The sequence below is a fragment of the Paraburkholderia phymatum genome (assembly GCF_038900715.1).
Lineage (GTDB): Bacteria > Pseudomonadota > Gammaproteobacteria > Burkholderiales > Burkholderiaceae > Paraburkholderia > Paraburkholderia phymatum_A.
Window position 1 is genome coordinate 459,635 of the sequence record NZ_JAYMRZ010000004.1, and the last position, 41,683, is coordinate 501,317.

The window sequence follows — 41,683 nt, forward strand, 5'->3', positions numbered from 1 at the left end:
ATATGCCGCAGATGGACGGCTACACGCTCGCGACGCGCATACGCGCCCGGGAAGACGGCGCGCGCCGGATGCCCATCGTCGGACTGACGGCGAGCGTCGGGCGTGAAGAGCGCGGCGAATGCGTTGCCGCCGGCATGGACGAGTGCCTTTACAAGCCGGCAAAGCTCAGTGATCTGGTCACATGCATCGCCCAGTTTGCGCCCCGGTGCCTGCCCGGTCCCGAGGTATCGGCGAGCCGGGAAGCGGTTGCGCCGGATGCCCTTGTGTGCGAAGCGGACGCAGGCCCGGGTTCAGCAGCGGTTGGCGCCGGGAAGGACTCAGGTTTCGCAGCCGTCGCTACCGAGACGAGCGAGGCAAGTGAGGCAAGCGAAGCAAGCGCTCTGCCGGATCTCGACTGGTCCGCGATCAACCAGAGCTTCGGCAGCAGCGGGCGCGACGAGGCGCTGATCGCCGTCATCGTCCAGACGATGGTCGCCGACGCGGACGAACTGCAACGTCTGCTGGGCGAGCCCGACACCGGGCCGGCTACGCTGCGGCAGTGGATTCATCGCGTCGACGGCGGCGCGTCGGTGCTCCGCTACGAACCGCTGAGGCGCGCGCTGCAGACGTTCCGCGCCAGCGTGCTGACCGACGATCCGCCGCAGTACGGCGCCGCAGGCGAACGGATGCTGCGCGAGTTGCGCGAGATTGCCGACCATCTCGCGCGTCAGTGAAGCGGCACCGGTGAATCCTGCGTCGCGCGCGCGACCGCGTAAGTGGCTGCCTGCACGCGCGAGCTGAGCTTCAGCTTGCGCAGAATGTGCTGCACGTGAATCTTGACGGTGGTTTCCGCAATGTTCATCGCGCGCGCGATTTCCTTGTTGGTCCGGCCTTGCGCGACTTGCGCAAGGATTTGCTCTTCGCGTGGCGACAGATTGCGGATCGGGTCTTCTTCGGACGATGCTTTCTCGTCCTTGCCTTGCAGCGATTGAAACGCGGTGACGAGCTTGCTGGTCATCTCCGGGCTGACGGTCGATTCGCCTGCCATCGTTCGCACGATCGCCGTGGCCATCACATCGCTGTCGACGGTTTTCAGCAGATAGCCGCGCGCGCCGCCGCGCAGCGCCGCGGCCAGATCGCTTTCGTCCTCGCTGACGGTCAGCATCAGCACGCGCGCCTGCGGCGCCGCTTCGAGCAGCCCCGGCAGCGCATCCACGCCGTTGACGCCCGGCAGATGATTGTCGAGCAGGATGATGTCCGGTTGCGTTTCGGCGGCGCGCCGATAGGCCTCGCCGGCATCGCCCGCCTCGGCGACCACTTCGAAGCGCGAGTCGGCGCTCAACAGCGCGGTGACGCCGCGCCGGAACAGCGTGTGATCGTCGACCACGAGCACGCGGATCAATGTCGGGTCTGTCATGCTGCCAGCCTCCTGCGGTCGGGCAAGGTGAGTGCGATGCGCGTTCCCGATCCGGGCATCGACTCGATCGATACGGCCGCGCCGATGCGCTCGGCCCGCTCGTGCATGATCCGCAAGCCGATGTGGCGATCGTTGTGCACCGTGCCGCTGACGAAGCCGCATCCGTTGTCGCGGACCGTTACGCGCCATTGCGGTTCCTGCTGCACGTCGAGCCACACCTCGGTTGCGTGAGCGTGCTTGCGGATATTCGACAGCGCTTCCTGAACGACGTGCAGCACCTGCACCTGAACGTCGGCCGGCAGCGGCACGCCGTGTCCTTCGACGGACAGATACGTCGCGAGCCCCGTCTGGTGCTCGAATTTTTGAAGCGTCGTGCGCAGCGCGGGAATGATGTCTTCGCCGCTCGTGCGCGTGCGGAAATTCAGCAACAGCTCGCGCACGTCGGACAGGCTCTCGTGAATGCCGGCATCGAGTTCGCCTACCGTCCGCTCGACGCGCGGCTCGTCCGCATGCTTGATCGCGCCGCGCAAGAGGCCGATCTGGATCTTCATGAAGGCGAGGCTTTGCGCGATCGAGTCGTGCATTTCGCGCGCAAGCAGATTGCGCTCGGCGGCGACGGCCGCTTCGCGCTCCAGCGCCCCCGCGCGCAGCCCTTCGAGCGCGACGGCGAGATGGCTTCCCATCGTTTCGATCAGCACGCGGTCCTCGTCCGTCAGCGTCGCGGGGGCGTTGAAGAACAGATCGAGTTCGCCGACCATGCGGTCCTGCAGTTTGACGGGCACGCCTATCACGGTGCTGAATCCGGCCTTCGAGCAGTGTCCGAGCGAGCCCGGATGACCGGCGCGAATCGGAATCACGCGCGTGCTCGCTTGCGCGTGTTGCTGGCCGCAATGGCAGCCGCCCGTCGGAATGCACTTTTCGCTTTCGGAAATCTCTGTCGGCAGGCCGTCCGATGCCACGAGTAGATAGCGCTGGTTCGCTTCGTCGGTCCATCGCACGGCGCTCGCATCGGCTTTCACGGCGAGCCGCGCCAGTCTCGCAAAGCCGCTTGCGAGTTCGTCGAACGTCGCCGCGTGCGCGGCAAACGCGCTTGCCTCGTAGAGCGTGCTGAGCCGGGCATTTTGCGCAGCGAGCCGTTCCGTCTTTTCCTCGACTTTCACCTCCAGGTTCTGGTACAGCTCCTGGAGCGTTTCGGCCATCCGGTTGAAGCCTTCGGACAGCGTGCCGAATTCGTCGTTCGAGTCGACTTTGACGCGCGCCGTCAGATCGCCTTCCCGCACGCGCGCGAGTCCCGTCTTGAGCCGTTCGAGCGGATTGAACACGAAGATATAGGCCGAATAGAGCAGCGTGACCGCGCTCGCAATCGTCAAGCCGATCATGAAAACCTGCAGCATGTTCAGGATCGCGGTCAGATAGGACAGACGCCCCTCGATGGCCGACACGAGCCGATCGATATGCTTGACGAAATCCTCGGCCTCGGCGGCAGCCTGCGCCGAATCGGGCGCGGGGGAAGCGGTCCAGTGGCCGCGCACCACGGTCCATGCGCGCTGCACGTCCGCGAACGCGGCCGTCGAGCGTGCGTCGTGCGGCACGAACAGCGGCCGCGCCGGATCGCCGTTGCGCAACAGCGCGACGCTTTGCTCGAACTGATCGGCTTGTGCCGCGATGTGCGCGGGGTCGCCTCGCGCGAGCGTTTGCGCGAGCCGCCAGGTCTGCATGCGCATGCGGCCCGCTTCGTTGACGGCGGCCGCGCCGCCTTCGAGCTGCCAGCTTGCCCACAGGGTGTAGCCGATCGAAACGGACGCCGCAAGCAGCAGCAAACCGCCGATGATGCCTAGCTTCGCCGCGAGAGTCTGGAATTTTTTCATTGACGTCGGTGGGGTGTACGAAACCGCCGGCCGGGAACTCGGCTGACGGTCGATACCCAGAGCCTTCCTCCGACAATGTGCCTTCGCCTGGCCGGGAGAAGACTGATCCAGATCAAGTGCGCGCGCCTTTGCTGTTGTGTCGTCAGGCTGGTTGCGCTGGTGACATGACAAAAGCAGGCGGCAAAGCGGTTGCGCGTGACCTGATGCGTCGAGTGCGCGCAACCTCGGGCGTGAGATCGCTACGCGTGCGCGAACAGCCCGAGCGGGCGATGCGTGACGGCAACCGACGCGATCAGCAGATACAGCGCGAGCGCGCATCCGAAGCTCACGCATTGGACGAACCGCGTGCGGCCGTGTTTCAGCGCGAACGTTCCGGCAACGATATAGGCAACGAGCATGAGCAGCTTGGTGCCAAGCCATGCGTCCCGAACGGGATTCAGATGCAGCATGATCCACAACGTGACGCCGGCCGCCAGCAGCGACGTGTCGATCATATAGCTGAGCCGGCGCCAGCCCGGACGCATCGGCCACGTTCGCCCGGTCAGCACGGCCGCGCCGCGCGTCGCGAACAGCAGGCCGCTGCTGGTCACGAACGACACATGAGCGAGCTTCACATACGGATAGAGTTCGATCAGCGGCATGGTGTGGGCAGGGCTTCGACAGACCGGGTTACTGGACGAGCGGCGTTGCGGCCGCTTCGATATCGACGCCGATGATATCCGCATGCGCGGCCTCGAGGCTGACATACTGACGCACTGCCGTCGCGAACGCCAATTGCCGCAGCGTCTGCGCGACGGCTGCACGCACCGTCTCGAAGTCTTGCTGCGCGCCGGGCTTGCGCGCGAGCACTTCCACCACATGCAAGCCGAAGCGCGTATGCACCAGCCGTGGCAATACGCCGATCTCCGTCTGGCCGAAAAGTTGTGCGGCAAATTCGGGTGCGCATTCGTCGGCGGCGAGCCACCCCAGGTCGCCGCCCGTCGCGCCGCTCGGGCAATTCGACAACTCGGCCGCCGCGCGGGCGAAGCGGTCATCGAAGCGGTCGTCTTTGCCCGCATCGCTGCATCGCACGTCGAGCAGGCACGCTTCCGCCCGCTGACGAAGCGCGTTGACATCCACGCCCTGCGTCACGGCGAACAGCACATGCCGCGCGTGCACGCGCTCGCCCACCGCGTAGCGGGCCGGGTGAGCGGCGTAGTAGCGGCGGCACGCGTCGTCGGCTGGTTCCGGCACGTGCAGCACGCGTTCGAGCAGCGCGTCGATGGCGGCCGTCGCCGCAGGGCTCGTTGCGCCGTCCGCGGATGAGGGGTCGTCCGCGTCGAGCAGTCCTTGTGCGATGGCCGCCTGCCGCAATAGTTCGGTGCACGCGCGCTGGCGCAGCGTTGCGGCGTCGAGCGCTTCATCGCCCCGATGAAGCGCTACGCCATTGACCGTTGCGACGTCCGTCAAATCGTTCTGCATGTTCGACTCCCTGAGTTCAGAGCTTGCGGGCCGACTGACCATGCGAGCGCAGGTTCAGCCGACGCGAACGCACGAGCTGGTATGGCCGGAACACATAGGCCACCGATGCGAAGCCGCTCCACACGTGCACGAGCCGGCTGAACGGGAACAGCAGGAAGATCGTCATGCCGAGCACGATGTGCAGCTTGAACGGCCATTCGACGCCAAGCAGGCCGCTCGCATCCGGGCGGAACGTCACGATACGCTGGGCCCAGTCGGCGAGCACGAGCATCGTGTGCGCGTCCGCGCGGTCGGCGAACGAGAAGGGCAGCGTGATCAGGCCGAGGCACAGTTGCACCCACAGGATCGCGAGAATCGCGATATCCGTGCGGCGGCTCGTGAGACGGATGCGCGGATCGGACAGGCGCCGGTGAAGAAGCAGCGTCAGCCCGACGAAGCAGATCAGTCCCGCCGTTCCGCCCGACATGATCGCGAGCAACTGCTTGTGTTGCGCGCTGATGAACGGCTCGTAGAGCGCATGCGGCGTCAGCAGGCCGACCGTGTGCCCGAACAGCAGGAACAGGATGCCGATGTGGAACAGGTTGCTGCCCCAGCGTAGCTGCCCGGCCCGCAAGAGCTGGGACGAATCGCTTTTCCACGTGTACTGGTCGCGGTCGAAACGGATGAGACTGCCCAACAGGAACACGGCGAGGCACAGGTACGGATAGACGCCGAAGAGGAAGTTGTGCACGGGGTTCATGCCGATGCTCCTTGCTCGGGTTGCGTAGGTTGCGCATGAGATTGCGCACGAGGCTGCATGCGGGATTGCGTTTGAAGCGACGCGTGCCCGTTTCTGACGATGCGCACGGGCTGTGGCTCGCCGGGGCGTCGCTGACCTTGGGACGAGCAGCCGTCGAAGGCGGCGGGCTCGCTCCATGTTTCGTCGAGGCCCGGCTCGCGCGGCAGTTCGACCGCGCGCACCGGCTCTCCCGCGAGGTCGAGCAGTGCGGCCAGCACGCTCGCATATGCGCTTTGCCGACGGGTCAATGCGCTGTAGATGTTGCGCAGGATATGCGCGACTTCGCCGAGCAGGCCCTTCGCGGATTCGGACGGCTGCGTCGATGCATATTCGAGCAGCACGGTCAGATGATCGGGCAGTTCATCGGACGCGAGATATAGCCCCGCTTGCTCGTAGGTCTGGATCAGATCGATCATCGCCGGACCGCGCTCGCGCGAGTCGCCGTGCACGTGCTCGAACAGATGGAGCGCGGTGCCGCGGCCGCGATCGAACAGATCGACGTAAGCGGCCTCGGTGTCGAAGCCGTCGTCGCGTAAAAGCGTATTGATGAGCGAGTCGATCTCGCCAAGCCGTTGCTCGCAGAGCGTGGCTTGTGCATGCAGCGCGTCGCGCATCTCGGGCAGGGCCGCTCGCAACGCCGCATCCGGATAGTCGAGCAGATGGGCGAGCACACGCAGCGTCGTCTTGAGCGAAGGCTGATCGGTATGAATGGTCGACATGGCTCAGACCTCCACGCGAATCGGAATCGTGCGCTTCTTCTCGCTTCCGAACAGGCTCGTTTCCGTGACGCCCTCCGAACAGCCGTTGCCGAAGCTGAACCCGCAGCCGCCGCGCACATTGAACGCGTTCTCCGCGTATTCGCGGTGCGACGTCGGAATGACGAAGCGGTCTTCGTAGTTCGCGATGGCCATCACGCGATACATCTCGTCGACTTCCGCGGCGCTGAGCCCAACTTGCTGGAGCACCGCGTGGTTTTCGCGTCCGTCGACGTGACGGCCCCGCTGCCACGCGCGCATGGCCAGCATACGTTCGAGCGCGCGCACGACGGGCGCGGTGTCGCCGGCCGTGAGCAGGTTCGCGAGGTATCGGACGGGCACGCGCAACTGGCTCACGTCAGGGATTTCGCCGTTCGCGCTCACGTGCCCCGCGTTCGCCGCGGCCGTGATGGGCGAGAGGGGCGGCACGTACCAGACCATCGGCAGCGTCCGGTACTCGGGGTGCAGCGGCAGCGCGACCTGCCACTCGACGGCCATCTTGTAGACCGGGCTCGTGCGAGCCGCGTCGAGCCAGTTTTGCGGCACGCCGTCCTTGAGCGCCTGTGCGATGACGGCGGGATCGTGCGGATCGAGAAAGACGTCGAGCTGCGCCTGATACAGGTCCTTGTCGTGCTCGACGCTCGCCGCCTGTTCGATGCGATCGGCGTCATACAGCAGCACGCCCAGATAGCGGATGCGCCCCACGCAGGTTTCCGAGCACACAGTCGGCTGGCCGGCCTCGATGCGCGGATAGCAGAAGATGCACTTCTCCGCCTTGCCGCTCTTCCAGTTGTAGTAGATCTTCTTGTATGGGCAGCCGCTCACGCACATGCGCCAGCCCCGGCACTTGTCCTGATCGATCAGCACGATGCCGTCTTCTTCGCGCTTGTAGATCGAGCCCGACGGGCACGACGCGACGCACGCCGGGTTCAGGCAGTGCTCGCACAGGCGCGGCAGATACATCATGAAGGTGTTTTCGAACTGACCGTAGATGTCCTTCTGGATATCGTCGAAATTGCGGTCCTTGCTGCGCTTGCTGAATTCACCGCCCAGAATCTCTTCCCAGTTCGGCCCCCAGACGATCTTCTCCATGCGCTGCCCGGTGATCAGGCTACGCGGCCGCGCGGTGGGCGCCGCCTTCATTTCAGGCGCGCGATGCAGGTGGTCGTAGTCGAACGTGAAGGGCTCGTAGTAGTCGTCGATCTGCGGCAGATTCGGGTTCGCGAAGATCTTCATCAGCAGCTTCCACTTCGCGCCCTGACGCGGCGCGATCGAACCGTCCGCGCGGCGCTCCCAGCCGCCATTCCACTTGTCCTGGTTTTCCCATTCCTTCGGGTAGCCGATACCCGGTTTTGTTTCGACGTTGTTGAACCATGCATACTCGACCCCAGGCCGGCTGGTCCACACGTTCTTGCAGGTCACGCTGCAGGTATGGCATCCGATGCACTTGTCGAGATTCAGCACCATGCCGATCTGTGCGCGTACTTTCATCATTGACTCCTTCTGTTCGTCGGCAGGTCAGGGGTTTTCGCCCTGGGTCTGGTATGCGCGCGCGAGATCGTCATCGCGCGGAGTATCCAGCCAGTCGACGTTCTTCATCTTGCGCACCACCACGAACTCGTCGCGGTTCGTGCCGATCGTGCCGTAGTAGTTGAAGCCGTAGCTCAGCTGCGCGTAGCCGCCGATCATGTGCGTGGGCTTGAGGACGATGCGCGTGACGGAGTTGTGGATGCCGCCCCGCACGCCCGTGATCTCCGAGCCCGGCGTGTTGATGATCTTTTCCTGCGCGTGATACATCAGCACCATGCCGGGATTCACGCGCTGGCTGACCACGGCGCGCGCGGCAATTGCGCCGTTGATGTTGAAGAGCTCGACCCAGTCGTTGTCCTCGATGCCGGCGCGCCGCGCGTCGTCCTCGCTCAGCCAGATGACGGGGCCGCCGCGATTCAGCGTGAGCATCAGCAGGTTGTCGCTGTACGTGCTGTGAATGCCCCATTTCTGGTGCGGCGTGATGAAGTTCAGGACGACCTCCGGATGACCGTTCGGCTTGATCTCGTGAATACCCGACGTGGCCTTCAGGTCCACGGGCGGGCGATAGCTCGAAAAGCCTTCGCCGAACGCGATCATCCACGGATGGTCCTGATAGAACTGCTGCCGTCCCGTGAGCGTGCGCCAGGGAATCAGTTCATGCACGTTCGTATAGCCGGCGTTGTAGCTGACCGTCTCGCTTTCGATGCCGCTCCACGTCGGCGAGCTGATGATCTTGCGCGGTTGCGCCTGCACGTCGCGATAGCGGATCTTTTCGTCTTCGCGATAGAGCGCGAGGTGACGGTGATCGCGGCCGGTCGCCTTCGACAGCGCTTCCCATGCCTTCACGGCAACGTGTCCGTTCGTTTCGGGCGCGAGTTGCAGGATCACTTCGCACGCGTCGATGTCGGACACGATGCGCGGCATGCCCTTCGTCGAGCCTTCCGCTTCCGTGATGCCGTTGAGCTGGCCGAGCTGCGTGACTTCCGTTTCCGTCTTCCACGCGATGCCCTTGCCGCCGTTGCCCACCTTGTTCATCAGCGGGCCGAGCGCGGTGAAGCGCTTGTACAGGTTCGGGTAATCGCGCTCGACCACGGCGACCTGCGGCGCGGTCTTGCCCGGAATCAGCTCGCATTCGCCCTTGTGCCATTCCTTCACGTCGAACGGTTGCGCGAGTTCGGCGGGCGAGTCGTGCATCAGCGGCGTGAGCACGACGTCCTGCTCGACGCCGAGATGCCCGACGCACACTTCGCTGAAGGCCTTCGCAAAACCCTTGTAGATTTCCCAGTCGGAGCGCGACTGCCAGACGGGATCGACGGCGGCCGAAAGCGGATGGACGAACGGATGCATGTCGCTGGTATTGAGGTCGTTCTTCTCGTACCAGCTTGCGGTCGGCAGCACGATGTCCGAGTACAGGCACGTCGTGCTCATGCGGAAGTCGAGCGTCACCAGCAGGTCGAGCTTGCCTTCGGGCGCTTGTCCGTGCCACTTCACTTCGGTGGGACGCGCGTCGTCGTCGCCGAGATCTTTACCCTGCACGCCGTTTTCGGTGCCGAGCAGATGCTTGCAGAAATATTCGTGACCCTTGCCCGACGAGCCCAGCAGATTCGAGCGCCACACGAACATGTTGCGCGGCCAGTTCTCCGGCGCATCGGGGTCTTCGCAGCTCATCTGGAGGCTGCCGTCGTGCAGCCCGTTCGCCACATAGTCCTTTGCTTCGATGCCCGCAGCGGCGGCGTCCCTCGCCAGATGCAGCGGGTTGGTCCGCAGTTGCGGCGCGCTCGGCAGCCATCCCATGCGTTCCGCGCGCACGTTGTAGTCGATCATGCTGCCGCCGTAGACCTGCCGGTCCGCGAGCGGCGAAACGATTTCCTCCATGTCGAGCTTCTCGTAGCGCCACTGGTCCGTGTGCGCATAGAAGAAACTCGTGCCGTTCATCTGGCGCGGCGGGCGCGCCCAGTCGAGCGCGAACGCGAGCGCCGTCCAGCCCGTCTGAGGACGCAGCTTTTCCTGGCCGACGTAGTGCGCCCAGCCACCGCCGCTCTTGCCGATGCAGCCGCACATCATCAGCAGGTTGATTACGCCGCGGTAGTTCATGTCGGCGTGATACCAGTGATTCATCGCCGCGCCGATGATCACCATCGAGCGGCCTTGCGTCTTGTCCGCGTTGCTTGCGAATTCGCGCGCGACGGTGATGATCTGATCGCGCGGCACGCCTGTGATCGACTCGGCCCAGGCGGGCGTATAGGCGGCGTTGTCGTCGTAGCCGGCCGCGCCGCTGCCGAGGCCGCGATCGATGCCGTACTGTGCGGCCTGGAGGTCGAACACGGTCGCCACCAGCGCGTCGCGGCGCTCGCCTTCCTTGCCGAGCGGCAGGCGCACGGCGGGCACGCGGACGTGATTGATCTGCCCGTTCAGCGGATTGGCCGTGAAGTGCGGCGACTCGACACCGCCGAAGTAGGGCAGCGCGACATCGACGATCTCATGCGCCTGCTCGCCGTCTTCGAGCACGGAGAGCTTGAGCTTGACCTGTGCGTCGTGGCGCGCTTCCTTGTCTTCGAGATTCCATTTGCCCGTGTCGTCGCCGTCCTGCGCGCCCCATCGAAAGCCGATCGAGCCGTTCGGCAACACCGCGCGGCCGGTCGCGTCGAACGCGATCGTCTTCCATTCGGGGTTGTTGCTTTGGCCGAGCGCGCCGTTGAAATCGCTCGCGCGCAGGTAGCGGTCCGGCACGAGCGTCGTGCGGCCGTCGGGCAGCGTGTGCTCCTTGAGCATCACCAGCATCGGCAGGTCGGTGTAGCGCCGCGCGTAGTCATCGAAATAGGCGCTGCGAGTTTTGAAGTAGAACTCGTTCAGCACGATGTGGCCGAACGCCATCGCGAGCGCCGCGTCCGTGCCTTGGCGCGGATGCAGCCACAGGTCCGACAGTTTCGCGACTTCGCTGTAGTCCGGCGTCACGGCGACGGTCTTCGTGCCCTTGTAGCGGACTTCGGTGAAGAAGTGAGCGTCGGGCGTGCGCGTCTGCGGAACGTTGCTGCCCCACGCGATGATGTACGAGGAGTTGTACCAGTCCGCCGACTCGGGCACGTCGGTCTGCTCGCCCCAGACTTGCGGGCTGGCGGGCGGCAGGTCGCAATACCAGTCGTAGAAGCTCATGCACACGCCGCCGATCAGGCTCAGGTAGCGGCTTCCCGCCGCGTAGCTGACCATCGACATTGCCGGAATCGGCGAGAAGCCGATCACGCGGTCGGGACCATGCTTCTTGATCGTGTAGACGTTGGCCGCGGCGACGAGCCTGTTCACTTCGTCCCACGTGCTGCGCACGAAGCCGCCCATGCCGCGCACCTTCTGATAGTCGCGCCGGGCGTCGGCGTTCTCGACGATCGATGCCCACGCATCGACGGGATCGCGATGCACGCTGAGCGCCTCGCGCCAGCGCTTGAGCAGCCGGCCGCGCACCATCGGATGCTTGATGCGGTTCGCGCTGTACAGGTACCACGAATACGACGCGCCGCGCGCGCAGCCGCGCGGCTCGTGGTTCGGCATGTCCCAGCGCGTGCGCGGGTAGTCGGTCTGCTGCGTTTCCCACGTGACGATGCCGCCCTTCACGTAGATCTTCCACGAGCAGGAGCCCGTGCAGTTCACGCCGTGCGTGCTGCGCACGATCTTGTCGTGCGACCAGCGGTTCCGGTACGCGTCTTCCCAGGTGCGGTCTTCACCTGTGGTCAGACCGTGGCTGTCCGCGAAGCGCTCCTTGGGCAGCGCGAAGTGGCTCAGTCGGTCGAGAAAGTGGCTCATATGATTGCGCTCCGGGGTTCAACAGGGCATCGGTGCATTGCGGCGGGCGTAGTGCCACCAGGTCAGCGCGATGCAGATCAGGTAAAAGGCGATGAAGGTGTACAGCGCGGCCTGCGGGCCGCCCGTGATGGCGATCGAGCTGCCGTAGCTCTTCGGGATGAAGAAGCCGCCATAGGCCGCGATCGCCGCCGCGAAGCCGAGCGTGGCGGCTGCTTCCGTATTGCCTTCCTTGGTTGCGCGCTGCACCGCCTCGCGGTCGTTGGCGTCGACTTCCTTCAGCTTCGAGGACAGGAAGATCACCGGGATCATGCGGAACGTCGAGCCGTTGCCGATGCCCGTCGTCAGGAACAGCACGAGAAAGCTCACGAAGAAGCCAGAGAAAGCGCCGCCCGACGGACCCGACGGCAGGAACCAGAGGACGCCGCCCACCGCGCACGCCATCACGACGAAGTTCCACAGCGTCACGCGCGCGCCGCCGAGCTTGTCCGCGAGCCAGCCGCCGAACGGCCGGACGACGGCGCCGACGAGCGGCCCGAGCCACGCATACGCGAGAGGATTCACGCCCGGGAACTGGCTCTTGATCAGCAGCGGAAATCCCGCCGCGTAGCCGATGAACGAGCCGAACGTGCCGAGGTAGAGAACGCACATCAGCCAGTTGTGCTTGCGTCGGAAAATGACGGCCTGCTCGGCGAACGACGCCTTGGCCTCCGCGAGATCGTTCATGCCGAACCACGCGGCCAGCGACGCGATCGCGATCCACGGGACCCAGATGAACGCGGCGTTCTGCGTCCACACGTGCGAAATCTGGCCGTCCTTGACGATGCTTTGCGGATCGCCGGCGAATACGCCGAAGATCCCCGCCGTCACGACGAGCGGACTGAGGAACTGCACCACCGACACGCCCAGGTTGCCGAGCCCGGCATTGACGCCGAGCGCCGAGCCCTTGCGCTCGCGGGGGAAAAAGAAGCTGATGTTGGCCATGCTCGAACTGAAGTTGCCGCCGCCGAAGCCGCATAGCAATGCAAGCGAGAGCATCGTCGGATAGCTCGTGGACGTGTCCTGCACCGCGATGCCGATGCCGATTGCCGGGATCAGCAGCGATGCTGTGGAAATCGCCGTCCAGCGTCGACCGCCGACGAGCGGCACCATGAACGAATAGAAAATGCGCAGCGTCGCGCCGCTGAGCGCGGGCGCGGCGGCGAGCCAGAAGAGCTGGTTGGTCGAATAGCGGAATCCGAGCGTCGGCAGGCTCACGGCCACGACGCTCCACACCTGCCAGATCGCAAACGCGAGGAAGAGGGCGGGAACCGAGATCCACAAGTTGAGCTTGGCGACGGCTTCGCCCTCGCGTTCCCAGAACGCTTTGTCCTCGGGTGTCCAGATTTCGATCACGCGGCCGCGCCGCGTCGATAACGGTCTTGAACTCATCGTGCTTCTCCTTTGATACGTCCCGGTGCGCATGAGCAGCACCACGGGACGGCATGCAAGTCGCTGAGCACGATTGTGTTCGCCCGGCAGCGGGATGAATATCAGCCGGATGGTTAGTCGGGGCGATCCGTTGGAACTAGGAAAAACGGGCCGGACATAGTTCTTTCGAACTATGTCGATCGCGCAGTGGCCGAAGATTGAGATGGATCAATGCGATGAACGGGACTTTCAGAGTGGGCGTCGGGCTTGCATCAACGGGCGTTTGCCGGGCCGATTATCGACAGCGCCGAATGGAGAATGCGCGCGTCAACCGGTTGAATATCCGCAGTCGATGTAAACGAAACCCGATATACGCGCACGCCATCGCAAAATTCGAAATCCTTCTATAGGACTGAGCCGTCAAAAGACTTGAAATAACGATCAGCCAGTCGTCACCGCAATGCGGCTGGTGAATATGCTCCGATTTCGGCCTTGCCGCCCCGTGTGGGGCGGCATTTTTTTGTTTCGCGATTTTGGCCGTCGCAGCGGGCCGGAGCGTGGAGCGACGCAGATGAGCGTCCGTCATGCAATGCAATGGAAATCGATCACCGCGTAGCGCGCGAAATCGACATTCTTCTATATCTCGATGAATGCGGCTTTTTTACAGTCTGAATAACGCGTGGACGCGAGCAAAAACGGACGCATTCGTCGCGCGACGCAGCGGGTAATGCACGCCTCGCGGCCTTTAACGCCTATCGCCATTCAGCTATCTTTCTTCGACCAGGTCCAATGTATGTTCGCTTCCAGGCAATTCAGCCCAACATTGCGAAAGTGGTGTGAAGGAGTGGGTGACGCTTCGATCATTCTGCTACCGGCATTTTTCTTGCTGTCGCTTGCGCTGCTCGGCTCTTTGAGTCTGCACGGCAAGGCGTCTCGCGCGATGGTGTCGGCTACGCTCGCGTTTTCTGCGGCGATGGTCGTCGTGACAGGGATGCTGCTGGCCGCGAGCGAGCAGCTTCGGCGATCATCGCAGCTCCCCAATCTGCCGCGCATGCTGTCATGCGGCCTTGAGCCGTCGATGCAGCATGCGGTGCACGCGTCCGTCGGCGAAGCTCAGGGATGCCAGGGAGCATCGCCAGATTGCGCGCTGTGCGCAATGGGCGGCGACAGCTTGCGCCTGGCTTGCGAGCACCGCGCCTGCTGCGGTGGCGGGACGGCATGCAACGCTTCATTTTCGTCACGGCCGAAGGAGTTTATTCGCATTTCTGTTCACAATGAACAGCGCACATTCGACTCGCGGGTTTCTCAATAAAACCTGGCATGTCTTACAATGGATAGGGTCGTATTCCCAACTCGCGGAGTCTCTAATGAGCCATGCTGTTCGTCTCGATCTGTCGAGGACTACACCAACGGCTCTTCATCCGGTGCGTTCATGAGCGGCACGACGCGTAATGTCCGGGTTGTGCTGGCCGACGACCACCCGATCGTCCTTTTGGCCATTTCCGACACGTTCGCCGACATACCGGGCTACACGGTAGCGGCAAAGGCGCACTCGGGCTCGGAACTCGTGCGCCTGCTCGATAAAGAACCCGCCGATCTCATCATCACCGATCTCGTGATGCAGGGTGACGAAGAGGTCGAACTCGACGGGCTGCGTCTCATCAGCATGCTGCGGCGCGCGCATCCGGAGATTCCGCTCGTCGTCTTTACGATGGTCACGAGCGGCGGCATGTTTCATGAGCTCTGCAAGATGGGCGTTGCCGCGATCGTGAGCAAGGAAGAGCCGACGTCCGAACTTGCGCAGATCTGCATGCGGGCTTTGGTCAGCAAGGAAACGGTCATTTCGCCGAAGATCCAGCAGCGCCTCGCGCGCGAAGGCGCGCGGACGAAAGATCTCGGCCGCGAGCAGAAGCTCTCGCCGCGTGAACTCGAAGTGGTGCGCCTCTTCGCGCAAGGTCTCTCCGTGACGGAGATCGCGCGCACGTTGAGCCGCTCGGTGCCGACCGTAGCGACGCAGAAGCGCTCGGCGATGCGCAAGCTGCACGTCGAGAACCACGCCGAGCTCGTCAAATACGCAACCGAGATGGGACTTGCCTGATGGAGCGTCTGTTTGCTTCAGGGCAGGATTCGCCCCTCGAGATGCTGCGGATGCTCGAGCGCAACCTGAAGCGCGAGCGCCGCATCTTTTCGGTTGCCGTCGGATTGCTGATTGTCGCGGCGCTATCGGCGGCGATCGTCACGGGGCTCACGTTGCTGAATACCTCGTTGAAGCGCGAGCAGGAAGCGGCGCATCTGATGACGACCAACGTGAATGCAGCGATCAGCGCGCAGCAAGGCATATTGACGACGGGACGCCTGCTGCTCGAACTGAGCGGACAGGGCCTGCTCGGCGCACCCGCCAGGAAGGGCGGCGACAGGTGCGTCGCGTATCGGCGCGACCACAGCGAAACGCGGGTCCAGTTTGCCTGCGACGAAGCCATACAACTGCTCGCGCGCGGCAGCCGCACGCCGACGCTGCAATTCGGCCTGCTCGATGCAAGCGCGTCATACGGATACGGCTTTTTCCCGGCAGATGCCAATGTGCGCGACACGAATGGCGTCGATCGGCTCGCGATATTGTCGCACTGGATACAGGCGACCATGGCGGCGCGCGATATCGATCAGCTCGACGCCGTGCGGGAGCGGCGCACGATGTGGTTCAAGGCGCCGCCGACGCTTGGCTTTCACGCCCATACGTTCATCGCGTTTTCGATTGTCGCGAAGGACGACCAGCCTTATGCGTTCGTAGCGACGAGAATCGACCTGGACCGTGTGGTCGCCGACTCGATCCCGGAGTCGATGGAGTCCGATGCCGCGTTGTTCGATCCGCAAGGCGAGCTGCTGGCGGGCGACGCGGCCGCGAACGTCTTCTACGCGGAAAAGCACCTTAGGCCGGGACCGACTGGCGTCTTCCGCTGGATACCGGGGCATGGCTGGGGCGCTCGCTCGCAGCCGCTGATCTACGATATCGGACACATCGTGCTCTCGCTGCCTGTCTTCAAGGATCTGGCGGCAAGGCGCACCGAAGCGTTCGTCATCCTGGTCCTGGCTACCCTGATTGATGGTCATCGTGTTGCCGTTGGGCTGCGAGATCGTCGCCTGGCCGGCCGTGACCTGGCCGCCCGTGGGCAGGGCCTGCGCGTGTGCGACGTCGGGTTGCGTGACCAGCAGGGCGAGGGCGACGGCCGTCATCGTCGAGATGACGCCGAGTTCTGTGCCGCCCGTTGCGGCTGACCCTTCGCCGGGCTGCTTGCCCTGGCTCATCACGTGTTCTGCGACTGCGACCAGCATGCCGAGACGCTTGCTGAAGACCCGGCGAAACCGATTCTTGTTCATGTATGGAAGACTTCCGTGTAAATGAATGTACCGCCCCGATCTGGACGAGCGCGGACCTGCATGAGGCGCTGGCAGATGCGTGGCTGATGGGCGGCTCACACCTGTTACAAGCCCTTGATGATCAGGAATCCGATGCCTTTGTCAGGCACGTAAGCAACCCGAAACGCCGGTGGTTTTGGCAATCCATGGCGTCGCCCGCTTCGGAAAAGTTCTATTTCGAAGCGGCCGCGCGTGTCAAAGCCACTCTTACGAATTCCCGAAGTGGATGGTAGAGAGAGGGCCGGGCGGGCTATATAGAAGAAGTTCGAATTTGCGTGCGTGGCGAAAGAGTGCGTGTCGCCGGCTGGGGAGGAGGGGGGCAAGGCGAGCGCCGCGAAGATGCTGCCGCCTCATGTTGCATTGTGTGATCGTCGCGAGAGAACGCAGCCCCGCGTGCGACGTGTCAGTTCGGAAAAGGCTGGCGCCTCAACTCGAGTGGCTGAGGCGCTGTGGAAAGAAGAACGAAAACAGGTGCGTCGACGCCCCGGATCACGCGAATTCGAGCATCTGATCCGCGCTCGATCTGTCCAGCCACAAGCCGTGACCGGCGGCAAAGCGATACATTTCGGACTCGCCCGAAAAGCCCAACCGCTTGCATGCTGCTGTGCGTTGCATGCTAATGGTATTGGGTCGGCGATTGAGCAGGCGCGCCGTCTCGCAGACCGTCAACCCGCACAGCATCAGTCCAGCGACTTCCATCTGCCGACGTGTGAGTCCGGCGAACCGCCGCAGTTGAGGTAACGCGTCGAACTGATCCAGCGCGGCCTGCATGATCGGAGAAAAATAACGCTCCCCCGACGCGACGCGCCGAACAGCGGCCACGACCTCGGACATCTCTTCGCGCTTGCTGACAATGCCTGCAATGCCGCGCTTGACCAGACTTCCAATCAGGAATGGATCTTCGAACTCGCTATACACGAGCACAGGTAGCTCCGGATACTCGCTCGAAACAGACGCAAGGAAACGCCATCCATTGAGCGCTCGTTCGTCGGGCATCGAATAGTCCGTTATCAACACGTCGCAAGCGGCACTATTCAACAATGCCATCAGTTGCGAGGAATTGCTCACTTCACCGGTCACGCTAACGCCTGAATTTTCCAGCGCTTTGCGAAGTCCGTATAGCACGAGCGGATGATCGTCAGCGATCGCAACCCTGATGCATTTTTCTTTCACATTCGTCCCTCGAAAAGCCAATTGATGCTGCTTTTCCAATTCGATGGCTTGTCAGCAATATCGGCCGTCTCCGTCTGTTGATATTGCAATGCCTTGTGCGCGGCAACGGAGATGCCGTCCTGATCATATTGACGCTGACGATCCCGTTTAGACCGTCGGCTGTCCCGGCGTCGGATTTTCTACGCTTTCGGCGACAGAGTCGATTGAGATACTGCCTTTTATGATCCGCTTCAAACAATAACCGACGTCGAATGGTCCGGCATATAGAAAGGCGTTGAAAATAAATGGGCAGTGCATGTTGTTCGATATCCTGATGAAGTGATGCCGCTAGATTCCGATCGAGCGCAACTACTGCCTGCGCAATAGAAAGTCGGTCAACGCCTGTTGAGGGAGCGCTCGCGAAATGGCAAAGCCTTGCACGAAATCGCAGCCCGCCGTACTCATTCGTTCGATGTCGGCGGCTGTTTCGACGCCCTCGGCGGTAATGTGCAAACCAAGCCGCTTGCCGAGCAGTACGCAGGCATCCAGCGCTGCGCGAGTTTTCGTGTCCGCATGTTGCACGAACGCGCGGTCGATCTTCAGTTCGGTGAAATGGCACTGCATGAGGCGAAGCAATGTGCTATGGCCGATGCCGAAGTCATCGATTGCGATCCCAAAGCCGTGGGTTCGCAATTCTTCGGTCGCTTCAGGTAGCGCGGCATCGTCGTCAGCCGTACCGGTTTCGACGATTTCGAGCACGATGTGCGCCGGCGTCACGCCGCTTTCCCGCACCGTTCGAAGCAGGTGCTCTCGTGCGGTGCGTTCTCCCAGCATGCCGGCTGGCACGTTGACCGAAACGGTGAGCGGATAGCCCGTCGCCGCCCAGTCGCGTTGGGCGGCAAGCGCTTGCGAGAGCATCGAATGCGTCAGCTTCTGGAGTGCAGCGGGTGTAGCGGTTTCCAATAATCCCGCCGCAGACGAAACACCGTGAACCGGGTCCATCACTCGTGCAAGTGCCTCCACGCCGATGATCTTGCCCGTCGCAAGTTCGAACTTCGGCTGATACCACGCCGATATGGGCGGCAAGTCGTTCTGCTTCAACCAATCATTGGCGTGTGTGCGTTGGCCGGCCAGACGGGGATTGCGGAAAATTTGCGCTTGACCGTGCATCGCATTCCTCACGCGGCTTCCAGCGACTGTCCGTGCGGTCGCGCGCACGATGTCTGCTGCCGCAGGCGCGACCGGGCCTTTATCGACTGGAGCATCGTTTCGGCGGATTCGCCGAACAGTTGTGGAAGCACTTCAGCCAGCAAGCCTTGCTGCGACCAGATCTTGAAGCGGCGATGACACGTGCGAAAGTCGGGTGTACGCGTGGGCAGTGCGGACCAGGGGGCGCCGTTCGAAATGACCCAAAGCACACACTCGAAAACTTCCCGGTTGCGATAGCCGGGACGGCCACGCGTTTCCACCTTTGGCTCGCGCTCAAAAAACTGACTCACGCGAGTCCATTGCTCGTCTGTCAACACAGATTCGAATTTCACGTTCATATCGATCTCCACGAATACTTCCAACGATACGAACGTGAGCAGCATGCTTCCATCGAACAACTTCGAATTTCAACACGCTGACCTGCGTTGCAAGGTTCAACGCAAACCAGGTGAGCGAATATCGAGTAAATAGAAATCCTTCTATAGCCAGCGCGCAAAAAAAAAGCGCACCGTTTGGGGTGCGCCGAAATCGGAGAGAAAAAGACATACGCGGTGTCAAATCGCGTTCATCCAGATTGCCCGTGACGAGTGCTCAATTCAATCGAAGAAGTTCGAAAATGTGGTTTCGGCGGCGCAGTTGTCGGGAAGGTGGTGCTTTGTTGCCCACGTTTCCCCGTATGGACGATGAAGCGGTCTTATGCGGAGCGGTATGTTTAATTTTGCACGACCGCTCGGGCCTTTCAGCATTGGGAATTGTTTGATATACGTTATTGTCTGATCTTACATATCGTTCACGACCGGCGTGAGTCAGAGCGCCGTGACGTTGCGAGCGGCTGTCCTATGAATCGGTTAATCATCGTCTTGGCGTCGTTCGAATCCGCGCCGGATTAAGCGTCCTTCGCAACATCACTTCGATAGCTCTGAAAAATTATGGCGAATTTAGCGGACTGCGTGAACGTCGCTGTTGCAGACGATCACCCCATTGTCGTTCTTGCGATTTGCGACGCGTTGGCCGCCGTGCGGTCTTTCAAGGTGATGGCGACTGCGGCTACAGGTACCGAGTTGCTGCGCGCCACGGAGTCAGGCGCTGTTCAGCTGATCGTCACCGATCTTGTCATGCATTCGAAAGACCCGGATGACGACGGCCTCAAGCTCGTTCAACGCTTGCGCCAGCAACGGCCGGAAACGCGGATCGTCGTCTTCACGATGACGACGAACAGAGGCGTGCTCCATCAATTGTGTCGCATCGGCGTGGCGGCCATCGTCGGCAAGGACGAGGACGTCAGCGTGCTGGGCAAGATCTGTATGCGCGCTCTTGTCGAGAAAGAAACGATACTTTCTTCGACCATCACGCGCAGCCTTTCGATGGTGGGGAAGACCCAACGAGATTTGCACCGTGCACAACCATTGTCTCCGCGTGAAACAGAGGTGGTCCGGCTGATTGCGAGCGGGATGTCCCTGACGAAGATTGCGCGGAAGCTGAATCGCTCGAAAGCGACCGTCGCAACGCAAAAGTACTCGGCCATGCGGAAGCTGCACTTCGAGAACGGGGCAGACCTGGTCCGCTTCGCATCCGAATTCGGCCTTACCTGACCGCGCCCGAACACGTCACGCCTGGCGATTTATCTTCTTGACGGATTGTATGACAGGAATATAATCCGTCAACAAGCGGACGGTTTGCCTTCTGACGATCTGAGAAAGGCCGGCCAGTCGAAGAACGCCAACATGACGGAGACAGCACCATGCAGATGGATGCCAGTATCGGAGCGCGTCTGGACAGACTTCCTCTGTCGGGCTTCCATTGGCGTCTGCTGGGCCTGATCGCGGCCGGCATGTACTTCGATTCGTTCGATATCTACATTGCCGGCACGGTGCTTGCGGCGATGGTTCACAGCGGCGAATCCACGCTGAGCCTCAACGCGACGTTCGTATCCGTCACCTTTATCGGCATGATGACGGGCGCGTGGCTCTCCGGGCTGCTCGGCGACCGGTTTGGCCGCCGCTTCTGCTATCAGTTCAATCTTGGCATCTACGGCTTCGCGTCTATCGCGGCGGCGCTCGCGCCGTCCATCTACTGGCTGATCTTCTTCCGTCTCGTGATGGGCGTCGGCATGGGCGCGGAAATCGTCGTCGGATACGGCACCCTTAGCGAGTTCATTCCCGCCGACTGGCGCGGCCGCTTCGGCACGATCCTCAATCTGATCATCAACACCTCGCTGTTTCTGTCGACGTTTCTCGGCTGGCTGATCGTGCCGCACTACGGCTGGCGATGGATGTTCGCGATCGCGGGCTGTGGCGCGCTGGTCGTCTGGTTCCTGCGCAAGTCGATGCCCGAATCGCCGCGCTGGCTCGCATCGCGCGGACGCGCCGATGAAGCGCGACAGATCGTCGAGCGCATCGAGACGGCGTGCGGCAGCACAGTGAATCGTGTGCCGGGCGTCAAGGAGTCAGTCAAGGAGTCAGTCACGCAGTCACCGACGCGCGAGTTCTATTCCTCCGACACCAGCGAAGCCAACGAAGCCAACGATGACGGCCGTCTCGCCGATCTCTTCTCGCGCCGTCTGTTGACGCGCACGATCACGGCCATCACGGTTCTGGTCGCGCTGTTCACGGTCAACTACGCGTTCGTCAGCTGGATACCGACGTTCCTCGTCAAGCAAGGGCACAGCGTGTCGAACTCGCTCGGCATCACGGCGCTGATGTTCGCGGGCGGTCCCGTCGGTTCGCTGATCGCATTTGCACTCGCCGAGCACCTTGGGCGGAAGTGGGGCATCGTATTGTTTTCGCTCGTCTGCGTGGGCTTCGGCATTGCCTACCCGTTCGCGCAGTCGGCGGTGGCGATCACGGCGCTCGGCTTTGCGATCACGTGCTGCATCTATGTGCTGTCGTCGTTCAGCGTCGCGACGTATGTGCCCGAACTGTTCCCGACGGAACTGCGGCTGCGCGGCTCGGGGCTCGCGAACACGGCGGGCCGCGCCGTCAGCATCGTCGTGCCGTATGCGGTCGCGAGCGCATTCATGCGCTTCGGCATCGCGGGTGTGCTGACGCTGATCGTCGGCACGCTGCTGGTTCAGGCGTTGATCGTCGGCGTGCTCGGCGCGGAAACGAAGCAGCGCTCGCTCGAAGCAATCGCCGCCGATGCCGGTGTCACGAGCGAGGAAGCACAGGAGGGACGCGCGGCGGCTGCAATGGAGTGAATGAGCCCACGCGCGCATTTGCACACGATTACCCCATGAAAAAGGACACTTGAGACATGTCATCGCCCGCTGGGAACTACCGGATCTACGCAGTCAAGTACGCGCATTTCGAGCGCCGCTCTGGCGACAACTTCATCGGCGGCGACTCTCATGATGTGCCGATGCCGCTCGATTACTTCGTGTGGGCCGTGGTGGGCGAGTCGCGCACGTTCATCGTCGACACGGGCTTCGATCAGGCGATGGCCGACAAGCGCGGCCGCACGATCACCAACACGGTCGAGAGCGGGCTCAGGCAGATCGGCATTCGCGCCGATGCCGTCGAAGACGTGATCATCACGCACATGCACTACGACCACGCGGGCAATCACTCGCTGTTTCCGCGCGCGCGTTATCACCTTCAGGACCGCGAGATGGCGTATTGCACGGGCCGCTGCATGTGTCATCACGCGCTGAGCCATCCGTTCGAGCCCGAGGACGTGAAGTCGATGGTCGGCCGTCTGTTCGACGGTCGCGTGCAGTTTCATGAAGGCGCATCGGAGATCGCGCCGGGGTTGAGCGTGCATTGGGTCGGCGGGCACACGAACGGCTTGCAGATCGTGCGCGTGAACACGCAGCGCGGCTGGGTCGTGCTCGCATCCGATGCGTCGCATTTCTACGCGAACATGCAGGAGCATCGGCCGTTTCCCGTCGTCTACAACGTCGGCGACATGATCGAAGGCTATGAAACCGCGCATCGGCTGGCGAGTTCGCCGAATCACGTGATTCCCGGTCACGATCCCGCCGTGCTGACGCGCTATCCGTCGCACGATCGCGAGACGGAAGGCTGGATCGTGCGGCTCGACGCCGAATCGCGCTAGGCAAGAGAGAGGCGTACATGACGTTGAAAGGCAAGGGCGCGCTCGTCACGGGTTCGTCGAACGGATTGGGGCTCGCGATGGCGCGCGCGCTCGCTGGCGCGGGTTGCGACATCGTGCTGCACGGCCTCGAAGCGCCACAGCAGATGACGCGCACGACGGACGAACTGGCGAACGCTTTCGACGTGAACGTCGCCTACGTGCAAGCCGATCTCGCAACGCCCGCAGGCGTCGATGCGCTGATCGGCGCGGCGCGCGAGCGCGTGAGTTCGCTCGACGTGCTGATCAACAACGCGGTCGTCCGGCATTTCGCGGGCATCGAAGCGTTTGCGCTCGATCACTGGAACAACGCGCTCGCGGTGAATCTGACGGCCGCGTTCCGCGCGATTCAACAGGTGTTGCCCGGCATGCGCGAGCGCGGCTGGGGACGCATCTTCAACATGACGTCGGTGTACGGCGCGCGCGCCGTCGCCAATCGCGTCGACTATGTGACGACGAAGACGGCGCTGCTCGGCCTCACGCGCTCGGTGGCCATCGAAACGCTGAATCAGGGCATCACGTGCAACGCAATCTGTCCGGGCTCGGTGCTCACGCCGAACATTGATGGCCGCATTCATGCGTTGATGGACGAGCGCGGCTTGAATCTCGGCGACGCCGTGCGCGAATTCCTCAAGGGCAAGCAGCCGACGGGCGAACTCGTCGATGCCGCGCATGTCGGCGACATGGTTGTGTTTTTGTGTGGGCCGTCGGCCAGCCAGATCACGGGCGCGATGATGCCGATAGAAGGAGGCTGGCTTGCAGGCTGATTCCAGCATCATGCGCGACGTGCGCAACGGCGAACTGACCCGCGCGCTCGCGCGCTTCGTCGCCGATACGCAGTGGCACGACCTGTCCGCTGCCGTGCGCAGCGAAGCGAAACGTGCGCTCGTCAATTACTTTGCCGTCGCTCTTGCGGGCTCGCACGATCCGACGCTCGACAAGGCCGTGTCCGTCTATGCCCGCTTTCGCGCCGATGACAATGCGACGATCGTCGGCCGCAGCGAGCGCACCGACACGCTGAACGCAGCCGCGCTCAACGCGATGAGCGCGAACGTGTACGACTTCGACGACACGCACATTCCGACGATCATCCATCCGACGGCGCCCGTCGCCGCCGCGCTCTTCGCGCTCGCCGAGTCGCATGCGATGAGCGGCGAAGCGCTGCTGCTCGCGTTCGTGCTCGGCGTCGAAGTGGAGTGCCGCATCGGCAATGCGGTGTCGCCGGAGCACTATCAGCGCGGCTGGCACATCACGTCGACATGCGGCGTATTCGGCGCGGCGGCCGCCGTTGCGAAAGCACGCGGGCTCGATGAAAACGAAATCGTGTGGGCGCTCGGCAATGCGTCCGCGCAAACGGGCGGACTGGTTGAAACGCTCGGCACGATGTCGAAGAGCATCAGCGTCGGCAATGCCGCGCGTAACGGACTGCTGTCGGCGCTGCTCGCCGAAGACGGTTTCTCCGGACCCGATGCGCCGCTCGAAGGCGAGCGCGGCTTTCTGCGCGTGAGCGCGTCGAATCCGGACTGGCGTGCGCTCACGCAAGCGCTCGGGCGCGAGTGGGCGTTGCTCAGCAACACGTACAAGCCGTATCCGTGCGGCGTCGTGCTCAACCCCGTGATCGACGCGTGCCTCGACTTGCGGCGCATCATCAGCAACGACATGCGCTGGTCCATCGACGATATCGAACAGGTCGAGCTGACGGGTCATCCGCTGCTGCGCGAGCGCACAGACCGGCCAGGCGTGCGCACGGGCCGCGAATCGCAGGTCAGCGCGCAGCATGCGGTGGCTGTCGTGCTGTCGCGCGGCAAGGCCGGGCTCGAAGAGTTCAGCGATGCCGCCGCCGCCGATCCGTCGTTGCGTGCGCTGGCGAGCCGGTTGCGTTTCGTCGATGACGCATCGTGGCCCGTCGAAGCGGCGCAAGTGACGATCGTGCTGCGCTCAGGCGAACGCCTCTCGCATCGCGTGCATGCCGCGCGCGGCAGTCTCACCGCGCCGCTCGCGAACGTCGAGCTTGCGGACAAGCTGCATCGCCTCACGGCATATGGCCGCTCGGGCATCGACGCGCAACCGCTCGTCGACCGCTTATGGAAGTTCGAGCACGAGCCCGACGCAGCCGCCGTGGTGCGTCTCACGCGCGCTCGCGGCTCGGATTGACGCAAAGATTTTTTCATTCACGAGGATTGTCATGTCGAGTAGTCAGGCATCAAGTGAGCAACGCGGACCGTTGCTCGGTTTCGTCGGCGTCGGCACGATGGGCCGGCCGATGGCGCATCGGCTGATCGAAGCGGGTCATGCCGTCGTCGTGTACGACCGCGATGACGCGGCCGTCGCGGAACTCAAGGCGATCGGCGCACAGGCGGCCGCATCGGTGCGCGAAGTGGCCGATAGCGCGCGCATCGTGTTCACGAGCCTGCCGACGCCCGCGATCTTCAGGAACGTCGCGCTCGGCGACGGCGGTCTTGTCGAAGGCAGCGCGATAAAGATTCTGGTCGATCTGTCGACGGTCGGCTCGCGCATCGAAAAGGAAGTCGCCGATGGCTTGCTCGCAAAGGGAATCGAGACCGTCGATGCGCCCGTGAGCGGCGGCGCGGCGGGCGCGAAGAAAGGCACGCTCGCGATCATGGCAGCGGGCAATCCCGTCGCGCTCGAAGAAGTGCGCGGCCTCTTCGATGTGCTCGGCAAGGTGTTCGTCGTCGGCGACAAGGCGGGGCAAGGGCAGTTGCTCAAGCTGCTGAACAACATGCTGTCGTCGACGGCGTTTGCGATCACGTCCGAGGCGTTCGTCGCGGGCATGCGCGGCGGGCTGGACCCGGAAGTGATGATGTCGGTGATCAACGCGGGCAGCGGCAAGAACGGCGCGACGCTCGACAAGTTTCCGAAGCATGTGCTGCCGCGCACATTCGACTTTGGCTTTCCCCTCGGGAGCGTGTGCAAGGACATTGGCCTCGCCGTCGACGAATGCCAGGCGCTCGGCGTGCCGATGTGGGTGGGCAGCATCGCGCGCCAGGTGTGGAACTACGCCGCGATGCAGGACGGCGCCGCGCGCGACATGACGGAGCTCGTCAAGTACGTCGAACGCTGGTCGTCCGTCGACGGGCTTGCGGACTGAACCGGGCACACGAATCTGAACAGCACAACCACGGAGAAATCACATGATCGTTGAAATGCGCATCTATCACTGCGCGCCGACGCGTTTGCCGGCGTTGCTCGACCGCTTTACGAACACGACGCTGGGCTTCTTCGAAAAGTACGGCATCCAGCAGGTCGGTTTCTGGACCACGCTGATCGGCCCGAGCAATCACGCGCTCACGTACATGCTGAAGTGGGAAAGCCTCGCCGAGCGCGAGCAGAAGTGGAACGCGTTTCAGGCCGACGCCGAATGGATCGCGAAGCGCGCCGCGACGGAAGCGGAGAAGCCGATTGTCGAGCGCATCGAAAATCACTTCCTCACGCCGACCATGTTCTCCGCGCTGCGCTAGGAGACGGCACTCATGACACAGCAACGACCTACGCGCATCGGCTTCATCGGGCTCGGCATGATGGGCGGGCCGATGGTGCAATGCCTCGCCAACGCCGGCTTCGACCTGTACATCGACGATGCCGATGCCACGCGCGCCGACACGCTCGCCGCGCAGACGGGCGCGCAGCGTCTGCAAAAGGACAATGCCGCGTCGCTCGACGCATTGATCACGATGCTGCCGAATTCGGCGATCGTCGAAAGCGTGCTGCTTGGTGGCGGCGCGGACGGATGGGCGAGCCTGCTGGCGAAGGGCGCCGTCGTCATCGACATGAGTTCGTCGGAACCGGAGCGCTCGCGCAAGCTCGGCTCGATGATCGAAGAGCGCGGCCTCGCATATCTCGATGCGCCCGTATCGGGCGGTGTCAAGAAAGCGAAGGAAGGCACGCTGGCGATTCTCGTCGGCGGCCGCGAAGACGTGCTCTCACGATGCAAGCCCGTGCTCGAAGCGATGGGCAAGAGCGTTGTGCACATCGGCGGCGCAGGCTCGGGGCACGCGGCGAAGGCGCTGAACAACTACGTGTCGGCGGCGGGGCTGGCGGCGACGGTCGAGGCGCTGCACATCGCGCAACGCTTCGGCATCGAGCCGGACGCGATGGCGGACGTGCTGAACGCATCGACGGGCCGCAGCAACACGTCGGAAAACAAGGTCAAGCAGTTCATGCTGAGCGGCACGTTCGCATCGGGCTTCGCGCTGCAATTGATGAACAAGGACTTGAAGATCGCGCGTGCGCTGGCGCAGTCGGTCGGCTATCCGATGACGCTCGGCGCGACCTGCACGTCGATGTGGGACGAAGCCGCACAACGTTCGACGCCCACGACCGATCACACCGAAATGTACCGACTGCTCGATGGCGATACGCGCTGATCTTTCTGCTCTGGAGCCTGCCATGTCACATGCAGCGCAGTTTTATATCGACGGACGCTGGGCCGAGCCCGCGTCCCCACGATGGTTCGACATCGTCGATCCGTCGACTGAAGTGCCGTTCGAACGGCTCGCGCTCGGCAATGCGCACGACGTCGATCGCGCGGTCGCCGCCGCGCGCCGCGCGTTTCCTTCATGGTCCGCGACGAGCGTGGCCGAACGCGTCGCGTTGCTGCGCCGCGTGCTGAGCATCTACGAGCGCCGCTACGACGAATTCGCGGAGGCGATGCGCCGCGAGATGGGCGCGCCCATCGCGTTCGCGCGCAACGGCCAGGCGGCACGCGGTCCGGCGCATCTGAATGCGCTGATCGACGTGCTGGAGCGCTTCGCATTCGAGGAGCAGCGCGGCAGCACGCGTGTCGTGCTCGAAGCGATCGGCGTGTGCGGGCTGATTACGCCGTGGAACTGGCCCGTCAACCAGATCGTCGTGAAGATCGCGCCCGCGCTCGCGGCCGGTTGCACGATGGTGCTCAAGCCGAGCGAGTACTCGCCGCTGAGTGCGCTGCTGTTCGCCGAAGTGCTCGACGAAGCGCAAGTGCCCGCAGGCGTGTTCAATCTCGTGAACGGCGATGGTCCGGGCGTCGGCGAGGCGATCGCGAGTCATCCGGATATCGACATGGTGTCGTTCACGGGCTCGACGCGCGCGGGTGTGCTGGTCGCGCAGGCGGCCGCGCCGAGCGTCAAGCGCGTCGCGCAGGAACTGGGCGGCAAGTCCGCGAACATCCTGCTCGACGACGTCGATCTCGACGAAGCCGTGAAGCGCGGCGTCGCCGCATGCTTCACGAACTCGGGCCAGTCGTGCTCGATCCCGACGCGCATGCTGGTGCCGCGTCATCTGATGAACGACGCGGCGCAGATCGCGAAGCGCGTGGCGGAAGCCTATCGCGTCGGGCCGACCGACGAGCCGTCGACGCAGCTCGGACCGCTCGTGAACCGCAACCAGTTCGAGCGCGTGCAGGCGTTGATCCAGAAGGGGATCGACGAAGGCGCGCGGCTCGTGACGGGCGGCACGGGATTGCCCGCCGGCATCGAGAAGGGCTATTACGCAAAGCCGACCGTGTTCGCCGACGTCACGCCCGACATGACGATCGCGCGCGAGGAAATCTTCGGGCCGGTGCTGTCGATGATCGCGTATGACAGCGAAGACGAAGCGATCGCGATTGCCAACGGCACCGACTACGGTCTCGCCGCCTACGTGCAATCGGGCGACGTCGCGCGTGCCCGCAAGGTCGGCCGTGCGTTGCGCGCGGGCGGCGTGCATCTGAACTATCCGCCCGCCGATTTCAACGCGCCGTTCGGCGGCTACAAGCGCTCGGGCAACGGACGCGAGTGGGGCGAAGCGGGCTTGCGCGAGTATCTGGAAACGAAGGCGCTGGTCGGTTACGGCGCGGATTGATGGGCGTTGGTTCGCGGCGAGCAGCTGGCCGCGAGCCAAAAAAATTTTGCGCATTTGAATTGTCCGACAATCATCGCGTCAGGCAGTCCGGGTGCGTGGAGCGGTTGAACGGGTAGAGCAACAGAGAGGACCTTGAAGATGAATAGCAACGAACGTTTCGATAAAGGCTTTGAAAACCGCAAGGAAGTGCTCGGCGCGGGGCATGTGGAGAAGTCGTGGGCGAACGCCGACGACTTCAACCGGCCGATGCAGAAGTACGTCACGGAGTGCTGCTGGGGCGACATCTGGGGCGACACGACGCTGTCGTTCAAGACGCGCAGCATGCTGAATCTCGGGATGCTCACGGCGATGAGCCAGCATCACGAGCTGTCCGTGCACGTGAAGGGCGCGCTGCGCAACGGCGTGACGAAGGAAGAGATCCGCGCTGTGCTGATGCAGGCGGCCATCTACTGCGGCGTGCCGCTCGCGCTGGCCGCGTTCCGCGTCGCGACGGAAGCGATCAAGGCGTACGAAGCGGAGACTTCGGCAGTCTGAATGCGGATTCGCGGACTCGCGGATTCGCCCACACGAAAGCACCACGCGGTGCCGACAAAGAATGGAGACATCGATGAAGACACTCACTGCGACTGACGTCGTACAGTCCGAACGCGAGCAGTCGATAGAAACGAAAAGACGCAATGCCATCAAGGGCGCGTTCTTCTCCGAGTACATCGACATGTTCGATATTTATCTGCCCGTCGTCGTGCTGTCGCCGGTGCTGGCGTTCTTTCAGCCGCCGCATCTGTCGAGCGGCATGGAGACGATACTCGCGTCGCTCGTGTTCATCACGACGCTGCTCGGGCGGCCGATCGGCGCGCTGCTGTTCGGGATGATCGCGGACCGCATCGGGCGCCGCAAGGCGTCGATCTGGTCGGTGTCGGGCTTCGGCGTCGTCACGTTGCTGATCGCGCTGCTGCCGGGCTACGAGAGCATCGGCATCGTGTCGTACTGGGCGCTCGTGCTGTTGCGCTTCGTCGACGGCATCTTTCTCGGCGGCGGCTACACGGGCGCGATGCCGCTCGCCATCGAGTATTCGAAGAAGGCGCAGCGCGGCTTTGTCGGCGGCTTCATCATCGCGGGCTTTCCGGCTGCATACGTGTCGATCAATCTCGTCGCGATGCTGATGTTCGCGCTCTTTCCGCTCAACGGCATGCACTCGCCGTACGCGCAATGGGGCTGGCGCATTCCGTTCGTGCTGGGCGCGGTGCTCGCGGGCATCCTCGCGATGTACTACGTGCACAAGGTCGCCGAATCGGAGATCTGGGAAAGCGAAACGGCCGAGAAAGGCACGCAACCGGAGAAGCTGCCGCTGACTGATCTTCTGCGCGGCAAGAGCGGACGCAACCTGCTTCAGGTGCTGGTCATGATGACGGGCTTCTGGCTCACGCAAAACATCATCACGATCTTCCTGCCGACGGGGCTGCTCGTGAAGACGCTGCATCTGACGGGCTTCCAGATGACGTCCACGTTGATGATTACCTACTTCGTGCTGTTCTTCAGCTACATCGGCTCGGGGATGATCGCGCAGGTCATCGGGCGGCGGCGCTTCTTCGCAATCGTCGGCCCGCTGATCGCAACGGTCGGCGCGGCGCTGCTGTATGTGCTCGCGAACGTCGACGGGCTGTCGCTGGCGACGATCATCGTGCTCGTCTGCGTGCTGGCCGTGCTCGTCACGTCGCCCTGGGGCGTGATCGTCACGTACATCAACGAGCGCTTCGTCACCGATGTGCGCGCAACGGGCTTCGGCGTCGGCTTCAGCCTGTCGGTGATCATCCCGTCGTTCTACGCGTTCTATATGAACTGGCTCGGTGCGTTCATGCCGTTGCGGCTGACGTCGGTGGTGCTGCTGTGCGTCGGCGGGCTGATCGGCGCGATCGGCGCGCTGATGGGACCGGAAACGAAGGACGTCGACTTCTGACGAATGACTACCAGTAAGGGAATAGCGGAAATGAACAAGGAACGGATCGGATTCATCGGTCTCGGCAACATGGGCGGCCGCATGACGCGGCGTCTCGTCGATGCGGGCATCGCCGTGCTCGGCTACGACACCGTGCCGGAGCGCGTGAAGGCGGCGGGCGCGCAGGTCGCGGCGAGCGTGGCGGACGTGATGAAGTTCGCCGACGTCGTCATGTTGTCGCTGCCGGACAGCAAGGTCGTCGAGGCGGTGGTCGAAGGCGACGGCGGCGTGCTCGCGAATTGCCGCGCAGGACAGATCGTCGTCGATCTGAGCACGGCGGCCGCAAGCTCGACGATACGGCTTGCGCAGCGCTTCGCGCAATGCGGCGCGCAGTATGTCGACGCGGGCATCTCGGGCGGCGCGGCGGCCGCCGAAAAGGGCGCGCTGACGTTGATGGTCGGCGGCGACGCGAGCGCCGTCGAAGCGCTCAAATGGGCGTTCGCGCCGATCGCCGCGAAGGTCGCGCACATGGGCGAGAGCGGCGCGGGACACACGACCAAGCTGCTGAACAACTTCCTCAATGCCGTGAGCCTCGCGGCGAGCGCGGAAGTCATGGTGGCGGGCAAGAAGGCGGGGCTCGATCTGCATCTGCTGCTCGATGTGCTCAACAGCAGCAGCGGCGTGAACTTCGCGACGCTGAACCGCTTTCCGAAGATCGTCGACGGCGACTATCTGGAAGGCGGGCTGACGGGCAAGCTGATGACGAAGGACGTCGTGCTCTATGTCGATCGCGCGCGCGAGCTGGGCGTGGTTTCGCTGAACGCGGCGGGGCCGCTCGCGAGCTTCGGGCTGGGCACGGCGCTCGGCTATGGCGATGTGATCAGCAACCGGGTCGTCGATGCGATCGGCGACGTATCGGGCGGCGTGCGGCTGTTCGACGGCGAGCGCAAGGGTTCGTAACCAGGGAAAGCAGAGGAGAAGCAGGCATGAAGGTATTTCACGGCAGGGCGGACGGCAAGAGGTCGGAGCAGCGCGGCGAGACGTTTTCGGGCACGGTGTGGGCCGACCCCGTGATGCCGCCGACGGACGGCGTCACGATCAACACGGTATTCTTCGCGCCGCGCGGGCGCACGTACTGGCATACGCACGAGCATGGCCAGGTGCTGCAGGTGACGGCGGGCAAGGGATGGATCTGCAAGGAAGGCGAGGCGCCGCAGGAAATCCGCCAGGGCGACATCGTGTTCATCGGGCCGAACGAGCGTCATTGGCACGGCGCGAGCGACGGCAGCTACATGGTGCACATCGCCACGTCGATCGGCAAGGCGACGTGGCAGGAAGAAGTGGCCGAAGCCGATTATCCGAAGGGGCTCGACGCGCGTTGACCCAGAGCGTGGAATGCGGAGCGCGGCGTATGCAGTGTTTCGCGTTCCGCGCGGGCGGGCATTCGATCATCGCCATCATGAGGAACGAGTGAATGGATCAGGGAGCGCAGCCGGCGCGCGCGCAACGCGAGCCGCAGCAGATCAAGGACGACTTCGTGCGCGTGCACGGCGTCTGGAACGCCGCATGGGACAGCATGCTTCGTCTCGATGCGGGCTTTGTCGATGCGTATGTGCAGTTTTCCGCCGTGCCGCAGCGTAGAAATCATCTCGACGACAAGGTGCGCGCGTTCATCGCGCTCGCCGCCGATGCATGCGCAACGCAGTTGTACGGGCCTGGCGTCGCGCATCATCTGGAACGCGCGCTCGCCTTTGGTGCGACGGGCGAGGAGCTGATGGAAGTGCTCGAGCTGATCAGCACGATCGGCATACACACGAGCAATGTCGGCGTGCCTGTGTTGCTCGAAGTGCTCGAAGAAGAAGGATTGCGCGCGGGGCCCGCGCCGCTCGACGAACGGCGGCGCGCATTGAAGGAAGCCTTCGAAAAGAATCGCGGCTATTGGCATCCGACGTGGGAAGGCCTGCTCGAACTCGATCCCGATCTGTTCGAGGCGTATGTCGCGTTTTCGTCGGTGCCGTGGCGCACGGGCGTGCTGAGCCCGAAGGTCAAGGAGTTCATGTATTGCGCGTTCGACGCGTCATCGACGCATCTGTATGTGCCGGGGCTCAAGCTCCACATGCGCAACGCGCTGCGCTACGGCGCGACGGCGGAAGAATTGATGGAACTGCTGGAGATCGTCAGCACGACGGGCATTCACGGCGCGGAACTCGGCGCGCCGCTGCTGGAGGCGGCGCTGGCGAAACGGCGCATCGCCGCCCAGGCCTGATACGCCGATGAAACGTCACCGCATGAATCCGCCGCGCGGCGATATGGTGCGCAATACGGTCCGCGACCCGGCGCGCGAGCCCACGCGGCCGCCAAAGACGCTGCGCGGGACGCAACGCAAGCTCGACGTTCCGCGCGTTCCAGGCGGCGCCGCTGTCGCGGCTGGCGTCGAACGGCAACGAGCACGCGCACGTCCGTACAGCGGCGATTCTGGGCTACAACTAGACGAGGTCAGCATGGCGGATTGCGCAACGCTCGTGGTCTTGCGTCACGCCCAGTCGGAATGGAATCGCACGAACCGCTTTACCGGCTGGATGGATGTCCCGCTGTCGGCGCACGGCGTCGAGCAGGCGAAGCACATCGGCGAGCGGATGTGCGCGCTGTCGCTGCGCTTCGATCTGGCCGTCACGTCGGTGCTGAGCCGCGCGGGACACACGCTCGATCTGATCGTCGGCCGGTGCGGCGCGCCGAGGCGCCCTGTCGTGCGTTCGTGGCGCCTGAACGACCGCCACTACGGCGCGCTCACGGGCATGGACAAGGACGCAGCCGGCGACGCCTACGGCGCGGCGCAGGTGCGCGCATGGCGGCGTGGTTTCGCCGAAGCGCCGCCGCCGCTCGATGCGGCGCGGCAGCAGGCGATCGTCGTGCAATTCGCCGGCGCGGCGCTGCCGCATCCCGATGCGTTGCCGCGCACCGAAAGCCTGCGCGATACGCTCGCGCGCGTGCTGCCGCTCTGGGACGCAACGGTGGCGCCCGCGTTGCGCAATGGCGAATCGGTGCTGATGGTCGCGCACGGCAACGCGTTGCGTGCGTTGTTCAAGTATCTCGATGGAATCGACGACGCGCGGATCGCCTCGCTCGAAGTCGCGCACGCGGAACCGCTCGTGCTTCGCTTCGACGATGCGCTGCAAATCGTGTCGCGCACCGGGCTCGGTTCGCTGACGCAGGCTCAGAGCGCGTCAGCCGGGCCGAAATTATGCTCGCCGGACGTCTGAAACGGGCAGCGGTGAAGTATCATAACGACTGGGTTTTTGTCGGACGGGAAGACAATAATGTCGACTGATATCGGGTTGGTCCGGCCGGAGACGCTGCGTCACCAGGTCGAAAACGTGCTGCGCCAGGCCATCATGAGCGGGCGCTTTGCGCCGGGGGCGCGTCTGATCGAGCGCGAGCTTTGCGAGACGCTGGGCGTGAGCCGGACCTCCGTGCGCGAGGCGTTGCGCAAGCTGGAGGCCGAAAAGCTCGTGCGCAACGTGCCGCACAAGGGGCCCGTGGTCGCGGTGATGTCGCGCGCCGAGGCCGCCGAACTCTACGCGTTGCGCGCGTTGCTCGAAGGCTTCGCGGCGCACGAATTCGCGCGGCTCGCGAGCGACGAAGCGATCGCCCAGTTCGGCGAGGCCGCGAAGATGCTGCGCGTGCAGGCGACCGCGCAGGATCAGAACGGCGTGCTCAAGGCCAAGGCGGCCCTGTACGACGTGTTGCTCGACAACTGCGGCAACCATCTCGTGAAGGAAATATTGAACAGCCTGTATTCGCGCGTGAATCTGCTGCGCGCGACGTCGCTGATGCATCCCGACCGGCTGCCGAGCAGCCTGCGCGAAATCGACAAGCTGCACAAGGCGCTGAAGGCGCGCGATGCGGACGAGGCGCAGGAGCTTGCCCGACAGCACGTGCTGAACGCGGAGAAGGCGGCGTTCCGGATGCTGGGCGAGCAGGACGCGGACGACGCTTAACCGTGACGTTTTGAAACCTCAGCATGGGCTGAGCGCTTCGCCCGCGCGGCCCATGCCCATGCAACGCGAAAGCGCTCAGATCGCGCCCGCGTTGCGCAGACGCTCGACGGCCTGAGCGTCGAAGCCAAGCTCACGCAAGATCGCGTCGGTGTGCTCGCCCAGTGCGGGCACGGCGTCCATGCGAGGCTCGTCGGCGGCTGTCATGCCGGGCGGAAACAGCGCGGGAATCAAACCCGCAGGCGTGCGGACCTGCGTCCAACGCTGCCGCGCTTCGAGCTGCTCGTGCTGCCACACGTCGTGCATGTCGTTCATCCGCGCGTTGGCGATGCCCGCTTCATCCAGCCGCTCGATCACTTGCGCCGCGCTCAACCGCGAGAACGCTTCGGCGATGATGCGCGTCAGTTCCTCGCGATGCTGCGCGCGGCGACTGTTGGTGCTGTACCTGTCGTCGGCGAGTAGCTCCGGGCGGCGAACGACGATCTCGCAGAACTGCTTCCATTCGCGCTCGTTTTGCAGGCCGAGCATGACGGTCTTGCCGTCTCCCGCCTTGAACGGACCATACGGGAAGATGGTCGCGTGCGATGCGCCGGCCTGGCGCGGCGGCGTCTGTCCGTCGATTGCGTAGTAGAGCGGGTAGCTCATCCATTCGACCATGCTTTCCAGCATCGACACGTCGATGCGCTTGCCGCGCCCCGTTTGCCCGCGCTCGATGAGCGCCGCAAGAATGTTCGTGTAGCCGTACATGCCGGCGGCGATATCCGCGATCGAGCAGCCGGCCTTCGCGGGCGCGCCTTCCGATCCCGTGATGCTCAGGAAGCCCGCTTCGCTCTGGATCAGCAGATCGTAGGCCTTCTTGTCGCGCATCGGTCCGTCCGCGCCATAACCGGAGATGTCGCACACGATCAGTCGCGGATAGCGCTTGCAGAGCGTGTCGTAGTCCAGCCCGAGGCGCTGCGTCGCGCCGGGTGCGAGGTTCTGCACGAACACGTCGGCATCGGCGAGCAGCTTGTGCATCACGTCGAGCGCTTGCGGCTGCTTCACGTCGAGCGTGATGCTTTCCTTCGAGCGGTTGGTCCAGACGAAATGCGACGCGAGTCCCGACACGCGCTCGTCATAGCCGCGCGCGAAGTCCCCGGCGCCGGGGCGTTCGATCTTGATCACGCGCGCGCCCATGTCGGCGAGCTGACGCGTGCAGAACGGCGCGGCGATCGCCTGTTCGAGCGTGACGACCTTGATGCCTTGCAGCGGGCGCATGATCGAGCTCCTTCAGAACGAACGCGGCAGACCGAGGATATGCTCGGCGACATACGACAGAATCAGGTTCGTCGAGATCGGCGCGACCTGATAAAGACGCGTCTCGCGGAACTTGCGCTCGACGTCGTATTCGGCCGCGAAGCCAAAGCCGCCGTGAAATTGCAGGCATGCGTTGGCCGCTTCCCACGATGCATCGGCGGCGAGCAGCTTCGCCATATTGGCTTGCGCGCCGCAAGGCTTGTGCGCGTCGAACAGCGCGCACGCCTTGAAGCGCATCAGGTTCGCCGCTTCGACGTTGACGTAAGCGCGCGCGATCGGAAACTGCACGCCCTGGTTCTGCCCGATGGGCCGGCCGAACACGACGCGCTCCTTCACATACGCGCTGACCTTGTCGATGAACCAGTAGCCGTCGCCGATGCATTCGGCCGCGATCAACGCACGTTCGGCGTTCAGGCCGTCGAGGATGTACCGGAAGCCCATGCCTTCCTCGCCGATCAGATTCCCGGCGGGGATTTCCAGGTTGTCGAAGAAGAGCTCGTTGGTCTCGTGATTCACCATGTTGGGAATCGGCTGGACGGTGAGGCCGCGCCCGATCGCATCGCGCAAGTCGACGATGAAGATCGACATGCCTTCGCTCTTTCTCTTGACGTCGGCGAGCGGCGTCGTGCGCGCGAGCAGGATCATCAGATCGGAGTGCTGCACGCGCGAGATCCACACCTTCTGCCCGTTGATCACATAGCGGTCGCCTTTCTTTTCGGCTGTCGTCTTGATCTTCGTGGTGTCGGTGCCCGTGGTCGGCTCGGTGACGCCCATCGACTGAAGGCGCAATTCGCCCGACGCGATCTTCGGCAGATAGCGCTGCTTCTGCGCGGCGGAGCCGTGGCGCAACAGCGTGCCCATGTTGTACATCTGGCCGTGGCACGCGCCCGAGTTGCCGCCCGAGCGGTTGATCTCTTCCATGATGACGGACGCTTCCGTCAAGCCGAGACCCGAGCCGCCGTATTCCTGAGGGATCAGCGCGGCGAGCCAGCCCGCCTTGGTGAGCGCATCGACGAACGCTTCCGGATAGCCGCGCGCCTCGTCGATCTTGCGGAAGTACTCGTTGGAAAACTGGCCGCACAGCGCGCGCACGGCCTCCCGGATGTCCTGATATGCGTCGTCGCCGGTGCCCGTCATGTCGATCATGGTTTGCCTGTGTGTTCGGTGTGTGTCGTCAGGAGAGCGTGGCGCGAGCGGTCATGCCGAGCCAGCCTTCGTGATCCTTCGACCAGAGTTCGACCGTCTTGCCGTCCGCCGAAGGCTGGCCGCACAGATGCAGTGCGTTGCCCGCAAAGCAAGGCCGCATCGCCCGGTACGAGAAGTCGAGCACGGCGGCATCGGGCCGCTGGCGGCGCAGCAGATCGATCAGCAGCGTGGCGATCAGCGGCCCGTGCACGATGAGGCCCGGGTAGCCCTCCGTTTGCGTCACGTAAGGCGTGTCGTAGTGGATGCGATGCGCGTTGAAGGTCAGCGCCGAGTAGCGAAAGAGGAGCGTCTCGTCGGGCGTCAGCGTGCGTTGCCATGCGGCGCCGGCGGGCGCGGCGGTCGGCGCGGGCGCGCTGGAAGCCGACAGTTCGCGATAGACGATGTCGTGCTCTTCGTCGATTGCGAGCGCGCCGCGGCACTCGATTCGATGTCCGACCGTGACGAAGCCGAGCTTGCCCGTGCGCCCCTGTTTTTCGCGCACATCGAGGATGCTCGATGCGCGCGCGATGCGCTCGCCGACGATCACGGGCGCGGCAAAGCGCAGCCGGCCGCCCGCCCACATGCGGCGCGGCAGGCCGAGATCGGGGAGAAAGCTGCCTTTGCGCGGGTGGCCGTCTTCGGCGATCAGCGACTGCCTGACGATGGGCCTGAAGAAGATCCAGTGCCAGAGGGGCGGAAGCGCGTCGCGCTCGGCGGGGGCGGTGTCGTAGTCGAGCGTGGCCGCGAGCGCCGCTACCGAGGTGGGCGCGACGATATCGACGGCGTTTTCCGTGCGTTTTTCGTTCGATGCGGACGGGTTGTCCATGTGATGTCTCCGTCGCTGGGCATATGCCAGTGTAGCCAGCGTATCTGTTATCGACGGGTAAGTTTAGGGAATGTTCCCATGAGCGCCGCCCGCTGTATCGTCGATGGCGCGCGCAGGCTGATCGCAAACGGTGGAAGAGGCGGCAGCCCGGCGGCGTCCGACAGGATCTCCAGGTCCGCAGGCACAGTGGACGCGAGCCATGCCGTGATCGCAAGTCCGCTGCGGACCGTCGCGGCCGTCGCCACACGAGTCCCGTTATCAAACCGTCGATTGTTGCCGTCGAGGCAACACGGTGAACGCATCCGTGACGCTACTCGCGTTCGTTCGCCAAACCTAGAATTCGTATCGACGAAGGGCACAAGCAGTTGCATAAGCAATCGCACAAGCACTGTCCCCCTATGTCGATCATGCTCAGTCATTTCGAACTGTCGTCGACTCCGCAACTTTCCAACCGAAGGTAATGTCATGTCGCAAAAGATCCTGATCGTGGGTGCCGGCTTTGCCGGAGTGTGGGGCGCACTGGGCGCAGCACGCGTGCTCGACGCGGCTGGCGTCACGAGCAGTGACGTTGAAGTCACGTTGATCTCGCCGAAGCCTGAGTTGCAAATCCGTCCACGGATGTATGAAAGCGAGCCGCAGACGATGGCCGCACCGCTGCTGCCCCTGCTCGATGCCATTGGCGTGAAATACGTCGAGGGCAGCGTCGACGGGATTTCCGTAAAAGAGAAGACGGTGAGTGTCGTGTCCGCCAATGGACAAAAGCGTTTGCTCGCATACGACCGGCTGCTGCTGACCAGCGGCAGCAAGCTGAACAGGCCGCCGATTCCAGGCCTCGCGGAGTACGCTTTTTCCGTCGATCGTATCGAGGACGCAGTAGCGCTCGACCATCACTTCGCGGAATTGGCGAAGCTGCCGGATTCGCAGGCGCGAAACACCGTTGCGGTTGTCGGCTGCGGTTTTACGGGTGTCGAGGTCGCGACCGAATTGCCGAAGCGTCTGCGTGCGTCGTTCGGTGACGCGGCGGTTCGCGTTGTCGTGATCGGCTCGCAGGACACGATTGGTCCTGATCTCGGGCCGAATCCGCGTCCGTTTATCGCTGAAGCGTTTCAATCGCTGGGCGTCGAAACGGTGCTGGGCTCGGGCGTCGTGTCTGTCGATGCGGACGGCGTTCGCACTGCATCGGGCACGCGCATCGAAGCGAAAACGGTGATCTGGGCAGGCGGCATGCGCGCAAGCTCGTTGGCCGCGCAAGTTTCCTCACATGTCGATCCGCTCGGACGCGCCGAAGTGGCGCGGGATCTGCGCGTGCCGGAGGCACCGGACGTATTCGTCGCGGGCGATGTCGCGCGAGTGCTGACCGACGATGACGGGCACTATGCGCTGATGTCGTGTCAGCACGCTATCGTGATGGGCCAATTCGGCGGACACAATGTCGCCGCGGATCTGATCGGCGTTCCGACGCTGCAATATCGACAGCCGTTCTACGCCACTTGCGTCGATCTTGGCGAGTGGGGCGCGATCTATTCGGAAGGCTGGGATCGACAGATCAAATTGACGCACGCCGAAGGCAAGGCGCGCAAACAGATGATCAACACGAAGTGGATTTATCCGCCGGCGCCCAATCGTGCGGAAGCATTGGCGGCGGGCAATCCGCAAGCGTCCTTCGGCTAGAAGTACTCCGCGCTGGAAGTCCAGCAATCAAATGCGGGCAAAAGGCTTCGATTGAGGCCTTTTTGCCTGCATGAACGCGTCCGTGCAATCGAGCTTGTCAATAGAATCACTTCCGCGATTTCCAGGTTCCACAGCAAATCCGATTCCGTGGCCCAATCTTTACTTTTGCGGAAAAACTAATCTATAAAGGAGACACTGTTGATTCCAGATCAAATATGAAAGTCACACTCGACGAACTGCAGACCTTTGCGACAGTAGTCGACACCGGCTCCATCACAGCCGCAGCCGAGCAACTCGATCAGACCGTGTCGGGTGCGAGCCGGACGCTGGGCAGGCTCGAGGAAAAGCTGCAAACGACGCTGCTGCGCCGGACCACGCGACGCCTCGAATTGACGGAAGAAGGAAAGGCCTTTCTTCAACATGCGCGTGAAATCATCGGCGCGGTCGAAAACGCCGAAGAGCAACTTGCCGCGCGCCGGGAGCGGCCTTCAGGACGTTTGCGCGTCGATGCGGCCACGCCATTCATGCTTCACGTGATCGTGCCTCTCGTGGCGGGCTATCGGGCGCGCTATCCGCAAGTCGAACTGGAACTGAACAGCAACGAAGGCATCATCGATTTGCTCGAACGGCGCACTGATGTCGCGATCCGGATCGGCAAACTCAAAGATTCGACCTTGCACAGCCGTCCCGTCGGCAGCAGCCGGATACGGGTGCTGGCCACACCCGAGTATCTGAAAGCGCATGGTCATCCGAAACGCGTGGACGACCTCGCGAAGCACTCGCTGCTCGGGTTCACGCAGCCCGAATCGCTCAATGCATGGCCGTTGATCGGACCGGACAACGAGCCTTATCGGATCGAGCCGACTATCGCATCGTCCAGCGGCGAAACGCTGCGGCAGCTTGCGCTGGAAAGTGCGGGCATTGTTTGCCTGTCCGACTTCATGACGGGCCGCGACCGTCGAGAGGGCAGGCTCGTCCAGCTTTTCCCACGGCACACTCAAGAGGTTCGTCAACCGATCAATGCCGTCTACTATCGCAACACGGCGATATCGGCGCGGATCGCTTCCTTCGTCGACTATATGGTCGAGGCCGTCAAGGCGACGGAGTTCGCACGCTCGCCTGCGCATTGAAGAACGGGTGCGCGAAAGTACGAGGACCATTCATAATCGCTTGATGAAAACCTTGTCGAACCACCTCGCGCAATGATGAATAGCACGCCATTCGTATTCGTCGAGTCCAATCCATCCGGGACTGATCCGCTGGAAGAACTCGCGCTGCTGGACATGGCGGCGCAAGATCGTCGGGCTGCCCAGCTATGGGAAGCGCCCGTGTCGCTGGTGGTGCCGCGCAGCTATCTGCGCTATCCGGGGTTCGAGGCGGCACGCGCGACCTTCGCCCAGCGCGGCTGTCCCGTCTGGCTGCGCATGTCGGGCGGCGGGCTGGTTCCGCAGGGCCCCGGCATCCTCAACCTGAGCCTCGCGTATGCGGTGACGCGGCCGCCCGGCGCGTTGAGCGAGGCGGTCTATCTGCATCTGTGCGAAGTCGTCGGCAGTGCGCTGCGCTCGCTTGGCGTAGCCACTCACTGGCAGTCCGTCGACGGTTCGTTCTGCGACGGCCGTTTCAATCTCGCATGGGGGCCGGCGGAACAGGCGCGAAAGATCGCGGGCACCGCGCAGTACTGGCGGCGCGCGCCAGCCAGCATGCAAACGGACGACAATCAACGACACCTGGTTCTCGCGCACGCGGTACTGGTGGTGAGCGCGGATATCGAGGAGATCAATCAGCGGGCCAACGCCTTCGAGAACGAAGCCGGCAGCGGCCGTCACTATGACGCGCGCAAGGTGGTCAGCGTGCAGGAAGCGATGGGGGATGTCGCGGTCGTCCGGGATGTCTCGCTGACGTCGATGGTTTCGGATGCGCTGAAGGAAAGCATCGACGGCATCGCATTGCCGCAATAGGCAGTATGACTTCACGTGAGGTAGAGGCTGGCCTGCCGTGAGGTATCAAACGCGGGTTAGCATTGCTGCCAGAGCCGCACGGTGTGGACGGCGCCACACCCGGCGATTTCCCGCACGGAGGCCA

General features: G+C 63.5%; 38 protein-coding genes and 2 pseudogenes (1 of these 40 only partly in view). 23 read left to right on the forward strand and 17 right to left on the reverse strand.

Features of this window, described 5'->3' with window-relative positions:
• Nucleotides 1-713 carry the 3' end of an ATP-binding protein gene (locus tag VSR68_RS10785; RefSeq protein WP_342939815.1) on the forward strand. 3,442 nt of this gene lie to the left of the window's left edge, so the window shows 713 of its 4,155 coding nt (coding positions 3,443-4,155); its start codon lies off the left edge, out of view; its stop codon occupies nt 711-713.
• On the opposite strand, the gene VSR68_RS10790 is transcribed toward VSR68_RS10785, so the two are convergent.
• The 9 genes from VSR68_RS10790 to VSR68_RS10830 all read right to left on the reverse strand — a co-directional run bounded on the left by VSR68_RS10790 (nt 707) and on the right by VSR68_RS10830 (nt 13,011).
• On the reverse strand, nt 707-1,396 hold the full coding sequence (locus VSR68_RS10790) for a response regulator transcription factor (RefSeq protein ID WP_342939816.1): 690 nt from the start codon (nt 1,394-1,396) through the stop codon (nt 707-709). The two genes, VSR68_RS10785 and VSR68_RS10790, sit on opposite strands and share 7 nt — an antisense overlap.
• Nucleotides 1,393-3,264, reverse strand: a complete 1,872-nt coding sequence (locus VSR68_RS10795) for a type IV pili methyl-accepting chemotaxis transducer N-terminal domain-containing protein (RefSeq protein WP_342939817.1) — start codon at nt 3,262-3,264, stop codon at nt 1,393-1,395. The genes VSR68_RS10790 and VSR68_RS10795 overlap by 4 nt, the downstream gene beginning before the upstream one ends.
• 239 nt (nt 3,265-3,503) lie before the next feature.
• Nucleotides 3,504-3,905, reverse strand: a complete 402-nt coding sequence (locus tag VSR68_RS10800) for a SirB2 family protein (protein WP_342939818.1) — start codon at nt 3,903-3,905, stop codon at nt 3,504-3,506.
• A gap of 28 nt (nt 3,906-3,933) precedes the next feature.
• The gene (locus VSR68_RS10805; protein ID WP_342939819.1) at nt 3,934-4,725 is read right to left on the reverse strand and encodes a peptidylprolyl isomerase; all 792 of its coding nucleotides are present in this window, start codon (nt 4,723-4,725) and stop codon (nt 3,934-3,936) included.
• A gap of 16 nt (nt 4,726-4,741) precedes the next feature.
• Nucleotides 4,742-5,464: a respiratory nitrate reductase subunit gamma gene (gene narI / locus VSR68_RS10810; protein ID WP_342939820.1), complete on the reverse strand. Its 723-nt coding sequence runs from the start codon at nt 5,462-5,464 to the stop codon at nt 4,742-4,744.
• Nucleotides 5,461-6,222 (reverse strand): nitrate reductase molybdenum cofactor assembly chaperone, encoded by a 762-nt coding sequence (narJ, locus tag VSR68_RS10815; protein ID WP_342939821.1) that lies wholly within the window; start codon nt 6,220-6,222, stop codon nt 5,461-5,463. Before narJ ends, narI begins: the two co-directional genes overlap by 4 nt.
• Before the next feature lie 3 nt (nt 6,223-6,225).
• Nucleotides 6,226-7,749: a nitrate reductase subunit beta gene (gene narH / locus VSR68_RS10820; RefSeq protein ID WP_342939871.1), complete on the reverse strand. Its 1,524-nt coding sequence runs from the start codon at nt 7,747-7,749 to the stop codon at nt 6,226-6,228.
• A gap of 27 nt (nt 7,750-7,776) precedes the next feature.
• A complete protein-coding gene (locus VSR68_RS10825) occupies nt 7,777-11,583 on the reverse strand; it encodes a nitrate reductase subunit alpha (protein WP_342939822.1) in 3,807 nt (1,268 codons plus the stop codon).
• Between the two features lie 18 nt (nt 11,584-11,601).
• On the reverse strand, nt 11,602-13,011 hold the full coding sequence (locus tag VSR68_RS10830) for a NarK family nitrate/nitrite MFS transporter (RefSeq protein ID WP_342939823.1): 1,410 nt from the start codon (nt 13,009-13,011) through the stop codon (nt 11,602-11,604).
• Between the two features lie 658 nt (nt 13,012-13,669).
• On the opposite strand from VSR68_RS10830, the gene VSR68_RS10835 reads away from it, so the two are divergent.
• The 3 genes from VSR68_RS10835 to VSR68_RS10845 all read left to right on the forward strand — a co-directional run bounded on the left by VSR68_RS10835 (nt 13,670) and on the right by VSR68_RS10845 (nt 16,263).
• The gene (locus VSR68_RS10835) at nt 13,670-14,302 is read left to right on the forward strand and encodes a hypothetical protein (RefSeq protein ID WP_342939824.1); all 633 of its coding nucleotides are present in this window, start codon (nt 13,670-13,672) and stop codon (nt 14,300-14,302) included.
• Between the two features lie 120 nt (nt 14,303-14,422).
• On the forward strand, nt 14,423-15,088 hold the full coding sequence (locus VSR68_RS10840) for a response regulator transcription factor (protein ID WP_342939825.1): 666 nt from the start codon (nt 14,423-14,425) through the stop codon (nt 15,086-15,088).
• Entirely contained in the window at nt 15,088-16,263 is a 1,176-nt protein-coding gene (locus VSR68_RS10845) for a hypothetical protein (RefSeq protein ID WP_342939826.1), read from the forward strand. The genes VSR68_RS10840 and VSR68_RS10845 overlap by 1 nt, the downstream gene beginning before the upstream one ends.
• 27 nt (nt 16,264-16,290) lie before the next feature.
• Here VSR68_RS10845 and VSR68_RS42805 read toward each other — a convergent pair.
• From VSR68_RS42805 to VSR68_RS10860, 4 genes and pseudogenes are all read right to left on the reverse strand, one after another.
• Nucleotides 16,291-16,365, reverse strand: a pseudogene (locus tag VSR68_RS42805) (ESPR-type extended signal peptide-containing protein); the annotation flags it as partial.
• Between the two features lie 528 nt (nt 16,366-16,893).
• On the reverse strand, nt 16,894-17,616 hold the full coding sequence (locus VSR68_RS10850) for a response regulator transcription factor (protein WP_342939827.1): 723 nt from the start codon (nt 17,614-17,616) through the stop codon (nt 16,894-16,896).
• A 309-nt stretch (nt 17,617-17,925) separates the two neighbouring features.
• Nucleotides 17,926-18,726, reverse strand: a complete 801-nt coding sequence (locus tag VSR68_RS10855) for an EAL domain-containing protein (RefSeq protein ID WP_342939828.1) — start codon at nt 18,724-18,726, stop codon at nt 17,926-17,928.
• A gap of 8 nt (nt 18,727-18,734) precedes the next feature.
• Nucleotides 18,735-19,148 carry a transposase gene (locus VSR68_RS10860; protein WP_342939829.1) on the reverse strand — a complete coding sequence of 138 codons (414 nt, stop codon included), beginning with the start codon at nt 19,146-19,148 and terminating at the stop codon, nt 18,735-18,737.
• Between the two features lie 567 nt (nt 19,149-19,715).
• On the opposite strand from VSR68_RS10860, the gene VSR68_RS10865 reads away from it, so the two are divergent.
• The 16 genes from VSR68_RS10865 to VSR68_RS10940 all read left to right on the forward strand — a co-directional run bounded on the left by VSR68_RS10865 (nt 19,716) and on the right by VSR68_RS10940 (nt 34,626).
• Nucleotides 19,716-20,357, forward strand: a complete 642-nt coding sequence (locus VSR68_RS10865; protein WP_342939830.1) for a response regulator transcription factor — start codon at nt 19,716-19,718, stop codon at nt 20,355-20,357.
• 149 nt (nt 20,358-20,506) lie between these two features.
• Nucleotides 20,507-21,961 carry an MFS transporter gene (locus VSR68_RS10870; RefSeq protein WP_342939831.1) on the forward strand — a complete coding sequence of 485 codons (1,455 nt, stop codon included), beginning with the start codon at nt 20,507-20,509 and terminating at the stop codon, nt 21,959-21,961.
• 56 nt (nt 21,962-22,017) lie between these two features.
• The gene (locus VSR68_RS10875; protein ID WP_342939832.1) at nt 22,018-22,818 is read left to right on the forward strand and encodes an N-acyl homoserine lactonase family protein; all 801 of its coding nucleotides are present in this window, start codon (nt 22,018-22,020) and stop codon (nt 22,816-22,818) included.
• A gap of 17 nt (nt 22,819-22,835) precedes the next feature.
• The gene (locus tag VSR68_RS10880) at nt 22,836-23,621 is read left to right on the forward strand and encodes an SDR family oxidoreductase (RefSeq protein ID WP_342939833.1); all 786 of its coding nucleotides are present in this window, start codon (nt 22,836-22,838) and stop codon (nt 23,619-23,621) included.
• Between the two features lie 10 nt (nt 23,622-23,631).
• Complete coding sequence (locus VSR68_RS10885) at nt 23,632-25,008, forward strand: MmgE/PrpD family protein (RefSeq protein ID WP_428983493.1); 1,377 nt, start codon at nt 23,632-23,634, stop codon at nt 25,006-25,008.
• A 31-nt stretch (nt 25,009-25,039) separates the two neighbouring features.
• Nucleotides 25,040-25,963: an NAD(P)-dependent oxidoreductase gene (locus tag VSR68_RS10890; RefSeq protein WP_342939835.1), complete on the forward strand. Its 924-nt coding sequence runs from the start codon at nt 25,040-25,042 to the stop codon at nt 25,961-25,963.
• Between the two features lie 43 nt (nt 25,964-26,006).
• Nucleotides 26,007-26,333 carry an NIPSNAP family protein gene (locus tag VSR68_RS10895; protein WP_342939836.1) on the forward strand — a complete coding sequence of 109 codons (327 nt, stop codon included), beginning with the start codon at nt 26,007-26,009 and terminating at the stop codon, nt 26,331-26,333.
• Nucleotides 26,334-26,345: 12 nt separating this feature from the next.
• Nucleotides 26,346-27,239: an NAD(P)-dependent oxidoreductase gene (locus VSR68_RS10900; protein ID WP_342939837.1), complete on the forward strand. Its 894-nt coding sequence runs from the start codon at nt 26,346-26,348 to the stop codon at nt 27,237-27,239.
• Between the two features lie 22 nt (nt 27,240-27,261).
• On the forward strand, nt 27,262-28,692 hold the full coding sequence (locus VSR68_RS10905) for an aldehyde dehydrogenase family protein (protein WP_342939838.1): 1,431 nt from the start codon (nt 27,262-27,264) through the stop codon (nt 28,690-28,692).
• 138 nt (nt 28,693-28,830) lie between these two features.
• A complete protein-coding gene (locus tag VSR68_RS10910; RefSeq protein ID WP_342939839.1) occupies nt 28,831-29,226 on the forward strand; it encodes a carboxymuconolactone decarboxylase family protein in 396 nt (131 codons plus the stop codon).
• A gap of 73 nt (nt 29,227-29,299) precedes the next feature.
• Entirely contained in the window at nt 29,300-30,649 is a 1,350-nt protein-coding gene (locus VSR68_RS10915) for an MFS transporter (RefSeq protein WP_342939840.1), read from the forward strand.
• A 30-nt stretch (nt 30,650-30,679) separates the two neighbouring features.
• The gene (locus VSR68_RS10920) at nt 30,680-31,588 is read left to right on the forward strand and encodes an NAD(P)-dependent oxidoreductase (protein WP_342939841.1); all 909 of its coding nucleotides are present in this window, start codon (nt 30,680-30,682) and stop codon (nt 31,586-31,588) included.
• 26 nt (nt 31,589-31,614) lie between these two features.
• Nucleotides 31,615-32,010 (forward strand): cupin domain-containing protein, encoded by a 396-nt coding sequence (locus VSR68_RS10925; protein WP_342939842.1) that lies wholly within the window; start codon nt 31,615-31,617, stop codon nt 32,008-32,010.
• A gap of 92 nt (nt 32,011-32,102) precedes the next feature.
• Entirely contained in the window at nt 32,103-32,894 is a 792-nt protein-coding gene (locus VSR68_RS10930; protein WP_342939843.1) for a carboxymuconolactone decarboxylase family protein, read from the forward strand.
• A gap of 7 nt (nt 32,895-32,901) precedes the next feature.
• Complete coding sequence (locus tag VSR68_RS10935) at nt 32,902-33,888, forward strand: 2,3-bisphosphoglycerate-dependent phosphoglycerate mutase (protein WP_342939844.1); 987 nt, start codon at nt 32,902-32,904, stop codon at nt 33,886-33,888.
• 57 nt (nt 33,889-33,945) lie between these two features.
• Nucleotides 33,946-34,626 (forward strand): GntR family transcriptional regulator, encoded by a 681-nt coding sequence (locus VSR68_RS10940; protein WP_342939845.1) that lies wholly within the window; start codon nt 33,946-33,948, stop codon nt 34,624-34,626.
• A 75-nt stretch (nt 34,627-34,701) separates the two neighbouring features.
• On the opposite strand, the gene VSR68_RS10945 is transcribed toward VSR68_RS10940, so the two are convergent.
• The 4 genes and pseudogenes from VSR68_RS10945 to VSR68_RS10960 all read right to left on the reverse strand — a co-directional run.
• A complete protein-coding gene (locus VSR68_RS10945; RefSeq protein WP_342939846.1) occupies nt 34,702-35,880 on the reverse strand; it encodes a CaiB/BaiF CoA-transferase family protein in 1,179 nt (392 codons plus the stop codon).
• A gap of 12 nt (nt 35,881-35,892) precedes the next feature.
• The gene (locus tag VSR68_RS10950; RefSeq protein WP_342939872.1) at nt 35,893-37,056 is read right to left on the reverse strand and encodes an acyl-CoA dehydrogenase family protein; all 1,164 of its coding nucleotides are present in this window, start codon (nt 37,054-37,056) and stop codon (nt 35,893-35,895) included.
• Nucleotides 37,057-37,093: 37 nt separating this feature from the next.
• The gene (locus VSR68_RS10955; RefSeq protein WP_342939847.1) at nt 37,094-37,930 is read right to left on the reverse strand and encodes an FAS1-like dehydratase domain-containing protein; all 837 of its coding nucleotides are present in this window, start codon (nt 37,928-37,930) and stop codon (nt 37,094-37,096) included.
• Nucleotides 37,931-37,977: 47 nt separating this feature from the next.
• A pseudogene (locus VSR68_RS10960) lies at nt 37,978-38,178 on the reverse strand (hypothetical protein); the annotation flags it as partial.
• Between the two features lie 217 nt (nt 38,179-38,395).
• Between VSR68_RS10960 and VSR68_RS10965 the strand changes: the two are divergent.
• The 3 genes from VSR68_RS10965 (at nt 38,396) to VSR68_RS10975 (ending at nt 41,559) form a co-directional block, all read left to right on the forward strand.
• Nucleotides 38,396-39,601 carry an NAD(P)/FAD-dependent oxidoreductase gene (locus tag VSR68_RS10965; protein ID WP_342939848.1) on the forward strand — a complete coding sequence of 402 codons (1,206 nt, stop codon included), beginning with the start codon at nt 38,396-38,398 and terminating at the stop codon, nt 39,599-39,601.
• Between the two features lie 215 nt (nt 39,602-39,816).
• On the forward strand, nt 39,817-40,731 hold the full coding sequence (locus tag VSR68_RS10970) for a LysR substrate-binding domain-containing protein (protein ID WP_342939849.1): 915 nt from the start codon (nt 39,817-39,819) through the stop codon (nt 40,729-40,731).
• Nucleotides 40,732-40,803: 72 nt separating this feature from the next.
• Nucleotides 40,804-41,559: a lipoyl protein ligase domain-containing protein gene (locus VSR68_RS10975; protein ID WP_428983490.1), complete on the forward strand. Its 756-nt coding sequence runs from the start codon at nt 40,804-40,806 to the stop codon at nt 41,557-41,559.
• Nucleotides 41,560-41,683: the final 124 nt, after the last annotated feature.

Coding starts and splice junctions, on each gene's coding strand:
- VSR68_RS10790 (WP_342939816.1), bottom strand. CDS start 1,396: ATGACAGACCCGACATTGATCCGCGTGCTCGTGGTCGACGATCACACG.
- VSR68_RS10795 (WP_342939817.1), bottom strand. CDS start 3,264: ATGAAAAAATTCCAGACTCTCGCGGCGAAGCTAGGCATCATCGGCGGT.
- VSR68_RS10800 (WP_342939818.1), bottom strand. CDS start 3,905: ATGCCGCTGATCGAACTCTATCCGTATGTGAAGCTCGCTCATGTGTCG.
- VSR68_RS10805 (WP_342939819.1), bottom strand. CDS start 4,725: ATGCAGAACGATTTGACGGACGTCGCAACGGTCAATGGCGTAGCGCTT.
- narI (WP_342939820.1), bottom strand. CDS start 5,464: ATGAACCCCGTGCACAACTTCCTCTTCGGCGTCTATCCGTACCTGTGC.
- narJ (WP_342939821.1), bottom strand. CDS start 6,222: ATGTCGACCATTCATACCGATCAGCCTTCGCTCAAGACGACGCTGCGT.
- narH (WP_342939871.1), bottom strand. CDS start 7,749: ATGAAAGTACGCGCACAGATCGGCATGGTGCTGAATCTCGACAAGTGC.
- VSR68_RS10825 (WP_342939822.1), bottom strand. CDS start 11,583: ATGAGCCACTTTCTCGACCGACTGAGCCACTTCGCGCTGCCCAAGGAG.
- VSR68_RS10830 (WP_342939823.1), bottom strand. CDS start 13,011: ATGAGTTCAAGACCGTTATCGACGCGGCGCGGCCGCGTGATCGAAATC.
- VSR68_RS10840 (WP_342939825.1), top strand. CDS start 14,423: ATGAGCGGCACGACGCGTAATGTCCGGGTTGTGCTGGCCGACGACCAC.
- VSR68_RS10845 (WP_342939826.1), top strand. CDS start 15,088: ATGGAGCGTCTGTTTGCTTCAGGGCAGGATTCGCCCCTCGAGATGCTG.
- VSR68_RS10855 (WP_342939828.1), bottom strand. CDS start 18,726: ATGCACGGTCAAGCGCAAATTTTCCGCAATCCCCGTCTGGCCGGCCAA.
- VSR68_RS10860 (WP_342939829.1), bottom strand. CDS start 19,148: ATGCTGCTCACGTTCGTATCGTTGGAAGTATTCGTGGAGATCGATATG.
- VSR68_RS10870 (WP_342939831.1), top strand. CDS start 20,507: ATGCAGATGGATGCCAGTATCGGAGCGCGTCTGGACAGACTTCCTCTG.
- VSR68_RS10875 (WP_342939832.1), top strand. CDS start 22,018: ATGTCATCGCCCGCTGGGAACTACCGGATCTACGCAGTCAAGTACGCG.
- VSR68_RS10880 (WP_342939833.1), top strand. CDS start 22,836: ATGACGTTGAAAGGCAAGGGCGCGCTCGTCACGGGTTCGTCGAACGGA.
- VSR68_RS10885 (WP_428983493.1), top strand. CDS start 23,632: ATGCGCGACGTGCGCAACGGCGAACTGACCCGCGCGCTCGCGCGCTTC.
- VSR68_RS10890 (WP_342939835.1), top strand. CDS start 25,040: ATGTCGAGTAGTCAGGCATCAAGTGAGCAACGCGGACCGTTGCTCGGT.
- VSR68_RS10895 (WP_342939836.1), top strand. CDS start 26,007: ATGATCGTTGAAATGCGCATCTATCACTGCGCGCCGACGCGTTTGCCG.
- VSR68_RS10900 (WP_342939837.1), top strand. CDS start 26,346: ATGACACAGCAACGACCTACGCGCATCGGCTTCATCGGGCTCGGCATG.
- VSR68_RS10905 (WP_342939838.1), top strand. CDS start 27,262: ATGTCACATGCAGCGCAGTTTTATATCGACGGACGCTGGGCCGAGCCC.
- VSR68_RS10910 (WP_342939839.1), top strand. CDS start 28,831: ATGAATAGCAACGAACGTTTCGATAAAGGCTTTGAAAACCGCAAGGAA.
- VSR68_RS10915 (WP_342939840.1), top strand. CDS start 29,300: ATGAAGACACTCACTGCGACTGACGTCGTACAGTCCGAACGCGAGCAG.
- VSR68_RS10920 (WP_342939841.1), top strand. CDS start 30,680: ATGAACAAGGAACGGATCGGATTCATCGGTCTCGGCAACATGGGCGGC.
- VSR68_RS10925 (WP_342939842.1), top strand. CDS start 31,615: ATGAAGGTATTTCACGGCAGGGCGGACGGCAAGAGGTCGGAGCAGCGC.
- VSR68_RS10930 (WP_342939843.1), top strand. CDS start 32,103: ATGGATCAGGGAGCGCAGCCGGCGCGCGCGCAACGCGAGCCGCAGCAG.
- VSR68_RS10935 (WP_342939844.1), top strand. CDS start 32,902: ATGAAACGTCACCGCATGAATCCGCCGCGCGGCGATATGGTGCGCAAT.
- VSR68_RS10940 (WP_342939845.1), top strand. CDS start 33,946: ATGTCGACTGATATCGGGTTGGTCCGGCCGGAGACGCTGCGTCACCAG.
- VSR68_RS10945 (WP_342939846.1), bottom strand. CDS start 35,880: ATGCGCCCGCTGCAAGGCATCAAGGTCGTCACGCTCGAACAGGCGATC.
- VSR68_RS10950 (WP_342939872.1), bottom strand. CDS start 37,056: ATGACGGGCACCGGCGACGACGCATATCAGGACATCCGGGAGGCCGTG.
- VSR68_RS10955 (WP_342939847.1), bottom strand. CDS start 37,930: ATGGACAACCCGTCCGCATCGAACGAAAAACGCACGGAAAACGCCGTC.
- VSR68_RS10965 (WP_342939848.1), top strand. CDS start 38,396: ATGTCGCAAAAGATCCTGATCGTGGGTGCCGGCTTTGCCGGAGTGTGG.
- VSR68_RS10970 (WP_342939849.1), top strand. CDS start 39,817: ATGAAAGTCACACTCGACGAACTGCAGACCTTTGCGACAGTAGTCGAC.
- VSR68_RS10975 (WP_428983490.1), top strand. CDS start 40,804: ATGATGAATAGCACGCCATTCGTATTCGTCGAGTCCAATCCATCCGGG.